General features: G+C 68.5%; 56 protein-coding genes and 2 tRNA genes (2 of these 58 running past the window's edge). 34 read left to right on the forward strand and 24 right to left on the reverse strand.

Features of this window, described 5'->3' with window-relative positions; genetic code table 11:
* Together G6N19_RS16620 and G6N19_RS16625 are read right to left on the reverse strand one after the other, a co-directional pair.
* Positions 1–611, reverse strand: partial view of a maleate cis-trans isomerase family protein gene (locus G6N19_RS16620; RefSeq protein WP_013829634.1) — the 5' portion only. The gene continues 109 nt to the left of window position 1, outside the view; the window shows 611 of its 720 coding nt (coding positions 1–611); the start codon lies at positions 609–611; its stop codon lies off the left edge, out of view.
* On the reverse strand, positions 608–1,366 hold the full coding sequence (locus G6N19_RS16625; protein WP_013829633.1) for a maleate cis-trans isomerase family protein: 759 nt from the start codon (positions 1,364–1,366) through the stop codon (positions 608–610). The genes G6N19_RS16620 and G6N19_RS16625 overlap by 4 nt, the downstream gene beginning before the upstream one ends.
* An 81-nt stretch (positions 1,367–1,447) precedes the next feature.
* On the opposite strand from G6N19_RS16625, the gene G6N19_RS16630 reads away from it, so the two are divergent.
* Positions 1,448–2,413 carry a D-2-hydroxyacid dehydrogenase gene (locus G6N19_RS16630; protein WP_041318297.1) on the forward strand — a complete coding sequence of 322 codons (966 nt, stop codon included), beginning with the start codon at positions 1,448–1,450 and terminating at the stop codon, positions 2,411–2,413.
* 13 nt (positions 2,414–2,426) lie between these two features.
* Positions 2,427–3,800, forward strand: coding sequence for an amidase (locus tag G6N19_RS16635; RefSeq protein WP_013829631.1), 1,374 nt, complete (start codon positions 2,427–2,429; stop codon positions 3,798–3,800).
* 65 nt (positions 3,801–3,865) lie between these two features.
* Here G6N19_RS16635 and G6N19_RS16640 read toward each other — a convergent pair whose 3' ends face one another.
* From G6N19_RS16640 to G6N19_RS16665, 6 genes are all read right to left on the reverse strand, one after another.
* Positions 3,866–4,357: a DUF3830 family protein gene (locus G6N19_RS16640; protein WP_013829630.1), complete on the reverse strand. Its 492-nt coding sequence runs from the start codon at positions 4,355–4,357 to the stop codon at positions 3,866–3,868.
* A gap of 27 nt (positions 4,358–4,384) precedes the next feature.
* The gene (thpD, locus tag G6N19_RS16645) at positions 4,385–5,287 is read right to left on the reverse strand and encodes an ectoine hydroxylase (RefSeq protein WP_013829629.1); all 903 of its coding nucleotides are present in this window, start codon (positions 5,285–5,287) and stop codon (positions 4,385–4,387) included.
* Positions 5,284–5,691: an ectoine synthase gene (locus G6N19_RS16650; RefSeq protein ID WP_013829628.1), complete on the reverse strand. Its 408-nt coding sequence runs from the start codon at positions 5,689–5,691 to the stop codon at positions 5,284–5,286. Before G6N19_RS16650 ends, thpD begins: the two co-directional genes overlap by 4 nt.
* The gene (ectB, locus tag G6N19_RS16655) at positions 5,688–6,959 is read right to left on the reverse strand and encodes a diaminobutyrate--2-oxoglutarate transaminase (protein WP_041318294.1); all 1,272 of its coding nucleotides are present in this window, start codon (positions 6,957–6,959) and stop codon (positions 5,688–5,690) included. The genes G6N19_RS16650 and ectB overlap by 4 nt, the downstream gene beginning before the upstream one ends.
* A gap of 192 nt (positions 6,960–7,151) precedes the next feature.
* Positions 7,152–7,658 (reverse strand): diaminobutyrate acetyltransferase, encoded by a 507-nt coding sequence (ectA, locus tag G6N19_RS16660; RefSeq protein WP_013829626.1) that lies wholly within the window; start codon positions 7,656–7,658, stop codon positions 7,152–7,154.
* Positions 7,659–7,722: 64 nt separating this feature from the next.
* Complete coding sequence (locus tag G6N19_RS16665) at positions 7,723–8,985, reverse strand: MFS transporter (protein ID WP_013829625.1); 1,263 nt, start codon at positions 8,983–8,985, stop codon at positions 7,723–7,725.
* Between the two features lie 128 nt (positions 8,986–9,113).
* On the opposite strand from G6N19_RS16665, the gene G6N19_RS16670 reads away from it, so the two are divergent.
* The 4 genes from G6N19_RS16670 (at position 9,114) to G6N19_RS16685 (ending at position 11,722) form a co-directional block, all read left to right on the forward strand.
* Positions 9,114–9,911 (forward strand): fumarylacetoacetate hydrolase family protein, encoded by a 798-nt coding sequence (locus G6N19_RS16670; protein ID WP_013829624.1) that lies wholly within the window; start codon positions 9,114–9,116, stop codon positions 9,909–9,911.
* Positions 9,908–11,386: a glutamate--tRNA ligase gene (gene gltX / locus G6N19_RS16675; RefSeq protein WP_049792896.1), complete on the forward strand. Its 1,479-nt coding sequence runs from the start codon at positions 9,908–9,910 to the stop codon at positions 11,384–11,386. The genes G6N19_RS16670 and gltX overlap by 4 nt, the downstream gene beginning before the upstream one ends.
* A gap of 118 nt (positions 11,387–11,504) precedes the next feature.
* Positions 11,505–11,576: transfer RNA gene (locus tag G6N19_RS16680), tRNA-Gln, on the forward strand.
* Positions 11,577–11,649: 73 nt separating this feature from the next.
* Positions 11,650–11,722: transfer RNA gene (locus G6N19_RS16685), tRNA-Glu, on the forward strand.
* 58 nt (positions 11,723–11,780) lie between these two features.
* Here the strand turns inward: G6N19_RS16685 and G6N19_RS16690 are convergent.
* Together G6N19_RS16690 and G6N19_RS16695 are read right to left on the reverse strand one after the other, a co-directional pair.
* The gene (locus tag G6N19_RS16690; protein ID WP_013829622.1) at positions 11,781–12,281 is read right to left on the reverse strand and encodes a pyridoxamine 5'-phosphate oxidase family protein; all 501 of its coding nucleotides are present in this window, start codon (positions 12,279–12,281) and stop codon (positions 11,781–11,783) included.
* 33 nt (positions 12,282–12,314) lie between these two features.
* The gene (locus G6N19_RS16695) at positions 12,315–13,016 is read right to left on the reverse strand and encodes an IclR family transcriptional regulator (RefSeq protein WP_193465320.1); all 702 of its coding nucleotides are present in this window, start codon (positions 13,014–13,016) and stop codon (positions 12,315–12,317) included.
* Between the two features lie 56 nt (positions 13,017–13,072).
* On the opposite strand from G6N19_RS16695, the gene leuC reads away from it, so the two are divergent.
* The 3 genes from leuC to G6N19_RS16710 all read left to right on the forward strand — a co-directional run bounded on the left by leuC (position 13,073) and on the right by G6N19_RS16710 (position 16,000).
* On the forward strand, positions 13,073–14,491 hold the full coding sequence (gene leuC, locus G6N19_RS16700) for a 3-isopropylmalate dehydratase large subunit (RefSeq protein WP_041319986.1): 1,419 nt from the start codon (positions 13,073–13,075) through the stop codon (positions 14,489–14,491).
* Positions 14,492–14,519: 28 nt separating this feature from the next.
* Positions 14,520–15,116 carry a 3-isopropylmalate dehydratase small subunit gene (gene leuD, locus G6N19_RS16705; RefSeq protein ID WP_013829619.1) on the forward strand — a complete coding sequence of 199 codons (597 nt, stop codon included), beginning with the start codon at positions 14,520–14,522 and terminating at the stop codon, positions 15,114–15,116.
* Between the two features lie 188 nt (positions 15,117–15,304).
* On the forward strand, positions 15,305–16,000 hold the full coding sequence (locus tag G6N19_RS16710; protein WP_013829618.1) for an HU family DNA-binding protein: 696 nt from the start codon (positions 15,305–15,307) through the stop codon (positions 15,998–16,000).
* 47 nt (positions 16,001–16,047) lie between these two features.
* On the opposite strand, the gene mutT1 is transcribed toward G6N19_RS16710, so the two are convergent.
* From mutT1 to cofC, 3 genes are all read right to left on the reverse strand, one after another.
* Complete coding sequence (mutT1, locus tag G6N19_RS16715; protein WP_193465321.1) at positions 16,048–16,980, reverse strand: 8-oxo-(d)GTP phosphatase MutT1; 933 nt, start codon at positions 16,978–16,980, stop codon at positions 16,048–16,050.
* A gap of 67 nt (positions 16,981–17,047) precedes the next feature.
* The gene (locus G6N19_RS16720; RefSeq protein WP_041318291.1) at positions 17,048–19,258 is read right to left on the reverse strand and encodes an RNA degradosome polyphosphate kinase; all 2,211 of its coding nucleotides are present in this window, start codon (positions 19,256–19,258) and stop codon (positions 17,048–17,050) included.
* Entirely contained in the window at positions 19,251–19,934 is a 684-nt protein-coding gene (gene cofC, locus G6N19_RS16725) for a 2-phospho-L-lactate guanylyltransferase (RefSeq protein WP_041318288.1), read from the reverse strand. The genes G6N19_RS16720 and cofC overlap by 8 nt, the downstream gene beginning before the upstream one ends.
* Positions 19,935–20,085: 151 nt before the next feature.
* Here cofC and G6N19_RS16730 point away from each other — a divergent pair, with 151 nt between their 5' ends.
* Both G6N19_RS16730 and G6N19_RS16735 read left to right on the forward strand, forming a co-directional pair.
* The gene (locus tag G6N19_RS16730) at positions 20,086–21,084 is read left to right on the forward strand and encodes an NAD(P)H-dependent glycerol-3-phosphate dehydrogenase (protein WP_049792895.1); all 999 of its coding nucleotides are present in this window, start codon (positions 20,086–20,088) and stop codon (positions 21,082–21,084) included.
* A gap of 27 nt (positions 21,085–21,111) precedes the next feature.
* Positions 21,112–22,227, forward strand: a complete 1,116-nt coding sequence (locus G6N19_RS16735; RefSeq protein ID WP_041318285.1) for a D-alanine--D-alanine ligase family protein — start codon at positions 21,112–21,114, stop codon at positions 22,225–22,227.
* Positions 22,228–22,299: 72 nt separating this feature from the next.
* Here G6N19_RS16735 and G6N19_RS16740 read toward each other — a convergent pair whose 3' ends face one another.
* Positions 22,300–22,845 carry a DUF3515 domain-containing protein gene (locus G6N19_RS16740; RefSeq protein WP_013829612.1) on the reverse strand — a complete coding sequence of 182 codons (546 nt, stop codon included), beginning with the start codon at positions 22,843–22,845 and terminating at the stop codon, positions 22,300–22,302.
* A gap of 84 nt (positions 22,846–22,929) precedes the next feature.
* Between G6N19_RS16740 and G6N19_RS16745 the strand changes: the two genes are divergently transcribed.
* Genes G6N19_RS16745 through G6N19_RS16755 form a run of 3 tightly spaced genes read left to right on the forward strand, consistent with a single transcriptional unit; the run spans position 22,930 to position 24,818 of the window.
* Positions 22,930–23,841 carry a thiamine-phosphate kinase gene (locus tag G6N19_RS16745; protein WP_232062712.1) on the forward strand — a complete coding sequence of 304 codons (912 nt, stop codon included), beginning with the start codon at positions 22,930–22,932 and terminating at the stop codon, positions 23,839–23,841.
* A gap of 9 nt (positions 23,842–23,850) precedes the next feature.
* Positions 23,851–24,141, forward strand: coding sequence for a DUF1330 domain-containing protein (locus G6N19_RS16750; protein ID WP_083039043.1), 291 nt, complete (start codon positions 23,851–23,853; stop codon positions 24,139–24,141).
* Positions 24,138–24,818, forward strand: a complete 681-nt coding sequence (locus tag G6N19_RS16755; protein WP_193465323.1) for a uracil-DNA glycosylase — start codon at positions 24,138–24,140, stop codon at positions 24,816–24,818. The genes G6N19_RS16750 and G6N19_RS16755 overlap by 4 nt, the downstream gene beginning before the upstream one ends.
* A gap of 99 nt (positions 24,819–24,917) precedes the next feature.
* Here G6N19_RS16755 and rpmB read toward each other — a convergent pair whose 3' ends face one another.
* The gene (gene rpmB / locus G6N19_RS16760; protein WP_083039039.1) at positions 24,918–25,109 is read right to left on the reverse strand and encodes a 50S ribosomal protein L28; all 192 of its coding nucleotides are present in this window, start codon (positions 25,107–25,109) and stop codon (positions 24,918–24,920) included.
* 173 nt (positions 25,110–25,282) lie between these two features.
* On the opposite strand from rpmB, the gene G6N19_RS16765 reads away from it, so the two are divergent.
* From G6N19_RS16765 to G6N19_RS16775, 3 genes are read left to right on the forward strand one after another with little or no spacing between them, the layout of a single operon-like run.
* Complete coding sequence (locus tag G6N19_RS16765) at positions 25,283–26,965, forward strand: DAK2 domain-containing protein (protein ID WP_041318277.1); 1,683 nt, start codon at positions 25,283–25,285, stop codon at positions 26,963–26,965.
* Between the two features lie 2 nt (positions 26,966–26,967).
* Positions 26,968–29,196, forward strand: coding sequence for an ATP-dependent DNA helicase RecG (recG, locus tag G6N19_RS16770; RefSeq protein WP_193465324.1), 2,229 nt, complete (start codon positions 26,968–26,970; stop codon positions 29,194–29,196).
* The gene (locus G6N19_RS16775) at positions 29,193–29,909 is read left to right on the forward strand and encodes an HNH endonuclease family protein (protein WP_013829605.1); all 717 of its coding nucleotides are present in this window, start codon (positions 29,193–29,195) and stop codon (positions 29,907–29,909) included. Before recG ends, G6N19_RS16775 begins: the two co-directional genes overlap by 4 nt.
* Before the next feature lie 42 nt (positions 29,910–29,951).
* Here the strand turns inward: G6N19_RS16775 and G6N19_RS16780 are convergent, their stop codons facing one another.
* Positions 29,952–30,791, reverse strand: a complete 840-nt coding sequence (locus tag G6N19_RS16780) for an aldo/keto reductase (protein ID WP_193465325.1) — start codon at positions 30,789–30,791, stop codon at positions 29,952–29,954.
* 1 nt (position 30,792) lies between these two features.
* The gene (locus G6N19_RS16785; RefSeq protein ID WP_041319985.1) at positions 30,793–31,638 is read right to left on the reverse strand and encodes an aldo/keto reductase; all 846 of its coding nucleotides are present in this window, start codon (positions 31,636–31,638) and stop codon (positions 30,793–30,795) included.
* On the opposite strand from G6N19_RS16785, the gene G6N19_RS16790 reads away from it, so the two are divergent.
* From G6N19_RS16790 to coaD, 6 genes are all read left to right on the forward strand, one after another.
* Entirely contained in the window at positions 31,637–32,761 is a 1,125-nt protein-coding gene (locus G6N19_RS16790; RefSeq protein ID WP_049792894.1) for an alpha/beta hydrolase, read from the forward strand. The genes G6N19_RS16785 and G6N19_RS16790 overlap by 2 nt on opposite strands.
* 66 nt (positions 32,762–32,827) lie before the next feature.
* Positions 32,828–33,583, forward strand: coding sequence for a DsbA family protein (locus G6N19_RS16795; protein WP_013829601.1), 756 nt, complete (start codon positions 32,828–32,830; stop codon positions 33,581–33,583).
* Positions 33,580–34,197: a vitamin K epoxide reductase family protein gene (locus G6N19_RS16800; RefSeq protein WP_193465326.1), complete on the forward strand. Its 618-nt coding sequence runs from the start codon at positions 33,580–33,582 to the stop codon at positions 34,195–34,197. Before G6N19_RS16795 ends, G6N19_RS16800 begins: the two co-directional genes overlap by 4 nt.
* Before the next feature lie 10 nt (positions 34,198–34,207).
* Complete coding sequence (locus G6N19_RS16805; RefSeq protein ID WP_193465327.1) at positions 34,208–37,591, forward strand: pyruvate carboxylase; 3,384 nt, start codon at positions 34,208–34,210, stop codon at positions 37,589–37,591.
* Positions 37,588–38,142, forward strand: a complete 555-nt coding sequence (gene rsmD, locus G6N19_RS16810) for a 16S rRNA (guanine(966)-N(2))-methyltransferase RsmD (RefSeq protein ID WP_041318274.1) — start codon at positions 37,588–37,590, stop codon at positions 38,140–38,142. Before G6N19_RS16805 ends, rsmD begins: the two co-directional genes overlap by 4 nt.
* Before the next feature lie 24 nt (positions 38,143–38,166).
* Positions 38,167–38,646, forward strand: a complete 480-nt coding sequence (gene coaD, locus G6N19_RS16815) for a pantetheine-phosphate adenylyltransferase (protein WP_013829597.1) — start codon at positions 38,167–38,169, stop codon at positions 38,644–38,646.
* Between the two features lie 792 nt (positions 38,647–39,438).
* Here coaD and G6N19_RS16820 read toward each other — a convergent pair.
* Together G6N19_RS16820 and G6N19_RS16825 are read right to left on the reverse strand one after the other, a co-directional pair.
* Positions 39,439–40,695: an HNH endonuclease signature motif containing protein gene (locus G6N19_RS16820; RefSeq protein WP_193465328.1), complete on the reverse strand. Its 1,257-nt coding sequence runs from the start codon at positions 40,693–40,695 to the stop codon at positions 39,439–39,441.
* 96 nt (positions 40,696–40,791) lie between these two features.
* On the reverse strand, positions 40,792–41,451 hold the full coding sequence (locus tag G6N19_RS16825) for a TetR/AcrR family transcriptional regulator (RefSeq protein WP_193465329.1): 660 nt from the start codon (positions 41,449–41,451) through the stop codon (positions 40,792–40,794).
* A gap of 77 nt (positions 41,452–41,528) precedes the next feature.
* On the opposite strand from G6N19_RS16825, the gene G6N19_RS16830 reads away from it, so the two are divergent.
* From G6N19_RS16830 to G6N19_RS16840, 3 genes are read left to right on the forward strand one after another with little or no spacing between them, the layout of a single operon-like run.
* Positions 41,529–42,263: a DUF1989 domain-containing protein gene (locus tag G6N19_RS16830; RefSeq protein WP_193465330.1), complete on the forward strand. Its 735-nt coding sequence runs from the start codon at positions 41,529–41,531 to the stop codon at positions 42,261–42,263.
* On the forward strand, positions 42,257–42,862 hold the full coding sequence (locus G6N19_RS16835; RefSeq protein ID WP_083040645.1) for an urea amidolyase associated protein UAAP2: 606 nt from the start codon (positions 42,257–42,259) through the stop codon (positions 42,860–42,862). Before G6N19_RS16830 ends, G6N19_RS16835 begins: the two co-directional genes overlap by 7 nt.
* Entirely contained in the window at positions 42,859–44,844 is a 1,986-nt protein-coding gene (locus G6N19_RS16840) for a 5-oxoprolinase/urea amidolyase family protein (RefSeq protein WP_193465331.1), read from the forward strand. The genes G6N19_RS16835 and G6N19_RS16840 overlap by 4 nt, the downstream gene beginning before the upstream one ends.
* Here the strand turns inward: G6N19_RS16840 and G6N19_RS16845 are convergent.
* On the reverse strand, positions 44,841–45,392 hold the full coding sequence (locus G6N19_RS16845; protein WP_083040648.1) for a DUF4334 domain-containing protein: 552 nt from the start codon (positions 45,390–45,392) through the stop codon (positions 44,841–44,843). The genes G6N19_RS16840 and G6N19_RS16845 overlap by 4 nt on opposite strands.
* Positions 45,393–45,428: 36 nt before the next feature.
* Positions 45,429–46,322 (reverse strand): formyltetrahydrofolate deformylase, encoded by an 894-nt coding sequence (purU, locus tag G6N19_RS16850; protein WP_193465332.1) that lies wholly within the window; start codon positions 46,320–46,322, stop codon positions 45,429–45,431.
* 142 nt (positions 46,323–46,464) lie between these two features.
* Between purU and sepIVA the strand changes: the two genes are divergently transcribed.
* Genes sepIVA through mutM form a run of 4 tightly spaced genes read left to right on the forward strand, consistent with a single transcriptional unit; the run spans position 46,465 to position 49,382 of the window.
* The gene (gene sepIVA / locus G6N19_RS16855) at positions 46,465–47,202 is read left to right on the forward strand and encodes a cell division protein SepIVA (protein ID WP_083040651.1); all 738 of its coding nucleotides are present in this window, start codon (positions 46,465–46,467) and stop codon (positions 47,200–47,202) included.
* Between the two features lie 39 nt (positions 47,203–47,241).
* Positions 47,242–47,847, forward strand: coding sequence for a YceD family protein (locus G6N19_RS16860; RefSeq protein ID WP_193465333.1), 606 nt, complete (start codon positions 47,242–47,244; stop codon positions 47,845–47,847).
* On the forward strand, positions 47,844–48,545 hold the full coding sequence (rnc, locus tag G6N19_RS16865; protein WP_083040656.1) for a ribonuclease III: 702 nt from the start codon (positions 47,844–47,846) through the stop codon (positions 48,543–48,545). Before G6N19_RS16860 ends, rnc begins: the two co-directional genes overlap by 4 nt.
* Positions 48,546–49,382 (forward strand): bifunctional DNA-formamidopyrimidine glycosylase/DNA-(apurinic or apyrimidinic site) lyase, encoded by an 837-nt coding sequence (mutM, locus tag G6N19_RS16870; RefSeq protein ID WP_083040658.1) that lies wholly within the window; start codon positions 48,546–48,548, stop codon positions 49,380–49,382.
* A 6-nt stretch (positions 49,383–49,388) separates the two neighbouring features.
* Here the strand turns inward: mutM and G6N19_RS16875 are convergent, their stop codons facing one another.
* From G6N19_RS16875 to G6N19_RS16885, 3 genes are all read right to left on the reverse strand, one after another.
* Entirely contained in the window at positions 49,389–50,162 is a 774-nt protein-coding gene (locus G6N19_RS16875; RefSeq protein ID WP_193465334.1) for a PIG-L deacetylase family protein, read from the reverse strand.
* Between the two features lie 17 nt (positions 50,163–50,179).
* Positions 50,180–50,809: a DJ-1/PfpI family protein gene (locus G6N19_RS16880; protein ID WP_013829583.1), complete on the reverse strand. Its 630-nt coding sequence runs from the start codon at positions 50,807–50,809 to the stop codon at positions 50,180–50,182.
* 81 nt (positions 50,810–50,890) lie between these two features.
* The gene (locus G6N19_RS16885; RefSeq protein ID WP_193465335.1) at positions 50,891–52,000 is read right to left on the reverse strand and encodes a helix-turn-helix transcriptional regulator; all 1,110 of its coding nucleotides are present in this window, start codon (positions 51,998–52,000) and stop codon (positions 50,891–50,893) included.
* Between the two features lie 275 nt (positions 52,001–52,275).
* Here G6N19_RS16885 and G6N19_RS16890 point away from each other — a divergent pair, with 275 nt between their 5' ends.
* The 4 genes in view from G6N19_RS16890 to smc are tightly spaced (at most 49 nt apart) and all read left to right on the forward strand, a layout consistent with a single transcriptional unit that may run on beyond the window.
* Positions 52,276–52,665, forward strand: coding sequence for a nuclear transport factor 2 family protein (locus tag G6N19_RS16890; protein ID WP_013829581.1), 390 nt, complete (start codon positions 52,276–52,278; stop codon positions 52,663–52,665).
* 49 nt (positions 52,666–52,714) lie between these two features.
* Positions 52,715–53,131, forward strand: a complete 417-nt coding sequence (locus G6N19_RS16895; RefSeq protein WP_013829580.1) for an OsmC family protein — start codon at positions 52,715–52,717, stop codon at positions 53,129–53,131.
* Complete coding sequence (locus G6N19_RS16900) at positions 53,128–53,406, forward strand: acylphosphatase (RefSeq protein WP_041318269.1); 279 nt, start codon at positions 53,128–53,130, stop codon at positions 53,404–53,406. Before G6N19_RS16895 ends, G6N19_RS16900 begins: the two co-directional genes overlap by 4 nt.
* A 19-nt stretch (positions 53,407–53,425) precedes the next feature.
* Positions 53,426–56,085, forward strand: partial view of a chromosome segregation protein SMC gene (smc, locus tag G6N19_RS16905; RefSeq protein ID WP_013829578.1) — the 5' portion only. Its footprint extends 934 nt past the window's final position; the window shows 2,660 of its 3,594 coding nt (coding positions 1–2,660); it begins with the start codon at positions 53,426–53,428; the stop codon falls past the right edge of the window.

Here is a 56,085-nt window from a genome sequence, read left to right on the forward strand (position 1 = left end):
CCCAGCAGTCGCTCGAGCTCGTCGACCTGGTCCACGGTGTGCATGGCGGTGTCGGGGATCAACAATGCCTCCGCCCCGGGCGAATCGTTGCCCAGCGCCAGGTCCCGGACCTGACTGCGGGTCAGGCGGCCGACCTGCGCAGCCGTGGGGATGCCGGCATCTCCCATCGCCTCGACTGAGACGCCGTGGGCTGCAACGAAATCCGCAAACAGCGCGGCGATGTCGCGCGGATAGCTGGCGGCGACCGCAACGCGGCGGCAGCCCAGCGCAGCCAGGGCGTGCACGAACGCGAACGACGTGCTCGACGCGGGCACACCGGCTTCGGCGGCCAGCCGGTCGACCTGTTCGGCAGCACCTTCGGGACCGAATACGAAGCTGCCCGACGTGCAGGCCCACACCACAGCGGCCGGTCGCTGCGGGGCCAGCAGTGCGGCCCCCTCAGCGAGCCTGGCCGGGCTGCCGAGATCCAGCAGCTCCGGTACGGCGTGCAGGTCGGTGCCGTAGATGTGGACGACGGGCAGGTCCACGCCCAGCAGCCGGGCGGCGCGCGGGTAGTCGGACTCGGCGGCATGGTCGGGATAGATGAAGCCGACGCGGCCGGCGCTGCTCACTGCGGGGCTCCGGTGAAGACATCGCGGAGCCACTGGCCCGGCCCCATCATCGGCAGATTCATCCGGCCCAGGCACGCCCACATCGTCAGCTGGTTGGCCGTCAGGATCGGTTTGCCGAGCATCTGCTCCAGCGGGGCGATGATGTCGTAGGTGCGCAGGTTGGTGCAGCTGACGAAGATCGCTTGGGCTTCCGGGCGGTTGGCCGCGAGGATCCGCTCGGCCACGGTCCGGTAGTTGACCTTCCAGATGCCGCCGCCCAGGCCGAGGTAATCCGAGTGCAGCACCGTCACACCCAGTTGGTTCAGAAACACCCGCAGTAGGTCGGTCAGCTCCTCGTCGTAGGGGGTCAGCACGCAGATCCGGGAGATGTCCAGCGCGACGATGGCCTCGGCCAGCGCCCCGGACGTCGTGACCGCGGCTTTGGCGCCTGCCGCTTCGATCGCGGCGACCAGTGTTTTCTCGTACTCGACACCGTGGATGAAGCTGCCCGACGCGCACAGGTAGGCGACCACCTCCGGCTCGACGTGCAGCACGTCACGGGTGGCGGCCTGCAGATGGTGGGTATCGGAGACCAGTTCGGCCATCGCCCGGCTCACCGGGACGGGTTCGTAGTGCGTGCGCGCAAGGTGCAGCGTCACTTCGGCGGGTATCCAGCGCCACAGTTCGCGCTCGATCGCCAGGTCGAAGGGCGCGATGATGCCGACACCGCGCTGATCGACCGGCCCGTCGAAGTCCGGCAATTGGGACAGATCCATGCGTGTCCCCGTACTGACGTCGCAACCCCAGGCCGCCCCTGGATTGTTGACAATCATACGATCGGTTTTTACCGTGTCAATGTGGACGCGCGTCCGGTGGTGACCGTCCAGCACGGTGAGTCGGTTCCCGCCCAACTCGATTCGATCAGCGCAGCCGCGGAACTGCGGATGGTTCCGTCGTCGCGGCTGGGTGAGGCGATCGCCGGGACCGATGTGCTGTTCGTGTACGACTTCTCCTCTCCGGCCCTGGCGACGGTGTGGTCCGACGCCGACGCGCTGCGCTGGGTTCAGGTGGCCGCCATCGGGGTCGATGCGGTGCTGTTCGACGGGCTTATCGACAGTGACGTCGTCGTCACCAATTCCCGCGGCATCTTCGAGGAACCGATCGCCGAGTACGTGCTGGGGCAGATCCTGGCCTTCGCCAAGGATTTCCGGCGGTCCTGGGACGCGCAGGCTGCAAAGCGCTGGCAGCACTTCGACACCGAGCCGATCGCCGGCTCGTCGGTCACCATCGTCGGCCCGGGCCCGGTCGGGCGGGCCGTGGCGCGGTTGCTGCACGCGGTCGGCATGTCGGTGCGCGGCGTCGGGCGCTCAGCACGCGACGACCCCGACTTCGGCGTCATCACCACCGATGTGGTCGACGCGGTCGCCGACGCGGACTATGTCGTGCTCGCCGCGCCGCTGACGCCCGAGACCCGGGGCATGGTCGATGCCGCCGTGCTGGCGTCGATGCGCCCCACCGCGCGACTGATCAACGTCGGACGCGGCGAATTGGTGGACACCGACGCGCTGGTGACGGCGTTGCGGGACGGCGCGATCGCGGGTGCCGCCCTCGACGTCGTCGACCCCGAGCCGCTGCCGCCGAACCATCCGCTGTGGAGTGCGCCCAACGTCCGCCTGACGCCGCACAACAGCGGCGATGTCAAAGGCTGGCGAAATATGTTGCAGCAGCAGTTCATCACCAACTTTCAACGGTACGTGGCCGGTCAACCGCTCCATAACGTCGTCGACAAGGGACACGGATACGCGCCGAGCGGCACAGGTTGAGGAGGCGTGTCACATGACTCATCCCACCGAACTGACGGCCTTGCAGCTGGTGGCCGCCTACACCTCCGGCGAACTTTCGCCGGTTGAAGCAACCGCGGCCGCCCTCTCGGTGATCAACGAACGCGACGGCGAGGTCAACGCGTTCTGCCTCGTCGACGAGGAGGCCGCGCTGTCCGCGGCGCGTAAGTCCGAAGCCCGTTGGAGCGGCAACTACACCAAGGGCCTGCTCGACGGGGTCCCGGTCGCCGTCAAAGACGTGTTCCGCACCGCCGGTTGGCCCACGCTGCGGGGATCGCTGCTCTCCGACGCCGCCGGCCCATGGCCCGACGACAGCCCGGCGGTCGGCAAGATGCGCGACGACGGCATGGTGCTGTTGGGCAAGACGACCACCCCGGAACTGGCGTGGAAGGGCGTCACCGACAGCCCGCGGACCGGTATCACCCGCAACCCTGTCGACATCACCCGCACCGCGGGTGGTTCGTCGGGTGGCAGCGCCGCCGCGGTCGGCGCCGGGATGGCGCCGTTGGCGATCGGCACCGACGGTGGGGGGAGCATCCGCATCCCGGCCGCCTTCTGCGGCGTCGTCGGCTTCAAGCCCACCCACGGGCGGGTACCGATGTACCCGATCAGCCCGTTCGGGCCACTGGCACATGCCGGCCCGATCACCCGGACCGTCGAGGACGCCGCCATGCTGCTGGACATCATTGCGCTGCCCGATCACCGCGACCCGACATCGTTGGCGCCGACACTGACCACCTACCGCGGCGAAGTCCGGCGCGACGTGGTCGGCCTGGGAGTCGCCTACTCGCCGAACCTGGGCTATGCCGACGTCGATCCGCAGATCGAAGCCGCGGTCGGCGCTGCGGTCCGGGCACTGGCCGACGCCGGTCTCAACGTCACCGAGGCCGACCCCGGCTTCGCCGATCCGATCGACGCGTTCGAAGTGCTGTGGGCCACGGGGGTCGCGGGCAGCCTGCGTGGTCACGAGGCGGACCGTGGGCTCGTCGACCCGGGCCTGGCCGAGATGTGGGAACGCGGCCAGGCGGCCTCGGCGGTCGACTACCTGGCCGCACGTCAGGTCAGTGTCGACCTGGGTCTGGTCATGGGGCGCTTCCACGAGCGCCACAACCTGCTGATAACCCCGACTACACCGATCCCGGCGTTCGCCGCCGGCCACGACGTACCGGCCGACTCCGGCATGCGTTGGTGGGCCCAGTGGACGCCGTTCACCTACCCGTTCAACATGACTCAACAGCCGGCGCTGAGCATCCCGATCGGCACGACGTCGGAGGGTCTGCCGATCGGCATGCAGATCATCGGACCGCGGCACAGTGACGATCTGGTGCTGGCGGCCGGCTTGTTCGCCGAGCGGGTGCTGGGTCTCTGACGGCGAGCAGACACCAACGCCCCCAAAATACGCCTGGATGGGGGGCTTTCGCGTCTGCTCGGCACTTAGGCGCGGGAGAAGGCCAACTGTTCGCCGACCGCGCCGGCCATCCACAGGTCATTGCAGGCGGCCGCCATCTCGGCCAGGCCGTCTTCGATCGTGGCGAACACATTGCCGGGAACCCAGCCGACGTCGCCGTTGAGCAACAAATTGTTGCGGCCGTAGAAGATCGCCAGATCGGTCGCGCCGACCGGTGAATTCCCTTGCGCGCCTTCGTCGTAGCCGTAGGCGGGATTGCCGATATCGCCCGGCTCGAAGCTGAAGAAGCAGACGTCGCCGGGGATCGGCGTCACGGTGGTGTTCTCCCGGCCCGGCGCACCCATCGGCGGCAACAGCGTGTAGACCTCATTGCGTGCGTACTTGCCGTGGTAGGCCTGGCCGGCCACCGGCAACGCATTCCATACCACGGCGCAGGTCCGGGGAGCCGCGTCCTCGAGCAGTCGCGCTCGGCAAGACACGCCGCGGCTGGTCAACGTGATGGACAGAAAACGTGCCACGGTCAACCTCTTCCGCCGGCCGAGTGCCTAGACCGGATCGAAGGTTCGGCTGGCGACGAACGTCGGCCGCGGCGCGGCAGCGCCGAACGGCTCCACCAGGGCGTTTTCCACGCTGTTGTAGACGATGAAGACGTTCGAGCGCGGATAGGGGGTGATGTTGCTGCTCGACCCGTGCATGCAGTTGCTGTCGAAGAACACCGCTGACCCGGCCGGGCCGGTGATCTGACGGATACCGTGCTGGTCGGCCATCCAGGTCAGGCTGTCGTCGTCGGGGGTGCCGATCTCCTGCTGCTTCAGCGACGAGCGGTAGTGATCAGGCGGCGTCTCGTCCGGGCACGACACGAACCAGCGGTGCGATCCGGGCATGATCATCAATGAGCCGTTGCTGTCCAGGTTTTCGGTGAGCGCCACCGAGACGCTGATCGCGCGCGGCGTGGGCATCCCGTCCTCGGCGTGCCAGGTCTCAAAGTCGGAGTGCCAGTAGAACTCCCGGCCGTTGAAACCCGGCTTGAAGTTGACTCGGCTCTGATGCACATACACCTCCGAGCCGAGCAGTTGACGGACCGGGCCGACCAGCCGCGGGTCGGCGATCAGCGCGGCGAACGCCGGGCTGATCCGGTGCACCTCGAAGATCGACCGGATCTGGCCGCTGTCCCGCTCGCAGATCGAGCGCTCGTCGGCGGCCAGCACCGGGTCGGCGCGCAGGTTATCCAGCTCGTTACGCAGGTCCGCGACGACATCGGCGTCCACCAGCGCGTCAACGGCCAAGAACCCGTCGGCATCGAACGCCGCCACCCTATCGGGCGTCAGTGGGCCGCCGCTGCCCGCGGGCGCCCACACCACCGGGTCGCGTCGCGGCTCGATGCCGAGCGTGACGTTGTTGCGGGTGGGGTAGTGATCGGTGACGGCCTTGGTGATGGGAGGGGTCACGGCGCCGCCTCTTGAGGTTCCTCGGTGAGCAGGGGGTAGGCGCCGGTCTCGTCGTGCACCTCCCGCCCGGTGACCGGCGGGTCGAACACGCACACCATGCGCAGGTCGGTGTGGGCCGAAACACGGTGGTGCTCATGCCCGTCGAGCAGGTAGAGGGTGCCGTCGGCAAGCGGAAAGGTCTCGCCTGTTTCTTCATTGACCAGCTCACCCTCGCCGCCGACGCAATACACCGCCTCGACATGGTTGGCGTACCACATCGCGGTTTCGGTGCCGGCGTACAGGATCGTCTCGTGCAGCGAGAAGCGCTGGCCGTCACGGGCCAGCAGCAGTCGCTGGCTGTTCCAGGTCTTGGCCTGGACATCGCGGTCGGTGCCCTTGATCTCGGCGAGGGTACGAACGATCATGCCTTGGCTCCTGAGGTTGTGAGTTCTTTAGCGGCGACGGCCTCGATGGATTGGGCCGCGAGTGTCAGGCCTTCGGCCAGGTCCTCGTCATCGATGACCAGCGGTGGCATCAGCTTCACCACCTCGCCCTCCGGTCCCGAGGTCTCCAGCAGCAGGCCGCGGGCGAACGCCTCCTTCTGCACGGCGCCGGCCAACTCGGGTCGCTCGAAGGCCACACCGCGGATCAGGCCGCGGCCGCGGGTCTCGATCCCGTCGAAGGGCTCTATCACCTCGTGCAGCGCCTGATCGATCTGCTCACCCTTGCGGAGCACCTGCTTTTCCAGCAGATTGTCGGTCCAGAAGTTCAGCGCCGCGGTGGCGGTGACGAAGGACGGGTTCTGGCCGCGGAACGTGCCATTGTGTTCGCCGGGCTCCCACACATCCAGTTCGGGCTTGAACAGCGTCAGCGCCATCGGCAGCCCGTAACCGCTGATCGACTTGGACATGCAGACGATGTCCGGCACGATGCCGGCCGCCTCGAAGCTGAAGAACGGCCCGGTGCGTCCGCAGCCCATCTGCACGTCGTCGACGATCAGCAGCAACCCGTGCCGCTTGCACAGTTCGGCCAGCCCGTGCAGCCATTCCAGCCGGGCCACATTGATCCCGCCTTCGCCCTGCACCGTCTCGACGATGACCGCGGCCGGTTCATTGAGGCCGCTGCCGCTGTCCTGCAACAGGCGCTCGAACCAGATGAAGTCCGGGGTGACGCCGTCGAGGTAGTTGTCGTAGGGCATCGGGGTGGCGTGCACCAGTGGGATCCCGGCGCCGCCGCGCTTCATCGAGTTGCCGGTGACGCTCAGCGAGCCCAGTGTCATGCCATGGAAGGCATTGGTGAAGCTGATGATGCTTTCCTTGCCGGTGACCTTGCGGGCCAGCTTCAGCGCCGACTCGACCGCGTTGGTACCGGTGGGGCCGGGGAACTGGACCTTGTAGTCCAGCCCGCGCGGCTTGAGGATCACCTCTTCGAACCGTTCCAGGAACGCCGCCTTGGCGACGGTGTTCATGTCCAGGCTGTGCACCACCCGATCCGCACTCAGGTACTCCACCAGCGGTGCCTTCAGGTCTGGATGGTTGTGTCCGTAGTTCAGCGCGCCGGCGCCGGCGAAGAAGTCGACGTATTCGTTGCCGTCGACATCCCACATGCGGGAGCCGAGGGCCCGGTCAAATGTCACCGGCCAGGATCGGCAATAGCTCCGCACCTCGGATTCAAGGGTTTCAAAAATAGTCATGATTTCCTCCGTCCGTCGGTCACATACAACGGAACGGAACGACAGGTCGATTTCAAAACTCGTGCCGTGGGTGATCTCGGCTCGACCCACCACCCCGCTCGGATGCCCCCGGCTAGGTCTGCCGGGGCTCACGTTTGCGCGGACGTGACCTTACCGAGACCGTTTTGTGATCTCAACCTTGCCATGCTGTCCTCAACGGCCAATGTTTACCCGTAGTGGTCCGATTCGAAACAGTTCTTCGGCTAGATGGGATTCGGGAAACAAGCTGGCCTCGAACAGCTCGGAGCACTCCAGATCGGCGGCCCACCGCCGGGCGAATGCCCCGAATAGCCGTCGACTGGCCTCATTGTCCGGTGTGATTGACGTCTCAAGATGCGTGCCGCCGTCGGCGACCAAGGCGGTCGCCAGATGGTCGAGCATCCGGCCGGCCAGACCCATCCCGCGATGAGCGTCGTTGACCGCGACCTGCCAGACCATCAGGGTCTGCGGCTGATCCGGGCGGCGGTAGCCGGTGATGAAACCGGCCGGAGCGCCGCTGACCTCGGCGATCACCGAGCTGGCCGCGAAATCGCGGCACCACAACAGATAGGCGTAAGGGGCGTTGACGTCGAGCGTGACGCTGTCGAGGGCCATTTTCCACAGGGCCGGGCCGTCGGCCACCGTCGGTGTGCGGAGCGCGATGTGAGCCGGTTCGGTCATCTCGCCGACGCTACCGGCAGCCGATCTCGGCGTCGGCCGCGGATCCGCCCGGTTGCGGCAGGGGTCAGCCGTCGGGAGGGGGTTGTACCGGCGGCAACGGCTGCGGCGGCACCCGCAGCGTGCGCAGCGCCTGGAGCACCGAGCGGCCCTCCGGCTCGGCGCTGACCGGCACCAACCGCACGGCGGCCAGCGGGAACAGCCCGGACAGCGCGAACGCCAGCGGATAGCCGGCGGCGCCGATCAGCGCGCCGAAGACCGGGGGAGCGATCCCGGCGGTGAGTCGCTGGGTGGTGTTCTGCGTACCCAGTGCACGCCCGCTCCAGTACGGTCCGGCGATCTCGGCGACGGCGGTGGACGACAAGCCGTTGTCCAGCACGCTGATGACCGCCGCAACGACCATCGCCGCCTCGGCCAGCGGAGAGTGGAGATGGTCGGTCACGCCGAGCACCATCATCGCCACCGCGCCGGCGACGGCGAGGCTGCGGATGGGTCGTAGCCGTGACTGCACCCGATCCGACCACCGGCCGGCCAGCACGCGGCCGGCAGCACCGAGCAACTGCGACACGGTGACCAGGCTGCCGGCGGCGGCGATCGACCAGTCGGTATCGACGATCAGCCACACCAGCATGAAGGTGGCCAACACCGACTGGTGAACCATCAGCAGCGCCGACGACAAGTGGATGCGCCACAGCACCTTCGAGCCGGCGTAGGGGTTGGCCAGCTCCGTCCCGGTCGCCGCCGACCGCGGTCGGCGGGGCGGGTCGACCACCCCGACGGCGCAGGCCACCGCCGCCACCGCGCACAGCGTCGCCGGGAACATCAGCGCCCGGGCCAGGCCGTGCTCGGCCAGTTCGGGAATCACCTCGGCTCCCAACGCGATTCCCAGCGGCTGTGCTGTCTGCCGGATTCCCATCACCAGGCCGCGCTGGTGCGGCGGGAACCAGCCGGTCACCAGCCGGCCACTGGCGGTGTTGGCGCTGGCGGCGGCCATGCCGCCCAGGAAAAGGAAGGCGCCCACCCCGACCAGGGAGCTCATCGAGGCCGCCCCGAAGGTGGCCAGCGCCGTCAGCGCGGAGCCGACGGTCAGCACGATCCGCTCGCCGATGCGGTCCAACAGCGCGCCCCATGCGAACAGTGTCAGCACCATGCCGAAACTGGGCATCGACGCCAGCAGACCCGCCATCGCCAGGTTGGTCTCCCGCTTGGTCTCCAGCATTGGGATGACGAAGGCGATCCCGTTGATGAACACGAACGAGCACAGCGTCGCCACCAACGCCACGATGACCACTGACCAGCGCGCGGCGCTGCTCATCGACTCCGTGGTCACCCGGATAATGGTTCCACAGGTTTACGCTGTACAGGTCCGCATCCGCCAGGCAACGACCACTGTGCCGTCTGATGGTGTCCCCAGCGCCCGGCTCCGCCGCGCTTGCGATCGCCATTAGGCTTGCTCAAATGCGCCTAGGCCGAATTGCCAGCCCGGACGGCGTCGCCTTCGTCAGCCTGGAGGGCGATCCGGACCGGCCCGATGACATGACCGCGATGACAGCTCGCGAGATCGCCGAGCATCCCTTCGGCACACCGGAGTTCACCGGTCGATCCTGGCCACTGGCCGACGTGCGGCTGCTGGCCCCGATTCTGGCCAGCAAGGTGGTCTGCATCGGGAAGAACTACGCCGCCCACATCGCCGAGATGGGTGGTGCGCCACCGGCCAACCCGACGATGTTCCTCAAGCCCAATACCGCGATCATCGGGCCGAACGTTCCGATTCAGCTGCCCGCCAACGCTTCCCCGGTTCACTACGAAGGCGAGTTGGCGGTGGTGATCTCACGGCCCTGCAAGGACGTTTCGGCCGCCCGGGCCAAGGACAACATCCTGGGTTACACCATCGGCAACGACGTGTCAGCCCGTGACCAGCAGAAATCCGACGGTCAGTGGACCCGCGCCAAGGGGCACGACACGTTCTGCCCGGTCGGGCCCTGGATCGTCACCGACCTCGACCCCGCCGACCTGGCGATCCGCACCGAGGTCAACGGCCAGGTCAAACAGGACGGCCGGACGTCGCTGATGCTCCACGACATCGGCGTGATCGTGGAGTGGATCTCTGCGGTGATGACCCTGTTGCCCGGTGACCTCATCCTCACCGGAACCCCCGACGGTGTCGGCCCGATCGAACACGGTGACACCGTGTCGGTTTCCGTCGAGGGCATCGGCACTCTCACCAACCCGGTTATTCGCAAAGGAATGTCGTGACTCAAGGTTTCCAGGCTGACTCGGCTGTGCGGGTCCGGTTCTGCCCGTCACCGACCGGGACGCCGCACGTCGGGCTGATCCGCACCGCACTGTTCAACTGGGCCTATGCCCGACACACGGGCGGCACGTTGGTGTTCCGGGTGGAGGACACCGATGCCGAGCGCGACAGCGAGGAGAGTTATCAGGCGCTGCTCGAGGCGCTGCGCTGGCTTCGGCTGGACTGGGACGAGGGGCCCGAAGTGGGCGGACCGTACGGCCCGTACCGTCAGTCGCAACGCGCCGACATCTACCGCGACGTGGTGGCGCGACTGTTGGCGGCCGGCGAGGCCTACGAGGCCTTCTCCACACCGCAGGAGGTCGAGGCCCGCCACCTGGCCGCTGGCCGAAACCCCAAGCTGGGCTATGACAACTTCGACCGCGACCTGACCGACGATCAGCGTGCCGGCTACCTCGCCGATGGCCGCAAGCCCGTCCTGCGGTTGCGCATGCCCGATGGCGAACTCGGCTGGCAGGACCTGGTGCGCGGGCCGACGAGCTTTCCGGCGGGCACCGTCCCCGACTTCGCACTCACCCGCGCCAACGGTGACCCGCTGTACACGTTGGTCAACCCGGTCGACGACGCGATGATGAAGATCACCCATGTGCTGCGGGGCGAGGACCTACTGCCCTCCACGCCACGCCAGATAGCGCTGTATCAGGCGTTGATCCGCATCGGGGTGGCCGACGGGATTCCGGAATTCGCGCATCTTCCAACCGTTCTGGGTGAGGGCACCAAGAAGCTGTCCAAGCGCGACCCGCAGTCGAACCTGTTCGCGCACCGCGACCGGGGTTTCATCCCGGAGGGCCTGCTGAACTACCTGGCGCTGCTGGGCTGGTCGATCGCCGATGACCGCGACGTGTTCGGTCTCGACGAGATGGTCGCCGCATTCGACGTGGTCGACGTCAACTCCAACCCGGCCCGGTTCGACCAGAAGAAGGCCGACGCGCTCAACGCCGAGCACATCCGACTCCTGGACGTCGACGACTTCACCACGCGACTGCGCGGCTATTTCGACACCCACGGTTACCGCACCGGACTTGACGACGCGGGATTCGCGGCGGCCGCGGCGCTGGTGCAGACCCGGGTGGTCGTGCTGGGCGACGCTTGGGGACTGCTCAAGTTCTTCAACGATGACGAATACGCGCTCGACCCGCGTGCGGCGGCCAAGGAGTTGGGCGCCGGCGCGGCGCCCGTCCTGGACGCCACCATCGCCGCCTTGGCGGGCGTGGGGGACTGGACCACCGCAGGGATCGAGGCCGCACTGAAGGCCGCGCTGCTCGACGGGCTGGAGCTCAAACCGCGCAAGGCGTTCGGCCCGGTGCGGGTCGCTGTCACCGGCGGGTTGGTCAGCCCGCCGCTGTTCGAGTCACTGGAGCTGCTGGGTTCGGCTCGCACCCTGGCGCGGTTGCGGGCCGTCCGGGACGGCATCGAGTGAGCGCGATGAGTACTTCGCGGTAGAAGTTTGGTAGTCTGCACGTCGGCCCACAGCAGCTGGCCGGTCGTGCCCAACCGGCACGCTGACCAGCGGTTATGGCCAGGCCCTCGGTGGCCATTGGGGTATGGTGTAATTGGCAACACAGCTGATTCTGGTTCAGCCATTCTAGGTTCGAGTCCTGGTACCCCAGCAAAACCGGTCCGCCCCAAGCGATTAGGCGGGCCGTGTGGGTTGGGCTATGCTGACAACCCGGACTAGTTCTAGCCCCCGTCGTCTAGCGGCCTAGGACGCCGCCCTCTCACGGCGGTAGCGTGGGTTCGAATCCCATCGGGGGTACTCGTCACAAGGCCCGCGTCTTTCCCAAGACGCGGGCCGTCGTGCTTTCGGTGGGGACTCAGTCACCCGTCGGTGCGGTCGACCCGGCCAGCGGCATCGCCGGCAGGCCCAGCTTGCGGTGGTCCCAGGAACGGGTGCGGCGTGTGACGATGCGCACAGCCACCCGGTTGTTCATCATGGCGTCGACGCCCGGCTTCATCTCGTCGGTGTAGGGGCCGGTGTAGCGCTCCCAGACGCTGACACCCACTCGGAAGAGTGTGTCGGGGTCGTCGACGATCTCCGCGACACCCTCGAAGGACACCCCGCGCAGCGTGTCGTAGGTCTGGCCGGCCTCGAGCAGGAAGCTGACGCGCGGATCACGCCGCAGGTTGACCGCCTTCTGCGACTTGGCCTTGGTCTCCAGCCAGATCTCGCCGTCGAGCACCGCGTACCACATCGCCGTCAGGTGCGGTTGCCCGTCGGGGCCGATGGTGGCCAGCGTTCCGGTGCGGTGGCTGGTCACGAAGTCGGCGACCTCGGCATCGGTCATGACGATCTGTGCGCGTTGCTTGGTTCCCATGTCAGCAGTCTGGCAGGTGGTCACCGAGACCGGTTATAGCCGGGCGGTGAGCGCGTCGGCGGCCGCGAGCAGGTCGGTGGCCCAGCGCGCCCCGGGTCGTCGTCCCATCCGGTCGATGGGGCCGGACACCGAGATGGCCGCCACCACCGCGCCGTGCCGGTCGCGCACCGGCGCCGAGACACTGGCCACACCCGGTTCGCGCTCGGCGATGCTCTGCGCCCAGCCTCGTCGGCGCACCTCCGACAGGGTGCGGCTGGTGAACTTCGCCTGCGCCAGCACTTCCTGCTGCAGCGCCGGATCGGCGAAGGCCAGCAGCACCTTGGCGCCCGAACCGGCCGTCATCGGCAGCCGGGCGCCGACCGGAACCGTGTCACGTAGCCCCGCAGGGGGTTCCAGTGCCGCCACGCAGACTCGCGAGGCACCCTCGCGGCGATACAGCTGCGCACTCTCGCCGGTGATCTCGCGCAGCCGTGGCAACACCGCCGCACCGGCCGTCCGCAGCGGATCGTCGGCACGGGCCGCCAGCTCGCTGACCGCCGGACCGATCTGCCAGCGCCCGTCGTCGTCGCGGCCGAGCAGCCGGTGGGCCTCCAGTCCGGCGGCCAGCCGGTGCGCCGTCGCGCGGGGCAACCCGGTGCGCTCACACAGTTCGGCCAGGCCACAGGGTGATTCGGCGACCGTGTGGAGCACGGCCAGGGCTTTGTCCAGAACGCCGATGCCGCTATGCTGTCCCATATACAGATACTAGCGTCTCATATTGTGAGACACCGCAGATTTGGGGAATGGCAGTGATGTCCAAGACGCAGCAGCCTCGCACCCTGGCCGAAAAGGTCTGGGACGACCATGTCGTGGTCTCCGGAGGCGGGTCCGAACCCGACCTGATCTACATCGACCTGCACCTCGTGCACGAGGTCACCAGTCCGCAGGCGTTCGAAGGCCTGCGCCTGGCAGGCCGTGGCGTCCGGCGCCCGGATCTGACCATCGCCACCGAGGACCACAACGTGCCGACGGTCGACATCGACAAACCGATCGCCGATCCCGTATCGCGTACCCAGGTCGAGACGCTGCGGCACAACTGCGCCGAGTTCGGCATCCGGTTGCACCCGATGGGCGACATCGAACAGGGAATCGTGCACATCATCGGACCCCAATTGGGTCTCACCCAGCCGGGCACGACCGTGGTCTGCGGCGACAGTCACACCTCCACCCACGGCGCATTCGGTGCGCTGGCGATGGGTATCGGCACCTCGGAGGTCGAGCATGTGCTGGCCACCCAGACGTTGCCGTTGCGGCCCTTCAAGACGATGGCGGTCAACGTCGAGGGGGCGCTGGCCGAAGGGGTGACGGCCAAGGACATCATCCTGGCGGTGATCGCCCAGATCGGCACCGGCGGTGGCCAGGGCTACGTCATCGAATACCGGGGCAGCGCCATCGAGGCGTTGTCGATGGAGGCTCGGATGACGATCTGCAACATGAGCATTGAGGCCGGTGCCCGGGCTGGCATGGTTGCCCCCGATGACACCACGTACGACTATCTGCGGGGGCGGCCGCACGCACCGTCCGGTGCCGACTGGGATGCCGCCGTCGCCCACTGGGACAGCTTGCGCACCGATCCGGGTGCGAAATTCGACGCCGAGGTGTTCCTGGATGCGGGCGCGCTGACTCCGTTCGTCACCTGGGGGACCAACCCCGGCCAGGGCGTGCCGCTGGGCGCGGCGGTGCCCGACCCGGAGACGATCAGCGATGAGGCCCAGCGGCGGGCCGCGGAGAAGGCGTTGGCCTACATGGACCTTCGCCCGGGGACGCCGATGCGTGACATCGCGGTCGACACGGTATTCGTCGGGTCGTGCACCAACGGTCGCATCGAGGATCTGCGCGCGGTGGCCGACGTGCTGCGCGGCCGGCGGGTCTCCGAGAGCGTGCGGATGCTCGTGGTGCCGGGATCGATGCGGGTGCGAAACCAGGCCGAAGCCGAAGGCCTCGCCGAGGTTTTCACCGCCGCCGGTGCGGAATGGCGCCAACCAGGGTGCTCGATGTGTCTGGGAATGAACCCCGACCAGCTTTCACCGGGCCAGCGATGCGCCTCGACCTCCAACCGCAATTTCGAGGGCCGGCAGGGCAAGGGCGGACGGACCCACCTGGTCTCGCCGGTCGTCGCCGCCGCTACCGCCGTGCGCGGGACGTTGTCGGCGCCCGCTGACTTGAACTGACCGCCACGGTATTTAAAGGAGTTTACTCATGGAAGCTTTTCACACCCACACTGGAATCGGCGTCCCGTTGCGGCGCTCCAATGTCGACACCGACCAGATCATTCCCGCGGTCTATTTGAAGCGCATCACCCGGACCGGATTCGAGGACGGCCTGTTCGCCACCTGGCGCACCGATCCGTCGTTCATCTTGAATCTCAAGCCGTTCGACCAGGGTTCGGTGCTGGTGGCGGGGCCGGATTTCGGCACCGGATCGTCGCGAGAACACGCGGTGTGGGCGCTACTCGACTACGGGTTCCGGGTGGTGATCTCTTCGCGCTTCGCCGACATCTTCCGTGGCAATGCCGGCAAGGCGGGGTTGCTGGCGGCCCAGGTGGCCCAAGACGACGTGGAACTGCTCTGGAAACTCATCGAGGCAAGCCCGGGGCTGGAAATCACTGTCAATCTTCAAGATCGGAATATCACCGCCGGAACGGCGGTGGTGGCGTTCACTATTGACGACTACACCGCTTGGCGACTGTCCGAAGGGCTTGACGATATAGGCCTTACGCTGCGGAAACTGGACGAGATCGCCACCTTCGAGGCGGACCGCCCAGGTTGGAAACCGCGCACCGTTCCGGCTTCTTGACGGCACGCACCGGAGCCTAATTCCGGTCGATCGAGCGGTCTGGTCAGCACCCAAGGGCAGTAACCGGATTGTGGAATTCGCCGATAATCTCATCTGAAATTGCGCGTGGCTCTTGGATATCAGTGGTATCAGGGTTTACCGTGTGCTCTAGTCGGCTCAAGTAGGGCCACTGGTCTCGGAGGGATTGGATGAACAAAGCAGAGCTCATCGAGGTGCTCACAAAGGAATTGGACACCGACCGCCGGTCGGCGACCGAAGCCGTCGAGCACTTCGTCAATGCCATTGTGCGCGCCGTCCACAAGGGCGAGAGCGTCACCATCACCGGGTTCGGCGTGTTCGAGCGCCGTCGGCGCGCCGCGCGCGTGGCCCGCAATCCCCGCACGGGTGAGACGGTCAAGGTAAAGCCGACTTCGGTCCCCGCATTCCGCCCGGGCGCGCAGTTCAAGGCGATTGTTTCTGGCGCGCAGCGTGTCCCGTCCGAGGGGCTCGCGGTCAAGCGTGGCGCCGGCGCCAGCACCACGGCCGCGAAGAAGGCTGCGAAGAAGTCGCCGGCCAAGAAGGCCACCAAGGCCGCGGCCAAGAAGACCGCGGCGAAGAAGGCCACCCCGGCGGCCGCGAAGAAGACCGCGGCCAAGAAGGTGACCGCCAAGAAGACCGCAGCCAAGAAGGCGGCCCCGGCCAAGAAGGTGACCGCCAAGAAGACCGCAGCCAAGAAGGTGACCGCCAAGAAGGCGGCAACCAAGGCTCCGGCCAAGAAGGTGACCGCCAAGAAGACCGCAGCCAAGAAGGCTCCGGCCAAGAAGGTGACCGCCAAGAAGACCGCGGCCAAGAAGGCCCCGGCCCGCAAGGCGACCAAGGCCACAGCACGAAAAGGCCGTAAGTAACCACGAATAGCCGAGCGCCGCGGGTCAGTCCCGCGGCGCTCGGTTGTTCACACCAGCACTTGTTTCGCCAGCGGACTGCCCATGTGGTCCGCGGCGATCAGCCGCCCGCCCGCCAGCGACAGCACCCAGGTACTGCCCTTGCGGTTGCGCGACTTGTCGGGGCTCACGCCGTCGCGGGCACACCACCAGGCGATCAGGTCCGGAATCACCTTGCCCTGCGTACAGATAACCGGTGTGCCGCCCAGTCGGGCGATCTCCAGCACCCTGCGGCGGGCTTTCTTCGGCGTATCGGAGTAGGCCTCTTCGGTCAGCGTCGGCTCGTTGTGCACGACCACGCCCAGTTCGGCTGCCAGCGGTTCAACGGTCTGATGACAGCGGGCCCGGTCGGCCGCGTATACGTCGGTGGCGCCGAAGGCCAGCAACAGCTCCGTCAGCGCCTCGGCCTGCGCGCGGCCGTTCTTGTCCAACGGCCGCAGGGTGTCATCGCCGGAGAACCGGGACCGGCGCCCGGCGGTGCCGTGCCGCACGATCAACACCGTGCGGGTATCGGCGGGAGCCTTGGCGAACCGCCGCAATATCTTCCGATCGTAGGGATAGTGCAGTTCCTTGAGTGCCGCGCCGACCGGTAGCCAGACCAGATCGTCGACCTCGTGGTTGGGCACGAAGTCACCGCCCAGCGCCCGCGCGCTCCAATAGCGCACCTTCTTGACACCTTGGGTGACCGGGTAGCTCACCGAGCCCAGCCGACGCCCGAGTTCGGCATGCTGGCCGGTCTCCTCGAAAATCTCCCGCACCGCTGTCACCGGTTCGGTCTCCCCGGGATCGACCTTGCCTTTGGGCAGCGACCAGTCGTCATAGCGGGGCCGGTGAATGAGCGCCACCTCGACGGTCTTACGCCGAGTGCGCCACAGCACCGCGCCTGCGGCGTGGACGGTTCTGTTCGGCGGCACCGAGCCGTTCGACGAGGACTTTGTGTGCACGTTCACTCCTGCAGCTGGATTCGGGCCTCATCGACGAAGGTCGACGGCGGTTGCCGGCGGTCTCGGTTCAGGGATTGCGGTGTCGTTCCATCAGGGACACCTGGTGGTCGCGCACCGTCGCGCCCTCGCGCGGTGCCGCAGTCCATTGGCCGTCGGGCCCGAGTTCCCAGCAGCGGGTGGCCGGGTCCATCGCCGAATCGAACATGTCGCTCAGTTGCGCGCTCAATCGCGGGTCTTTCACCTGCACCATCACCTCGACCCGCCGGTCCAGGTTGCGGTGCATCATGTCGGCGCTGCCGATCCAGAATTCGTTGATGGCACTGCATTCGATGACGCGCGAGTGCTCCAGGAAACGGCCGAGAATCGACCGAACGACGATGTTTTCGGAGAAGCCTTCGACACCCGGACGCAGTGCGCAGATTCCGCGCACCACCAGCTCGACCTGCACACCGGCGCGCGAGGCGCGGTAGAGCGCATCGATCACCTGCTCGTCAACCAAGGAGTTGAGCTTCAGCCGGATCCGGCCCTGGCCGCCGCTGTCACGGTGCGCGGCGACCTCGCGTTCGATGCGTTCGACGATGCCGGCTCGCACGCCGTGCGGGGCCACCAATAGGTTGCGGTAGGTGTCCTTGCGCGAATAACCGGTCAGCGAATTGAACAGGTCGGTGAGGTCGGCGCCGATATCCGGGTCGGCGGTCAACAACCCGATGTCCTCGTAAAGCCGTGCGGTCTTGCTGTTGTAGTTGCCGGTGCCGATATGGCAGTACCGCCGGATCGCCGAACCCTCACGGCGCACCACCAAGGAGACCTTGCAGTGCGTCTTCAGCCCGATCAGGCCGTACACCACGTGCACGCCGGCCTGTTCCAGCTTGCGGGCCCATTTGATGTTGGCCTGCTCGTCGAACCGGGCTTTGATCTCGACCAGTGCCACCACCTGTTTTCCGGCCTCGGCGGCGTCGATCAACGCGGTGACGATCGGCGAATCACCCGAGGTGCGGTACAGCGTCTGTTTGATCGCCAGCACGCCCGGGTCGGCGGCGGCTTGTTCGACGAACCGCTGGACGCTGGTGGCGAATGAGTCGTAGGGGTGGTGCACCAAGACATCACCCTCACGCAGGGTGGCGAAAATGCTTTTGGGAGTTTCACGTTCGGCGAATGCCGGGTGGGTCGCCGGGACGAAGGTACGGTCCTTGAGGTCCGGACGGTCCTGCCGGTACACCTGCCACAACGACGACAGATCCAGCAGCCCGGGCACCTCGATGACGTCGCCGGGATTCACGTCGAGCTCCCGCAGCAGCAGCTCCAGCATGTTCTCGGTCATGTCGTCGGCGACCTCGAGGCGCACCGGTGACCCGAATCGGCGTCGCGCCAACTCCCGTTCCAACGCCTGCAGCAGGTCCTCGTCGCGGTCCTCTTCGACTTCGAAATCGGCGTTGCGGGTGATGCGGAAGGCGTGATGCTCGACGATCTCCATGCCGGGGAACAGCACCGGGAGGAACGCCGCGATCAACTCCTCCATCGGCAGGAAACGGATCTCACCGCGGCCCTCACCGCCCTTGGCGCCGGCGTCGAGTTCGACGAACCGGTCGACGTTATCGGGAACCTTCACCCGGGCGAAATGGCTCCCGCCGTCCTCGGGGCGCTTGACCGTGACCGCCAGGTTCAGACTGAGACCACTGACGAACGGGAACGGGTGCGCCGGGTCGACCGCCAACGGCGTCAGAACCGGGAACACCTGCTCTTGGAAGTACTCCGACAACTGCTCGCGTTCGTCCGGTTGCAGGTCGGCCCAGGTGACGATGTGGATGCCTTCGTCGGCGAGCGCCGGTCGCACCGACTCGAGGAACACCCGGGCGTGACGGGTGGCGATCTGCTGGGTCTGCTCGCCGATCCGGCGCAGTTGCTCACGTGGTGTCAGCCCGTCGGCCGAACGCACCGACAGTCCCATCTCGTCGCGGCGTTTGAGCCCTGCGACCCGGACCATGTAGAACTCGTCGAGGTTGGAGGCGAAGATCGCCAGGAACTTGGCCCGCTCCAGCAACGGCAGCGAGGTGTCGGCGGCCAGTGCCAGCACCCGCGCGTTGAAGTCCAGCCAGCTCAGCTCCCGGTTCAGGTAGCGGTGCGCGGGCAGCTCGTCGCCGGGGTCGGTCGGCGGGACCGCGGTGGCGGCCGGCGGGGCGCTCGGCGTGGCGTCATTGGGGCGCCAGTCCGTTTCGTCGGTGCGCGGCTCGGTGCGTTGGCCGACCTCGATTTCATCCACTCCGAGATCATTACTCATCGCGGGTGGCACTGCCACCGGTCTTGGCTTGCGCGAGTGCGCGCGCCGTCGCCGGACCGACCCCCAGACGCCGCGCCACCGCCAGGTCCTCGGGGGTGTCGATGTCGCAGCGCAATCCCGGCCAGACTCCGGTCAGCTCCAATGCGCCGGATCGCCGATGCCGCGTCGACGAATCCCGGCCGAACCGCGGGTCCAGGGCGGTACCGAACGCGAACAGCGCAGCGGTGCCCATGCCGTGCCGGTCGGCGACGAAGCTGCGCGGGTGGGCGCGGGCTGCGGCGATCGCCTCGTCGAGCTCGTAGGACTGCAATGCCGGCAGATCGCCTTGCAACGCAACGATATTGCGCACCGAGTCGGCCACCGCACGTTCGGCAGCGGCCAGCGCGTTGTTCAGCGGGTCCCCGTGCCCGTCCGGGGTCGGATCCGCCAGCACCGCTGCGCCCAGCTCGGCCGCGGCCGCCGCCGCGGCCGCGTCGGGGGTGACCACGGTGATGTGCTGCACGCCTTGGACCGCCGACGCCGCGGTGATGGTGTCGACCAGCATCGCCAGCACCACGGCCTCTCGCAGCGGTGCCGGAAACGCCGGCGCCAGCCTGGTCTTGGCCACGCTGAGCCGCTTGACAGCGATGATCAGGCCGATCCCGGATTCCTCGGCCATGGCGTTCACAACCGACATCCTGCCAGCGCCGGGTTCGGCGACCGACGCATCGTCCTCGCCGGCAGCCGGCGGTGGACCGGTTTATCCGGCTCCGTCCCGCTAGGGTGAACCCCCTATAGGGAGGTGGTGTGCATTGGGCACCGAGGGCGCTGAGGACACTGTCGCAGTGATGGGAGCCGGGGCGTGGGGCACGGCACTGGCCAAGGTGCTCGCCGACGCGGGTAGCCAGGTCAGGCTGTGGGCGCGTCGGTCCGACATCGCCGCCCAGATCAACGAGACCCGACGCAACCCCGACTATCTGCCGGGCTTCACCGTGCCGGAGGCGGTCCGCGCCACCACCGACGCCGCCGAGGCGCTGGACGGCCTGACCACGGTGGTGCTTGCCGTGCCGGCGCAGACCATGCGGGCCAACCTCGCGGCGTGGACGCCGCAGCTGACCGACGGTGCGACCCTGGTCAGCGTGGCCAAGGGCATCGAACTGGGCACCCTGATGCGGATGAGCCAGGTGGTCGCCGCGGTGACCGGGGTAGACCCCGGACAGGTCGCCGTGGTGTCGGGCCCCAACCTGGCCGCCGAGATCGCCGCCGAGCAGCCGGCCGCGACGGTGGTCGCCTGCACCGACTCGGGGCGCGCCGTGGCGCTGCAGCGAATGCTCAACACCGGCTACTTTCGCCCGTACACCAACGCCGATGTGATCGGCACCGAGATCGGCGGCGCCTGCAAGAATGTCATCGCCCTGGCCTGTGGGATGGCGGCCGGGGTGGGTCTGGGCGAGAACACCGCCGCGGCGATCATCACCCGCGGGCTGGCCGAGATCATCCGCCTGGGTGTGGCGCTGGGCGCCAAAGGTGCCACGCTGGCCGGCCTGGCCGGGGTCGGCGACCTGGTGGCCACCTGCACATCGCCGCGGTCACGCAACCGGTCGTTCGGTGAGCGGCTCGGCCAGGGCGAGGCCATGCCGCCGCTACCCGGGTCGGCGGGTCTGGCGGGCACCGCCGACGGTCATGTCGTCGAAGGCGTGACGTCGTGCCAGTCGGTGCTGGCGCTGGCGTCGAGCTACGACGTGGAGATGCCACTGACCGAGGCCGTTCACCGCGTTTGTCACACCGGCCTGTCGGTCAACGAGGCGGTGGCGCTGCTGCTGGGACGACGCACCAAGCCGGAGTGAGTCCGGCGTTGCCGTACCCTCTGGCGTGTGAATTCCCACGCACGCACCCGGGTGGCCGTCGTGTTCGGCGGCCGCAGCAGCGAACACGCGATCTCCTGCGTGTCGGCGGGCAGCATCCTGCGCAACCTGGATCCGCAGCGTTTCGAGGTCATCGCCGTGGGGATCACGCCGGAAGGGTCGTGGGTGCTCACCAGCGGCGATCCGGACGCCTGGGCGATCAGCGGCCGGCAACTGCCCGCGGTGAGCAAGGCGTCCGGCGCCGAACTGACGCTGCCCGCTGACCCGCAGCGCAGCGGCCAGCTGGTCGCGTTGTCCGGCGGGGCGCCCACGGAGCTGCTGGCGTCGGTCGACGTGGTGTTCCCGGTGCTGCACGGTCCCTACGGCGAGGACGGCACCGTGCAGGGGCTGCTGGAGCTGGCCGGCGTGCCCTATGTGGGTGCCGGAGTGCTGGCCAGCGCCGCCGGGATGGACAAGGAGTTCACCAAGAAGCTGCTGGCGGCCGAAGGGCTGCCGATCGGTCCGTACGCGGTGTTGCGGGCCAACCAGGCGACGCTGTCGATCGAGGACCGCGAGCGCCTGGGGCTGCCGTTGTTCGTCAAACCGGCGCGCGGCGGATCGTCGATCGGGGTCACCCGGGTGGCGTCGCATGACGAGCTTCCCGCCGCCATCGCCGAGGCCCGCCGGCACGACCCGAAGGTCATCGTCGAGGCGGCCATCGTCGGCCGCGAACTCGAGTGCGGGGTGCTCGAATTCCCCGACGGCACCGTGGCGGCCAGCACGGTGGGGGAGATCCGGGTGGTGCGCGGCTGCGCCGAGCATGACGACTCCTTCTATGACTTCGCCACCAAATACCTCGATGACGCCGCAGAACTCGACGTGCCCGCAAAGATCGACGATGAGGTCGCGGACACGGTGCGGCAGTTGGCGATTCGTGCGTTCGCCGCGCTGGATTGCCAGGGGCTGGCGCGGGTGGACTTCTTTCACACCGACGCCGGTCCGGTGATCAACGAGATCAACACCATGCCCGGGTTCACCACGATCTCGATGTACCCGCGGATGTGGGAGGCCAGCGGGGTGGACTACCCGACGTTGCTGGCGACGATGGTCGACACCGCGCAGGCCCGCGGCGTGGGCCTGCGCTAGCGCGTCTTCCCTCGCGAATGTGCGCGTCCCCGCCCGACACGCCGGGAGCTCAAACGTTTTTGCGCACGTTGGCTAGCCAGGCGGACCCGGCCTGATCGGCACGGCATCCAGCCTGTCGGCGATCAGATCGGACAACTCCTGGATCGGCGTCGGCCCCGAACCCCGGGGCAGCGTCAGCGCCAGATAGACCTTCCGGTCGACGGCATACCAGGTGGCGCGCTCGCCTTCGCGGACTTCGAACCACTGCACCTGATCGACCACCTGGATGGGCGAGCCCACCACGAAGTCGGCCGGTCGGTCCAGCCCGCAGCGCAGCACCACCGTCCCGTTCGCGCCGGCCGTCCAGGCCGCCGCGCCGTCGGGTGCCGGGTCCGCGATCTCGGCTCGGTGATAATCGCCCAGCTGCTGGGGCAGCCCGTCGAGCACGGCACGGCAGGCCGCGCCGCCGGCATGCGGGGCAGGCACCGTGGCGATGCGCAGCGGCTCGTCCGGTTGGCTTTCCGGCCGGTGCGCGGCCGCGACCGCCAACGCGGCCACCACCGCGGCGACGGCGACCACCAACGCAGCGATCAGCGCAACACGCGGCGGCCCGTCGGTGTCGTCCCCGGGATCGATCAAACCCGCCTACCTAATCTGTTCGCACTTACACTCCAGGCTGTGCGCGGTAACGAGCCCACGCTGGGTCAGCTTGGAGAGTTTCCCATGATCGACCGGCTGGTGGCCGGTCGGCGTCAGCCCGGCAGCACCGAGCTGGGGCCCGGCGACGACGCGGCGGTGGTGCGCTGCCCCGACGGTCGCACCGTGATCTCCACCGACATGCTGGTGCAAGGCCGGCATTTCCGGCTGGACTGGTCCAGCCCGCACGACGTCGGCCGCAAGGCGATCGCGCAGAACGCCGCCGACATCGAGGCGATGGGCGCGCGGCCCACCGCGTTCGTCGTCGGCTTCGGCGCCCCGGCGGATACCGCGGCCGCCGATGCCGCGGCGCTGGCCGACGGGATGTGGGACGAAGCCGCGCGATTGGGTGCCGGTGTGGTCGGCGGCGATCTGGTGCAGGCCGACTCCTGGGTGGTCTCGGTGACGGTGCTCGGTGAGCTGGCCGGCCGGACGCCGGTGCTGCGCTCCGGGGCGCGGCCCGGCGCGGTGGTGGCGGTGGCCGGCGAGCTGGGCCGGTCGGCGGCGGGTTACCGCCTGCTCGGTGCCGCCGTGTCCGAGTTCGATGAGCTGCGACGACGCCACCTCGTCCCGGAGCCGCCCTATGGGCAAGGGGCGGCGGCCGCGGACGCGGGGGCGCAGGCGATGACCGACGTCTCCGATGGCCTGCTCGCCGATCTGGGTCACCTGGCGTCCGCGTCGCAGGTGACGATCGAGGTGTCCACCGCCGCGTTGGCGGCCGATCAGCAGGCGTTGGCCGCGGCCGCCACGGCACTCGGCGCGGACGCCTGGACATGGGTGCTGGGCGGGGGCGAGGACCATGCGCTGGTCGCCACATTTCCCGGCGCGGTTCCGGCCGGCTGGCGGGCGATCGGACGGGTCGCCGACGGGCCGGCCCGGGTGCTGGTCGACGGGGCGCCATGGGATGGGGATGCGGGCTGGCAGTCCTACCAGAGCTAGGGTGGCGCGGTGAGCGTCTACGTGATCGCCCAGCTCCGATTCACCGACCGCGCCGCTTACGACCGGTATCAGGCGGAGTTCGCCGGCGTCTTCCGTAGTCATTCGGGAACGCTGCTGGCCGCCGACGAGTCACCGGAGGTCGTGGAGGGGCACTGGGACCGGGAGAAGGTGGTGCTGATGTCGTTTCCCGACGAGGACGCATTCCGCCAGTGGGCCGAATCGCCGGAATACCAGCGCATTTCGCAAGACCGGCAAGCCGGCGCCGATACGGTGGTCCTGCTGGTGAAGGGGCTGGCGTGACCCCGCGCCCACTTGTTGAACTCGTCGAGTCCGGTTGGGCTGCCGCACTGGCGCCGGTGACCGAGCACGTCGCCGCGATGGGGCGGTTCCTGCGGGAGGAGACGGCAGCCGGACATCACTACCTGCCCGCCGGGCAGAACATCTTGCGGGCGTTCACCTTTCCATTCGACGCGGTGCGGGTGCTGATCGTCGGCCAGGACCCGTATCCGACTCCCGGGCACGCGGTGGGCCTCAGCTTCTCGGTCGCCCCCGATGTGCGGCCGCTGCCGCGCAGCCTGGAGAACATCTTCACCGAATACACCGCCGACCTGGGTTATCCCCGGCCGGCCAACGGTGACCTGTCGGTGTGGGCGCAACGCGGGGTGCTGCTGCTCAACAGGGTGCTCACGGTGCGGCCGGGCAATCCCGCGTCGCACCGGGGCAAGGGGTGGGAGGCGGTCACCGAATGCGCGATCCGCGCGCTGGTGGCCCGCAGTCAGCCGATGGTGGCGATCCTGTGGGGCCGCGACGCGGGGACGCTGAAACCGATACTGGCCGACAACTGCGTCGCGATCGAGTCACCGCACCCGTCGCCGCTGTCGGCGTCGCGGGGATTCTTCGGATCCCGGCCGTTCAGTCGCGCCAACGAACTGTTGGGACAGCTGGGAGCCGAGCCGATCGACTGGCGTCTGGAGTAGCGCCGATCAGTCGTCAGCGAGGGTGCGTGGAAACGGTGCCGACCACGGCGTGGCGGCCGGGGACGCGCACGCTCGCGCAGGAAGGGGCAGGGAGCGGGCTCAGCCGCGGAGGACCTTGCCGGCTTTGATGCAGGAGGTGCAGGCGTTCAGGCGCTGCTTGTTGCCGCCGGGACGGGCAGCGTGGACCACCTGGATGTTCGGGTCCCAGCGACGGCTGGTCCGACGATGCGAGTGGGACACCGACTTGCCGAAGCCCGGTCCCTTTCCGCAGATATCGCACACCGCAGCCATATGTGACACTCCTCAAAACGTCTGCTTGAGGGCCAACAACCTCAGAGCGGGTGGCCCGACAACCTGATCAGGATACCCGCCGGGCCGGACAACACCAAAACGCCCCGCCCCGGCTCTCGACGCGGTGTGAGCTGTGGTGTCGCCCGGAATGATTAGGCTTGCAGCCACCGGAGATGGCGGCAGGAAGGTGCGTGCAGGTGGGCAACCCGGATCGTCGGCTGGATGCGGCCACCCTGCGGGACTGGGCGCACACCGCGGTCGGCGATCTGATCACCCACACCGACGAGATCAACCAGCTCAACGTCTTCCCGGTCGCCGATTCCGACACCGGCACCAACATGCTGTTCACCATGCGTTCGGCGTTGGCCGAGGCCAACACCGAGGCCGCCTCCGGCGAGGTGGCCCGGGTCGCCGCCGCGCTGTCGTCCGGGGCGCTGCACGGGGCCCGCGGTAACTCCGGGGTGATCCTGTCGCAGATCCTGCGCGGCCTGGCCGATGTGACCGCCGCCGAAGAGGGCACCGCCGACCCCACCGTCGTTGATGCCGCGCTGCTCGGCGCCGGCCTGCGGCACGGGGTCGAGTTGGTGATCACCTCGATGGGCGGTCGCGAGGTGCCCGGAACCATCGTCTCGGTGCTGCAGGCCGCGGCGGCCGCCGTCGAACAGTGCGCCGCCCGGGGGGCGGCGTTGGCCGTGGCGGTGACCGCCGCCACCGATGCCGCCGCTGCCGCGCTGGAGAAGACCACCGAGCAACTCGACGTGCTGGCCCAGGCCGGCGTCGTCGACGCCGGTGGCCGCGGCCTGCTGGTGTTGCTCGACGCGCTGCGCTCGACGATCACCGGCCAGGCACCCGTGCGGCCGGTTTACCAGCCGTCGCCGCGGCCGCGTTCGGCGGAAGCCGTCACCGAGCAACCCGCACCGCAGTTCGAGGTGATGTACCTGCTCGGCGAATGCGCGCCCGAAGACACCGAAGCGCTGCGCGAACGGCTGACGCAGCTCGGCGAATCGGTGGCGATCGCGACGTCGGGGGTGGTCGGCGGTTATTCGGTCCACGTTCACACCGACGACGCCGGTGCCGCCGTCGAGGCGGGCCTCGCATTCGGCCGGCCGCGGCGCATCCAGATCTCGGCGCTGGCCGGGGCCACCGGCCTGCCGCCGGGCAGCTGGGCCCGCGAGCGCGCGGTACTGGCGGTGGTCGACGGCGAGGGCGCCCAGGAGTTGTTCGATTCCGAGGGTGCCTGCGTGCTGCGGCCCGACGCGCACAGCGCCGACCCGACCATGATGGTCACCGCCCAGCAGTTGCTGCGGGCGGTGGTCGACACCGGTGCGGCCCAGGTGATGCTGCTGCCCAACGGCTACGTCGCCGCCGAGGAGTTGGTGGCCGGGTGCACGGCGGCCATCGGCTGGGGCATCGATGTGGTCCCGGTTCCGACCGGGTCGATGGTGCAGGGGTTGTCCGCACTGGCGGTCCACGATCCGGGCCGGCCGGTTGTCGACGACGGCTACACCATGGCCCGGGTGGCCGGTACCACCCGGCACGGCTCGGTGCGTGTCGCCACCGAGCAGGCGCTGACCTGGGCCGGCACCTGCCGTCCCGGCGATGGGCTCGGCATCGCCGGCGACGAGGTGTTGATCGTGGCCGGCGACGTCGGTACCGCCGCAATCGGCCTGATCGACCTGCTGCTGGCGGCCGGCGGTGAACTGGTCACGGTGCTGATCGGGGCTGAGAGCGACGGCCTGGAGGGCGATGTCGTCGATGTGCTGGCCAAGCATGTGCATGATCGGCATCCGGGCATCGAATTGGCGGCCTATGTCACCGGGCACCGGGGCGACGTGTTGCTGATCGGGGTCGAGTAGCGATGGTCACGCTGGCTGATCGGCTGGATTTCATTGTCGGCTCCGATGCCGCCGGAAAGCTCAACGATGCATTCGGAATCCGTACCGTCGGCGACCTGCTGCGGCACTATCCGCGCAGCTACGTCGAAGGCACCGGGGTCCGCGGCGCAGCGGACAGCCGCCCCGAAGAAGGCGACCACATCACCGTCGTCGACACCATCGGCTCCGCGGTGCTCAAAGACATGCAGCGCCGCAAGGGCAAATACCTCGCCGTCACGGTCGGTAGTGGACGCAACAAGGTCAGTGCGACCTTCTTCAACCCCAAAGGCCTGCGTTGGCGGCTGACGCCCGGAACCCGGGTGATGCTGTCCGGCGAGGTCAAACTGTACCGGGGTGCGATCCAGCTCACCCATCCGGACTTCCTGGTACTCAAGGAAGCCGACGGCGCAGCGCAGCAACACAACTTCGGCAGCAGCTCGCTGCGCAACATCGCCGACGCATCGCAAAAGGTCAGCGGGCAGATCAGCCAGGCGGACTTCGAGCGCAGCTGCTATCCGATCTATCCGGCCACCGCGAAACTGCAGAGCTGGGACATCTTCGCCTGTGTCCGGCAGGTTCTCGCGGTGCTCGATCCGGTTCCCGACCCGCTGCCGGCCGCGGTGCGTACCGAACGTGGTCTGCTCAGCGAAGACGAGGCGCTCCGGGCGATCCACCTGTCGGAAAAGGCAGTCGAACGGGACCGTGCCCGCGATCGGCTGGCCGTCGACGAAGCCTTCGGTTTGCAATGGGCGCTGGCGATGCGCCGGCACAGTGAACTGTCCGAATCCGGCTTGCCTGCGCCACGCCGTGCGGACGGGTTGGTTGCAGAACTGCTGCGGCGGTTGCCGTTCGAGCTGACGGCCGGGCAGCGTGATGTGCTCGACGTATTGAAGGCCGAGCTGGGTGAGACGCGCCCGATGAACCGGCTGCTGCAGGGCGAAGTCGGGTCGGGAAAGACGATCGTGGCGCTGCTGGCGATGCTGCAGCTGGTTGATGCCGGCTATCAGTGCGCTTTGCTGGCTCCCACCGAAGTGCTTGCCGCCCAACATGTCCGATCGATCCGCGACATGCTCGGACCGCTGGCGCTCGGCGGTCAGCTGGGCGGGTCGGACAATGCCACCGCGGTGACGCTGCTCACCGGTTCGATGGCGGCGGCTGCCAAGAAGCAGGCTCGCGCAGAGATCGCGGACGGCCGGGCTGGCATCGTCGTCGGAACCCATGCCCTGCTGGTCGACGCGGTCGAGTTCGCCAACCTGGGTATGGTGGTCGTCGACGAACAGCACCGGTTCGGCGTCGAGCAGCGAGACCGGTTGCGCGCCAAAGCCCCCGACGGCATCACCCCGCACCTGTTGGTGATGACCGCGACACCGATTCCGCGGACCGTCGCGCTCACCGTCTACGGTGACCTGGAGACCTCCACGTTGCGTGAGCTCCCGCGCGGCCGCCAGCCGATCGTCAGCTCGGTGATCTTCGAAAAAGAGAAGCCGGCCTGGCTGGAGCGGGCCTTTGCGCGGATACGCGAGGAGGTCGCCGCCGGCCGGCAGGCCTACGTGGTGGCGCCCCGCATCGACGAGTCCGACGACGGCGCCAAGTCCGGCGCGGCCGAGGAGAACGGCCGGACCTCGGCCACCGCGGTGGGCCTGTTCGATCAGCTGCGGGCCGGGCCACTGTCCGGGTTGCGGTTGGGCTTGATGCACGGACGGCTCAACGGCGACGAGAAGGACGCGGTGATGGCCGCGTTCCGCTCCGGGGCGGTGGATGTGCTGGTGTGCACCACCGTGATCGAGGTCGGCGTCGACGTGCCCAACGCGACCGTCATGCTGATCGCCGATGCCGACTGGTTCGGCATCAGCCAACTGCACCAGCTGCGCGGCCGGATCGGCCGCGGTGAGCACGCCAGCCTCTGCCTGTTGGTGACCTCCAGCAGCCCGAAATCCAAAGCCGGGAAACGTTTGGAGGCCGTCGCCGGAACACTGGACGGATTCGCGCTGGCCGATCTGGACCTACGCGAGCGCGGCGAGGGAGATGTTTTGGGCCGCAACCAGTCCGGTTGGCGCGGCGGCCTGAAACTGCTATCGCTGGCCGATCACGGTGAGCTGATCGAAGCCGCCCGCGACTTCTGCGTGCGGGCATGGGCTGCCGACCCGTCCGACCCCGGATTGGCACTGCTGGCCGAGCCTTTCGCCGACATCGAATATCTGGACAAGGCATGAATCCCAGCCGCAAGACCCTGCTGTGGCTGGCCGTGGCGGCCCTGCTGGCCGTCGTCGTCGCCTTGCAGACCGTGTCCGCGGCGAATCATCGCAGTCGTGCCATCGCCGCGCAGGCCGGCATGCCCACCGTGGCGCCCGGCGCCGACGTGTTGGCCGGGATCACGGTGGTGCCGGCCCGCACCCACCGCTATGACTACCGCCGGTCGCTGTTCGGCGACGCCTGGGACGACGACAACGACGCCCCCGGTGGGCGCAACGGCTGCGACACCCGCAACGACGTCCTCAACCGCGACCTGGTCGACATCACCCATGTCTCGACGAAACGCTGCGCGGCCGCGGTGGCGACCGGGACCCTGCACGACCCCTACACCAACGCCACGGTCGCCTTCACCCGCGGCGCCAAGATCGGTGAGGCGGTGCAGATCGACCACATCGTGCCACTGGCCTACGCCTGGGACATGGGCGCTGCCGCATGGCCGTACCGGCAGCGGCTGCGTTTCGCCAACGACCCGGCCAACCTGCTGGCGGTCGCCGGGCAGGCCAACCAGGACAAGGGCGACGCCGGGCCGGGGCAGTGGATGCCGCCGAACAAATCGTTCGCCTGCCAGTACGCCGTCGCTTATATCGCCGTGCTGCGCGGCTACGCGTTGCGCCTCGACCAGCCGTCGGCCGACGCGCTGCGCGAAGCCGCTGCGACGTGTCCGGCCGGATAGGGCTGCAACTGCGACGCCGCTCGCCGGTGGGGCGGGATGGGATCAGACCCCGGTGTAGGTGAGCGGGTCTTCGCGGAAGCGGGTGCCGTCGTCGAGCCCGTTGAGGCTGGCCATGTGTTCGTCGGCCAACTCGAAGCCGAACACGTCGAGGTTGGCGGCGATGCGTTCGGGCTGGGACGACCGCGGGATGACCACGTTGCCCAGCTGCAGGCTCCACCGGATCAGCACCTGAGCCGGGGTCTTGGAGTACTCGCCGGCGATCGCGGTCACCGCCGGATGGTCGAGCAATCGGGCCACGCCCAGCGGGCTGTAGGCCTCCGTGACGATGCCGCGCTCGGCGTGGAGGGCCCGCAGTTCGGCCTGGTTGAGCAGCGGGTGCAGCTCGATCTGGTTGACCGACGGCGTCTCGAACGCCAAGTCGATGACGTCGTCGAGGTGCGCGGGGGTGAAGTTGCACACCCCGATCGAACGGGTCAGGCCCTGCTCCCTGGCCTGGATCAGGCCGCCGAAGCTGTCGACGTACATGCCCAGCGCGGGGGCCGGCCAGTGGATCAGGTACAGGTCCACATAGTCCAGTCCGAGCCGCTCCAGGCTGGCTTGGCAGGCCTGGATGGCGGCGGTCAGCCCCTGGTCGGCGTTGGCCAGCTTGGTGGTGACGAACAGTTCCTCGCGCGGGACGCCCGACGCGGCGATCGCCCGGCCCACCGCGGCCTCGTTGCCGTACACCTTGGCGGTGTCGATCAACCGGCAGCCCGACTCGAGCGCGGCCGCGACCGCGCGCTCGGTCTCGGCGTCCGACAGTTCGGCCACTCCGAGGCCCAGCGTCGGCATGGAATGGCCGTCGTTGAGCGCAACGGTGGGGATCGCAGTTCCCGGCGTCATCTCACCTACCTGTGTAATCGAATGTGCGTGGATCGGGTCCCAGTCGGGCGCGGTCGTCGAGCGAGGATATCGCGGCCATCTCGGCCGCGCCGAGTTCGAAGTCGAAGACTTCGACGTTGCTGATGATGCGCTCAGGGTTCACCGATTTCGGAATCACGATATTACCGAGCTGAAGATGCCACCGGATGAGCACCTGCGCCGGGGTCCGACCGCAACGCTGCGCGACCTCGGTGACCGCCGGATGCGCCAGCAGCGAGCCGCGGCCCAGCGGCGCCCACGCCTCGGTGGCGATACCCAGTCGGGCGTGCACTTCACGCAGTTCGGGCTGGCTGAACCGCGGGTGTAGTTCGACCTGGTTCACCACCGGCACGATGCCGGTCCCGTCGATGAGCAACTCGAGGTGTTCGCGCTCGAAGTTGCTCACCCCGATCGAGCGGATCCGGCCCTGATCGCGTAGGTGGGCCAGCGCCCGGAAGGTGTCGACGAATTTGCCACGTGCTGGAAGCGGCCAATGGATCAGGTAGAGGTCCAGGACGTCCAGACCGAGCCGGTCCATGCTTTTGTCGAACGCCGTCAGCGTCGAATCGTATCCCTGATCGGCGTTCCACAGCTTGGTGACGAGGTACACCTCGTTGCGTGGCAGCCCCGACGCCGCGACCGCACGGCCGACCTCACGCTCGTTGCCGTACAGCGCCGCGGTGTCGATGTGACGGTATCCGGCCGCAAGTGCGGTGCTCACGGCCCGTTCGGTATCGGCGGGCGAAATCTTGTAAACCCCGAAACCGAGGCGGGGGATCGAATTACCGTCGTTGAGCGTGACCGAGCGCAAGTTACTTCGAACAGTCATGCCACGCAGTCTGCCAGCCGGGACCGGCCCCGGCGCGGCCACGCGATGGGCCGAACAGCTGCAGAGCACCGTCTTCAACGTCGGTATGAAGGTGACGCCGATGCTGCCGATCGGGTTACAGCGGCTGATGACCGGTGGGCGGTCGGTGACCATCGACGGCAACACCCTGGACCCGACGTTGCGGCTGGCGTTGGCCGGGCAGCGTGCGGTGGGCATCAACGGCATCGTCGTCGACGACGACGCAGCAGCCTCCCGGGCCCAGCTGCGGGAGCTGACCGCGGGGCTCGGCGGGGCCGACATCCACGGCTGCGAGGTTCGTGACATCGCGCTGCCCGGCCCGGCCGGCGAGATCGCCGCCCGGCACTACCGCCCGGTCGGTGGGCCGGACGGCCCCGATGGCACCGCCCACCCGCTGCTGGTCTTCTATCACGGCGGCGGATTCGTGGTGGGGGACTTGGATACCCACGACGCCGTATGCCGACTGACCTGCCGCGACGCCGATGTCGCGGTGCTGTCGATCGATTACCGGCTGGCCCCCGAACATCCGGCGCCGGCCGCCCTCGACGACGCCTATGCGGCGTTCCGGTGGGCCTGCGAGCATGCCGCGGATCTGGGCGCGATCCCGGGCCGGGTCGCCGTCGGCGGCGACAGTGCCGGTGGCAACCTGGCTGCCGGGGTGGCGCTGCTGGCTCGCGACGACTCCGGTCCGGCGCCGATCCTGCAGTGGCTGCTCTACCCGGTGACCGACTCCGCGGCGGTGACCCGCTCGCGCACGCTCTACGGCGATGGTTACCTGCTCACCAAGCACGACATCGACTGGTTCACCGCCCAGTACGTGGGCCGCTCGCAGCTGGAGCCGACCGACCCGCGGGTGTCACCGCTGCTGGCCGGCGACCTGTCCGGGTTACCGCCCGCACTGATCGCGGTCGCCGGCTTCGACCCGCTGCGCGACGAGGGTGAACTGTTCGCCGCGGCCCTGCGCGACGCCGGGGTCGTGGTCGATCTGCGACGGATGCGGTCGTTGACGCACGGTTTCATCAATCTGTTCGGCTTGGGCGGCGGCAGCGCCACTGCGACGGCCGCGTTGATCTCGGCGCTGCGCGCCCACTTCAGCCGCAGCTGAGCCGCCGAGCCCGCGCCGGTACGCTGAACCGCAAAACCGACCACCGAACACGAGGATCAACCGACTGTGGCCAGCAAACCCAAACGCCCCGGCGCCTCCGGCTTGAAGGCCGGCGATCACAAACGCAACCTTGCCATGCAGATCGGGCTCATCGCCATCGTGGTGGTGTTCGCGGTGGGACTGATCGGCTACATCGTGGTGTCCAACAGCCACAAGAAGGGCGCCGGGGCCGGTGAAGCGGTCCGGGTGACCTCGAGCAAGCTGGTCACCAAGGACGGCACCGACGAGCCCAAGGCGGTGCTGACGTTCTACGAGGACTTCCTCTGCCCGGCCTGCGGCAACCTCGAACGGGTGCTCGGCCCGACGGTGTCCCGGCTGATCGACAGCGGGGCGATCGCGGCCGACTACCACATGGTCGCGATCCTGGACCGGTCGCAGAACGACAATTACTCATCACGGGCGGGCGCGGCGGCCTACTGCGTCGCCGACGAGAACATCGACGCGTTCCGCCGGTTCCACACCGCGCTCTTCACCGCCGAACTGCAGCCCTCCGAGATCGGCACGGAATTCCCCGACGACAAGCGGCTGATCGAGCTGGCCCGCCAAGCCGGCGCCGCCGGCAGCGTTCCGGCCTGCATCAACAGCGGCAAATACCTCAAGATGGTGGGCGGCATGGCCCAGTCCGCCGGCATCCACGCCACCCCGACGCTACGCATCAACGGCGAGGATTACCGCCCGTCGACCCCGGAAGCCCTGGTCTCGAAGATCCGCGAGATCGTCGGCGACCTGCCGGGTATGGACGTGCCGGCCCAGGAGTCGTGAGCATCGCCGCGCCGACGGAATCACCCGCGCCGCCGGCACCGGGGACGCAGCCGGCGGCGTCCACGGCCTGGTTGACGCTGATCGCCGGGGTCATCGGGTTGGCCGCCTCGGTCACGCTGACCGTGGAGAAGATCCGGCTGCTCACCGATGCCGCCTATGTGCCCTCGTGCAATCTCAACCCGGTGCTGTCCTGCGGACCGGTGATGGCCACCCCGCAGGCATCGGTGGTGGGCTTTCCCAACCCGCTGATGGGCATCGTGGCGTTCACTGTCGTGGTGGTCACCGGTGTGCTGGCGGTGACGAAAGTGCCGCTGCCGCACTGGTATTGGGTCGGTCTGGCGATCGGGACGCTGGGCGGGGCCGGCTTCGTGCACTGGCTGATCTTCCAGAGTCTGTATCGAATCGGCGCGCTGTGCCCCTACTGCATGGTGGTCTGGGCGGTCACCATGCTGCTGCTGGTGACCTTCGCAGCCTTGGCATTGCAGCCCGGTCGCATACACAAAAGTTTGCAGCTTTTGCACCGGTGGCGGTGGACGCTGATTGCATTATGGTTTATCGGGTTATTCCTGTTGGTATTCATCAGATTTCAGGACTACTGGTTGACGTTGATCTAAGGGGTGCGGTGTGATCTCCAAAGTGCTGGTCGCCAACCGCGGAGAGATCGCGATCCGCGCGTTTCGCGCCGCCTATGAGCTCGGGATCGACACGGTCGCGGTCTATGCCTACGAGGACCGTAATTCGGTGCACCGGCTCAAGGCTGACGAGTCCTATCAGATCGGTGAACCGGGCCATCCGGTGCGCGGCTACCTGTCGGTGGAGGCCATCGTCGCCACCGCCGAGCGGTGCGGCGCCGACGCGGTCTACCCCGGCTACGGCTTCCTGTCGGAGAATCCGCGGCTGGCGCAGGCCTGCGCAGATGCCGGCATCGCCTTTGTTGGGCCCAGTGCGGCGGTGTTGGCGCTGGCCGGCAACAAATCCCACGCGGTGGCCGCGGCGCGCGAGGCGGGGCTGCCGGTGCTGGCGTCGTCGGAGCCGTCACGCTCGGTCGAGGAGTTGGTTTCGGCGGCAGCCGACATGTCGTTTCCGCTGTTCGTCAAGGCGGTCGCCGGCGGGGGCGGTCGCGGGATGCGCCGGGTCGCCGACCTCGACGGGCTGGCCGAGGCGGTCGAGGCGGCTAGCCGGGAAGCCGAATCGGCGTTCGGGGATGCCACGGTGTATCTCGAGCAGGCGGTGATCAACCCGCGCCATATCGAGGTGCAGATCTTGGCCGATACCCACGGCAACGTTGTGCACCTGTTTGAGCGGGACTGCAGCGTGCAGCGCCGCCATCAGAAGGTCGTCGAGTTGGCGCCGGCGCCGAACCTGGATCCGGTACTGCGGGACAGCATCTGCGCCGATGCGGTCGCCTTCGCCCGTCACATCGGCTACAGCTGCGCGGGCACGGTGGAGTTCCTGCTCGACGAGCGCGGCCACTACGTGTTCATCGAGATGAATCCGCGAATCCAGGTGGAGCACACGGTCACCGAGGAGATCACCGACGTGGACCTGGTCTCCGCACAGTTGCGGGTCGCCGCCGGGGAATCCCTGCAGGACCTGGGGCTGGGTCAGGATGACATTGTTTCGCACGGCGCGGCGCTGCAGTGCCGGATCACCACCGAGGACCCGGCGAACGGATTCCGGCCCGACACCGGGAGGATCACCGCCTACCGCAGCCCGGGCGGTGCCGGCATCCGACTCGACGGCGGCACCCACCTGGGTGCGGAGATCAGCCCGCACTTCGACTCGATGCTGGTCAAGCTGACCTGCCGGGGCCGGGATTTTCCGACTGCGGTGAACCGGGCACGCCGGGCGATCGCCGAGTTCCGGATCCGGGGAGTGTCGACGAACATCCCGTTCCTGCAGGCGGTGCTCGACGATCCCGACTTCCGGGCCGGCAAGATCACCACGTCGTTCATCGATGAGCGCCCGCAATTGTTGACCTCACACGCCTCGGCTGACCGCGGCACCAAGATCTTGACCTACCTGGCCGACGTCACGGTCAACCAGCCCCACGGTGCGCGACCATCGGCGGTCTACCCGCGCGACAAGCTGCCCGAGATCGACCTGTCGAGCACCCCGCCGCCGGGATCTAAGCAGCGGCTGATGAGGCTGGGGCCGGAGGGGTTCGCCCGCTGGTTGCGGGAGTCGCCGGCCGTTGCCGTCACCGAGACGACGTTCCGGGACGCGCACCAGTCGCTGCTGGCCACCCGGTTGCGCACCAAAGGCCTGCTCAATGTGGCGCCTTACATTGCCCGGACCACTCCGCAACTGTTGTCGATGGAGTGCTGGGGTGGGGCGACCTACGATGTGGCGCTGCGCTTTTTGAAAGAGGATCCGTGGGAGCGGCTGGCGGTGCTGCGCGAGTCGCTGCCCAACATCTGCCTGCAGATGCTCCTTCGGGGCCGCAACACCGTCGGCTACACCCCCTACCCGGAGTTGGTCACCTCGGCGTTCGTGGCAGAGGCCACCGCAACCGGCATTGACATCTTCCGGATCTTCGATGCGCTCAACAATGTCGACTCGATGCGCCCGGCGATCGACGCGGTGCGCGAAACCGGCAGCGCGGTAGCCGAAGTCGCCATGTGCTACACCGGTGACCTGACCAACCCGGCCGAGAACCTCTACACCCTGGACTATTACCTCAAGCTCGCCGAGCAGATCGTCGAGGCGGGCGCGCACGTGCTGGCGATCAAGGACATGGCTGGGCTGCTGCGGCCTGCGGCGGCCACCACCCTGGTCGGTGCGCTGCGCAGCCGCTTCGACCTGCCGATCCACGTGCACACTCACGACACCCCGGGTGGGCAGTTGGCCACCTACGAGGCGGCCTGGCAGGCCGGTGCCGACGCCGTCGACGGGGCGGCCGCGCCGCTGGCCGGCACCACCAGTCAGCCCGCCCTGAGCTCGATCGTGGCTGCGGCGGCCCACACCGAGTACGACACCGGCCTGTCACTTGCCGCGGTGTGCGACCTGGAACCCTATTGGGAAGGTGTGCGAAAGGTCTACGCGCCGTTTGAATCCGGTCTGGCAGGACCGACTGGCCGGGTGTACCGGCACGAGATTCCCGGGGGCCAGCTGTCCAACCTGCACCAGCAGGCCAAGGCGCTGGGGCTGGCCGACCGGTTTGAGGAGATCGAAGCCAACTACGCCGGGGCCGATGCGGTGCTGGGCCGGCTGATCAAGGTCACCCCGAGCTCGAAGGTGGTCGGTGATCTGGCACTGGCCCTGGTCGGCGCCGGGATCACCGCCGAGGAGTTCGCGGCCGACCCCGCACGCGTGGACATCCCCGACTCGGTGATCGGCTTTCTGCGCGGGGAACTCGGCGAGCCGGCCGGCGGCTGGCCCGAACCGTTGCGCACCAAGGCGTTGGCAGGCCGGGGCGCGGCGCGGGAGGTGGAGCAGCTGTCCGCCGAGGACGAGGCTGCGTTGGCGGTGCCCGGGACGAAGCGGCAGGCGACCCTGAACCGGTTGCTGTTCCCCGGCCCCACCAAGGAATTCGAGGAACACCGCGATCTCTACGGCGACACCTCGCAACTGTCGGCCAACCAGTTCTTCTACGGGCTGCGGCAAGGCGAGGAACACCGGGTCCGCCTCGAGCGCGGCGTGGAACTGCTCATCGGGCTCGAAGCCATCGCCGAACCGGACGAACGCGGGATGCGCACCGTGATGTGCATCATCAACGGCCAGCTGCGGCCGGTGGAGGTACGCGATCGCAGTGTGGCCAGCGAGGCGCCGGTGGCCGAGAAGGCCGACCGCTCCCAGCCCGGTCACGTCGCCGCGCCGTTCGCCGGCGTGGTCACCATCGGGGTCTCGGAGGGGGAGCGGGTTACCGCGGGGCAGACCGTGGCCACCATCGAGGCGATGAAGATGGAGGCCGCCATCACCGCGCCGGCCGACGGCACCGTGGAGCGGGTGGCGGTCGCCGAGACCGCCCAAGTCGAAGGCGGTGACCTGCTGGTGGTGCTGAGCTGACCCGCATCGTCGGCGGCGTCGCGGGCGGGCGACGCATCACCGTGCCACCACGCGGGACCCGTCCGACCACCGACCGGGTGCGTGAAGCGCTGTTCAACGTGCTCGATGCCCGGCTGGACCTGGACGGGATGGCGGTGCTGGACCTCTACGCCGGCTCGGGGGCGCTGGGATTGGAGGCGCTGTCGCGCGGTGCGGCCAGCGCGCTGTTCATCGAATCGGACCGCCGCGCCGCCGACGTGCTGTCCGGCAACATCGCCACGCTGGGATTGCCCGGCGCGACACTGCGGCGCGGCACCGTGGCCGCGGTGCTGACCGCGGGCAGCGCAACACCGGTGGATCTGGTGCTGGCCGACCCGCCCTATGAGGTTCCCGCCGCCGACATCGATGCGCTTCCGGGTCTCTTGGTCACCGGCGGCTGGGCCGGCCCGGGCACCGTGGTGGTGATCGAACGCGCCGCCACGAGCCCGGCGGTGGCATGGCCGGAGGGCTGGAATGTCTGGCCGGATCGCCGCTACGGCGACACCCGGTTGGAGCTGGCCGAGTTGGTCTAACCCGTGCTGCTAGCGTCATGGACCATGAGTGGCGCGGTATGCCCGGGTTCCTTCGACCCGGTGACCCTCGGACACGTTGACATCCTGGAGCGCGCTGCCGCCCAGTTCGACGAAGTGGTGGCTGCGGTGCTGATCAACCCGGCCAAAAAGGGCATGTTCAGCCTGGAAGAGCGCCTGGAGATGATCGCCGAGGCCACCGCGCACCTGCCCAATGTGCGCGCTGAATCCGGTCAGGGCCTGGTGGTCGACTTCGTCCGGGAACGGAAACTGACCGCGATCATCAAGGGCCTGCGCACCGGCACCGACTTCGAGTACGAGCTGCAGATGGCGCAGATGAACAAGCACATCGCCGGTGTCGACACGTTTTTCGTGGCGACCACACCGCGGTATTCGTTCGTGTCGTCGTCGCTGGCCAAAGAGGTGGCGTCGATGGGTGGAGACGTTTCCGACCTGCTGCCCGAGCCGGTGAACCGGAGACTGGCCGCGAAGCTTGGTTCTTATTAGCGAAGGGGCGCCCGGCGAACGGATTGTCCGGTAGAACGCTGGGGTGTTCGGCTGCGCTGGCTCAAAAATCCGATCGGCTAGCGTTGCAGTCGTGCTGGACGTCGTGACGTTGGACTCGGCGGACCTTGACTCGCTCGACCGTGCGCCGCAAGCGTTCTCGCAGGTCCTCGGATCACTCGAACGCAACGCTAATCATGTCTGCGGCGGGGCGCTGCGCTACGCCCCATTACTTGCGAGGCGGCATGCCCGGCGAGATTGCCTGGACCCGCACAGCCGATAACGCCGGCAACGATCCGCAGGCCGCTCATGACAACCTTTCCGCCGAGCTGCGAACTCTGTTCGCGCAATCCGGGGCTGGTTCATTGCGTGCACATCACCCGATGTAGACAGTCAGCGGCGCCGTGCTGCTGCGGATGCGAGTACCGAACTTGCGGTGCATGCCTGGGATATGCCTAAGCGCCCTCGATGCCACATCAACGATCGACAACGATCTTGCTTCCTACATTCTCGATCGTGCGACCCCGATCCTGCGGGCACAGCGCGAACCCGGATACTTCGCGCACGTCGAACCAGCGAATCCGGACGCCCCCGCCTCGGCACGGCTGCTGGCTCTCACAGGAAGGTTCACGCCTTGACAATCCCACGGTCCACCCAGCTGCCCCTCGGCCCGATCCACAACATCGGACAATTCCCGTTTGGTTTTCCGGCCGGGATCTTCACGATGCGCTAGGAGCGGGTGGCGCGAACGATTTTCTTGGCCCCCAATGTCTTTGGGTTCTCCCGACGGCCACCCTAGTTGACGGTCGGTGGTGGTTGTGGTTGGAAGGGCTGGTACCACCACCATTGGGCGCGTTCGCCGGTGGGTCCGGGGCAGGGCGCGACTGTGGGTGGAGGGCCGGTGGGTGGTCGTGCCAGCGATGCTGAGCTCAGGGGCCGGCCGGTGTGGTCGGTGACGGTGAGTTGGTCGGCGGGCCCGGTGATGATGATGAGGCCGCGGTGGTGCAGTCGGTGGTGATACGGGCACACCAGTACCAGGTTGGACAGCTCGGTGGGGCCGCCGTCTTCCCAGTGCTGGATGTGGTGGGCGTGCAGGCCGCGGGTGGCGCCGCACCCGGGGACCACGCAGGTTCGGTCGCGGTGCTCGAGGGCGCGGCGAAGCCGGCGGCTGATCTGGCGGGTGGTTCGGCCGGCGCCGATCACCTCGCCGTTGCGCTGAAACCAGGCCTCATAGGTGGCGTCGCACAACAGGTAGCGGCGTTCGGCCTCTGACAGCAGCGGGCCCAGGTGCAGCGCTGCGGCCCGGTCTTTGACGTCGAGGTGCATGACCACGGTGGTGTGGTGTCCGTGGGGGCGGCGGGCGGCTTCGGTGTCCCAGCCGGTATCGATCAGGCGCATGAACGCATCTGCGGTGGTCGGCAACGGGGGCCGCTGACCCGATGCGGGGCCGTTGTCGTGGTCGTGTTTCCACTCGGCGATCAGGGCATCGAGATGGGACTGCAGGGCGGCGTCGAATTTCGCCGCGTCGACGGTGTCGAGTTTGATCCGCCAGCAGCTGCCGTGTTCGTCGCTGGTCTTGGTGATCGACCGTGCCGGTTCGGGGCGGGGTTCGGGTTCGGGGCGCGGTTCGAGTCTGACCGCGGTGCGCAGCTGGGTGACCGTGGCGACGCTGGCCAGTTCGGCGTAGTGCGCATCGGAGCCATCGGCGGCCCGGTCGGCGATGACCCCGACCTGATCCAGGGACAGTTGACCGTCGCGCATGCCTTGGGTGCAGCGGGGGAATTCGGCGCGCCGGTGGGCGATGGTGGCGACTGTTTTGGCGTTTCCCGGGGACACACCGGTCTTCCAGGCCACCAAGGCCGCGATGGACCGTACGCCGGTGGCTCCCCACAGCCGGTCGCGCTCGATCTCGGCGACGATGTCCACGATGCGCCCATCGATGGCATTGCGCTGACCGGTCAACTCCGACAACTCGCCGAACAGCACCTCAAGCCGCTGGTCAGGGCGCAACGCGGCGGTGCCGGGCGGCGCAGGCGGTGCGGTCGAGGACATGACGTCATCATGGCAGTGGGGTACGACAAGTCCGGGCTACCCGACTCGCGGAGGGGTGCGGTGATCATCTGCATCAAGACGGAGCGACGCGTGTGACTATCCGGGCGGCAACCCCGGCCGCTCCGTCGTCGCCTCTCGCATCCGGGCGAAACCGCTCGTACAGCCCAACACGCGCAGTGCGACTTCGGCAACGGTCCACGGATAATCCGGCGGGCACCCCCCGTCATCGGAGCGGCGGTTGATGACCGACTCCACCAACCGGAACGGCAGATCGTCTGCCTCGGGCGGCCCGTCGTGCTCGGCGATCACCGCACATGAGAGCTCACGGTAGTGGTCCCGTAACGCCTCCCGGCGGCGCCGGAACGTGGCGAAGCGCTCCACGCGCAGTTCGGGGAGCAGATACAGGCTGCCCAGATTCCACGCCCCACTGCACAGCTGGGCGGTGTCGGCGACCACGAGGGTGTGCAGCCGCGGAGCCGCCGGGCCGTCCTCGGCGCGCAGCTCGGCCGCCAGTTGTAGCGAGGCGTCGACGGTTCCGGCCAGCAGCGCGTCAAGAATGTCCTCCTTGGCGGCGAAGTGGTGATACAGCGAGGCCTGCCGCATCCCGACAGCCTCGGCGATGCGCCGCGTCGACGTGCCGGAGTAGCCGATGGTGGTGAACAACTCCGCTGCCGCATCGAGGATTTCGTCGCGCGCGCTGTCGCCCGGGCGACGAGAGGCCGTCAAGCGGGGGCGGCCTCGTCGATCGGTGTTCATGCACTACACCTATCACGCGGCAAACCCGTGCGACGCCCTTTTCTGTCAATTGATAGGAAACGTGTTAGGGTCCGGTCATGAGCACCGACTCGACCAGTGGAGCCCGCTCACACGCCCGCGCCCAGGCGCAGCACGCCGAGCTCCGGATACCCGCGACGCCGCACGACGTCGACCCGTCGACGCTGGTCTGGGCCGAGTCGATCCCACCGCACGGCTACGCCACCAAGGTGCTGGCCCGCGGCAGCCGGATCCGGCTGATCGACGTCGACGGCGGGGCGTGCGCGCACCTGCTGGCCCATCGCGCCGACGCGCCATGGGAACGGCTCAATGTCGCCGACACCATGAAGGTGCCCTGGCAGGCCTACCTGGGCGCCGGCCACCCGCTGCTGTCGGATCAGGGCCGCTTGCTGGCCACCGTCATCGCCGACTCCTCCGGTCACCACGACCTGCTGTGCGGGCCCGACGCCGCCGGCCGGCGGCTGCTACTGCTGGCCGCGCTCAAGCACTGCATGGATATCCGCGATGTCGCGCCATCGGTGGCGCTGTTCTGCGGTGTCCGGGTCGATCCTGCCAGCGGCGCACTGGAATTCACCGGCTCTGCCGGTGCCGGGGCGTTCATCGACCTGTTGATCCACCTGCCGGTGGTGCTGTCGCTGGCCAATACCGCGCACCCCCTGGATCCCGAGCCGACCGTGACCGCACTCGACGTGCTCGCCTGGAAAGCCGAGGACCAGTTGGCCGGACCACTCAATGCCGATCCGGAATACCTGCGCGCCTGGGAGAACACCGACGCGGTGGTGCGGGCATGGTGACCGTCAGCGACGAGGTGGTGCCGGCCCGCGAGCCCTGGTCGAAGGTGGTGCGCGCCGGGGAGCGACTGCAGATCATCGACCTGCGCGGCAACCAGGCGGTGGACTGCCTGCTCTACGACGCAACCGATCACACCCGGCGCTACAGCGCCCAGGCCACCGTGGCCGCCCAGCGCAACATCTTCGTGGGCGCCGGTTCGGTGCTGCGCGCCGCCGACGGCTCCGCGCTGATGACCGTCGTCGCCGACGACGTCGGCAACCACGACACCATCGCCGGGGCCTGCTCGCAGGAGTCCAACACCCTGCGCTACGGCCATCACACCGCCCACCAGCACGCCTGCGTGGAGAACTTCCTCGCCGAGGGCGCCAGATACGGCCTGGGCAAGCGCGACCTGGTCTCCAACATCAACTGGTTCATGAACGTCCCGGTCGAACCCGACGGCACGTTGGGCATCGTCGACGGGATCTCGGCGCCGGGCAAGAGCCTGACGCTGCGGGCCGAGATCGACACGCTGGTGCTGGTGTCGAACTGCCCGCAGATCAACAACCCCTGCAACGGCTTCGACCCGACCCCGGTCCGCATGGTGATCACCCGCGAATGATCGGCATCGAGGTGGTGCGTCCGGGCATGTTCACCACCGTGCAGGACTGGCCCGGTCGCATCGGCTACTGGCATGTCGGGGTGCCGCCGTCGGGGCCGATGGACGACCTGTCATTCCGCATCGGCAACCGGGTGCTGGGGAATCCGGAGGGGGCGGCCGGTCTGGAGTGCACCCGAACCGGGCCCGCCCTGCGGTTCGCCGACCCGGCGTGGATCTGCGTCACCGGGGCACCAGCGCCGGTGAGGGTGGACGGCGTCCCGGCGCCACAATGGCAGTCGGTGCGGGTGCCCGCCGGAGGCCTACTCGAGATCGGCGCCGCGCCCGGCCCGGGGTTGCGCTGCTATCTGCTCATCGAAGGTGGACTGTCCGAACCGGGGTTCCTGGGCAGCGTGGCGACTTTCACCCACGGCGGGTTCGGAGGCCACCGCGGCCGGGTGTTGCGCGGGGGAGACCGGCTCACCGCCTCCGGCCGGGGCGGCGCCGCACCGGCGTTGGGCCGCGCTCCCGGCGAGACCCAGCCCAGCATCGGCTCGCACTGGGAGCTGGCGGTGACCGAGGGCCCGCACGCCGCGCCGGAGTTCTTGACCCGCATCGACATGACCACTTTGGCTACCACCGATTACACCGTGCACTTCAACTCCGACCGCACCGGAGTGCGGCTGATCGGCCCGAAGCCCAGGTGGGCCCGGCCCGACGGGGGAGACGCCGGGCTGCACCCGTCGAACATCCACGACACCGCGTACTGCGTTGGCGCGCTGGACTTCACCGGCGACACCCCGATCCTGCTGGGGCCGGACGGGCCCAGCCTCGGCGGTTTCGTCTGTCCGGTGACGGTGGCGCGAGGCGACCGCTGGAAGCTCGGTCAACTCAGCCCCGGTGACACCGTGCGCTTGGTGCCGGTGCGCGCCGATCACACCCCGCCGCCGACCGCGTTGGGGGCGCGACGGCGGGCGGCATCACCGGTGGTGTTGTCCCGCTCCGGGGACGGTGACGACGGGGTGTTGCGGCGCTACACCGGCCGCGACGGGACGGCCGTCACCATGCGGCGCTCCGGCGACGGTGGAGTGTTGCTCGAATACGGGCCCATGACACTGGATCTGGCGTTACGGGCGCGGGTACAGGTGGCTTACGACACCCTGCGCCGGCAGGGGTTGCCCGGGCTGGTGGAACTGACACCGGGGGTGCGGTCCCTGCAGGTCCAGTTCGACACCGAGCAGATCTCCTGCGCCGAGGTGATCGAACAGCTGACCGCCGTCGACGAGGCGCAGCCGCCCTGCGACGAGCTCGTGGTGCGGAGTCGCTCGGTGCGCCTCCCGTTGAGCTGGGACGACCCGGCCACCCACGAGGCGATCCGCCGCTACACCTACGGTGTGCGCCCCGACGCGCCGTGGTGCCCGTCGAACATCGAATTCATCAGGCGCATCAACGGACTCGATGACACCGCGGCGGTCTACGACGTCGTGTTCGGCGCGCAGTACCTGGTACTCGGCTTGGGTGACATCTATCTCGGCGCGCCGGTGGCGACCCCGCTGGACCCCAGGCACCGACTGGTGACGACCAAGTACAACCCGGCTCGCACCTGGACGCCGGAGAACGCGGTCGGCATCGGCGGTGCCTACCTGTGCATCTACGGCATCGAGGGGCCCGGCGGCTACCAGTTCGTCGGCCGCACCACCCAGGTGTGGAACCACCGCCACGCGACCGCGGGCCTTTTCGATCCCGAAACGCCGTGGCTATTGCGCTACTTCGACCGGATCAGCTTCTATCCGGTCGGCGCCGACGAGTTGTTGGAGTTGCGTGCCGATATGGCGGCCGGGCGCGGCCGGGTCGCCATCACCGACGGCGAGTTCTCGCTGGCAGACCACCAGCAGTTTCTTGCCGACAACGCCGAGGCCATCGCCGAATTCCGCCGGCGACAGACGGTCGCCTTCGCCGCCGAACGCAGCGCCTGGCATGCTGCCGGTGAAATCGCCTGCGGTTAAACCAGTTTCAGTGAATCATCGCGGCACAGCACGAAAAAGTACGGCCGGGGCGAACCGCGCAGATCCATGGCGCCGATCACCGCGTCGTCGGAGAGCCGACGGAAGACGTCGTTGATCGGGGCCTGGTCGTAGAGCATCGTCGCGCTGTCGACTCCCCGATAACGCGTGGTGCGCAACCGGGCCTTGGCCGAACGGACCCGCAACAGCGGCTGCAACCGGGTGATCGGGGCGGCGAACGAGCGCTTCTTCAGCCCGGGCAGCTTCGTCGCAGGCCCCAGGACACTGAATGCCAGCACCGGGTTGAACGCCCAGAGCGCGGAACCGTCCCGGGTGGGGAACAACAGCGGATGGACGGTCTCGGCGTCGACGAACTGCTTGCCCCACCAGCCGCTGGCGGCCAACAGCCCGTCCAGTGGGTGCCCGGTCGGCAACTCGGCGCCCCGCCAGGTGCCGAGCATGAAGCCGGGGTCCACGGCCTCGGAGGCATCGAAGACCTCGGTGGCCTCGGCGGCGGTCGTCGGCACACGCGAGAACAAGTCCTGCACCATGCGAATCACCGTACTTGACAGATGTCAACGGGGGCCTCAGAGCACCACCGTTTCGTTGGCCACCCGGATCACCCGGTCCTGGCAGTGCCACTGCACCGCCCGCGACAACACCGCCCGCTCCACGTCGGCGCCGAGTCGCACCAGGTCGGTCACGGTGTGGGTGTGGTCGACGCGCACCACGTCCTGTTCGATGATCGGCCCCTCGTCGAGCACCTCGGTGACGTAGTGCGCGGTGGCGCCGATCAACTTCACGCCGCGCTCCCGCGCCCGCTGATACGGCGCCGCACCGATGAACGCCGGCAGGAAGGAATGGTGGATGTTGATCAGCGGGCATCCCACCGCCTCGATGAACTCCCCGGTGATGATCTGCATGTAGCGCGCCAGCACCACCAGGTCGACGTTGCCGCACAACAGTTGCAGCTGACGCTGTTCGGCCTCGGCGCGGATGTCGCGGGTGGCGGGGATGTGGAAGAACGGCACCCCGAACGGGCGGACTTGCTCGGCCAACTCCGGGTGATTGGAGATCACCATCACCACGGTCATCTCCAGTTCGCCGCGACGGTTGCGCCACAGCAGATCCAGCAGGCAGTGGTCCGCCTTGGACGCCATGATCGCCACCCGCTTGGGCTTGGCGGCCTCGGCGAAGCGGTAGTCCATCGCGAACCGCTGCGCCACCGTGGCGCCGAACCGCTGCTGGAGGTCGTCGATGGCGGCGGGCAGGCCCGGCAGGTGAAAGATCGCCCGCTGCACGAACGTGCCGCCCTCCGGGGCGGTCGAGTGCTGATCCAGCGAGATGATGTTGGCGCCGGCGTCGGCCAGGAAGGCGCTGACCGAGGCGATGATGCCGTGGCTGTCGGGGCAGCGCAGCAGCAACCGCCCGATGTCCGCGGGCGGCTGGCCGTCGGTTCGCGGTGGATAGGCCTGAGTCATGACCGCCCTTCGCCGATCTGGATTTCAACGGGTCAGGCTACCGCTGAAGTGGAAGAGAATCCGACACACCGGGCGGATAACGCAGTCACACGCGTAACAGAGGGCACACTAGTAACAACAACTATGCCTGGAGGGTGCTGCCGTGTACCGAGTGTTCGAAGCCCTTGACGAACTGGGCTCCATTGTCGAAGAAGCGCGTGGCGTGCCGATGACGGCCGGCTGCGTGGTGCCCCGCGGCGACGTCCTGGAACTGATCGACGACATCCGCGACGCGATACCCGGGGAGCTCGACGACGCCCAGGATGTGCTCGACGCCCGCGACTCGGTGCTCAACGAGGCCAAGGAGCACGCGGACTCGATGGTCAGCTCCGCCACAACCGAATCCGACTCGCTGGTCAGCCATGCCCGTGCCGAGGCCGACCGGCTGCTGGCCGACGCCAAGGGGCAGGCCGACCGGATGGTGGCCGAAGCACGCGCCCACAGCGACCGGATGCTCGGCGAAGCCCGCGACGAGGCCGCCCGGTTGACCGCGACCGCCAAGCGCGAATTCGAGACCGCCACCAGCCGTGCCCAGGCCGAATGCGACCGGCTGGTCGAGAACGGCAACGCCGCCTATGAGAAGGCGGTGCAGGAGGGCATCAAGGAACAGCAGCGGCTGGTCTCGCAGAACGAGGTGGTGACCTCCGCGCGGGCCGAGGCCACCCGGCTGATCGACTCGGCACACGCCGAAGCCGACCGGATGCGCGGCGAATGCGACATCTACGTCGATGCCAAGCTGGCCGAGTTCGAGGACTTCCTCAACGGCACCCTGCGCTCGATCAACCGCGGTCGTCACCAGCTTCGCACCGCCGCGGGCACCCACGACTACGCAACTCGCTGACCGGCCGAGCCCGGGCCGACCGCTGCGTAGAATCGCGGCATGATCAGGCACCCGGACGCACGCACAAAGACGACTCCGTCGTCACCGTTCGTGGTCAACGTCGCCCGACTGGGCCGCCGACCCGGCGCGATGATGTCGCTGGCCGAGCAGCGGTCCACCCCGGTCCGCATCGGGCTGGACCTGGTGGCGATACCGCCTGACACCGCGGTCGACCTGGATCTGCGGGTGGAGTCAGTCTCCGAGGGGGTGCTGGTCAGCGGCGTGGTCTCCGGGCCCACCACCGGTGAGTGTGCGCGGTGCCTGCAGCCGCTGACCGGCGACGTCGAGGTCGAGTTGACCGAGTTGTTCGCCTACCCGGACAGCGCCACCGACGCGACCACCGACGATGACGAGATCGGCCGGGTGGTCGACGACGCCGTGGATCTCGAGCAGGCGATCGTCGACGCCGTCGGGCTGACGCTGCCGCTGTCTCCGCTGTGCGAGCCCGACTGCCCGGGGCTGTGCCCGGACTGCGGGGTGGTACTGGCCGACGCCGAACCGGGCCACCACCACGAAAAGATCGATCCGCGCTGGGCCAAACTCGCCGAGATGGCGGGCCGGCAGCGATCTCCGGGGGCACCGTCGAGCGATGACGGTGAGCGGTGAGCCGTCCCCGGCAAGCAGTACTCGAGGCGCTCGGCGTGGACCTGCCCGACGACCTGCTCACGCTGGCCGTCACCCACCGCAGCTACGCCTATGAGAACGGCGGGCTGCCCACCAATGAGCGCCTGGAGTTCCTCGGCGACGCCGTGCTCGGGCTGACCATCACCGACGAACTGTTCCACCGCCACCCCGACCGGCCCGAGGGCGACCTGGCCAAACTGCGCTCCAGCGTGGTCAACACCGCGGCGCTGGCCGATGTGGCGCGCGGGCTGACCGAAGATGGCCTGGGCGCCCACCTGTTGCTCGGCCGCGGGGAGATCAACACCGGCGGGGCCGACAAGTCCAGCATCCTGGCCGACGGCATGGAGTCACTGCTGGGCGCGGTGTACCTGCAGCACGGCATCGACACCGCGCGCGAGGTGATCCTGCGGTTGTTCGGGCCGTTGCTCGACACCGCGGCGACCCTGGGCGCCGGCCTGGACTGGAAGACCAGCCTGCAGGAACTGACCGCTGCGCGTGGCATCGGGGTGCCCTGCTACCAAGTCAGCTCGACCGGGCCGGATCACGACCGCGAGTTCACCGCGATCGTCGTCGTGTCCGACACCGAATACGGATCAGGTGTGGGCCGGTCCAAGAAGGAAGCCGAGCAGAAAGCGGCGGCGGCGGCCTGGACGGCGCTGGACGCGCTGGACGCCGGGTAAATGCCGGAGCTTCCCGAGGTCGAGGTGGTGCGCCGCGGCCTGGACGCCCACCTGGTAGGCCGCACCATCGCCGGAGTCCGGGTCCACCACCCGCGTGCGGTGCGCCGGCACGAGGCCGGTCCGGCCGACCTGACGGGCCGACTGCTCGACGCCCGGATCGTCGGCACCGACCGGCGCGGCAAGTATCTGTGGCTGCTATTGAGCACGGATGAGGCGCTGGTGGTGCACCTGGGGATGAGCGGGCAGATGCTGCTGGGAGACTTGCCCGACACCAGACACCTGCGGATCGCCGCGGTGCTCGACGACGGCACCAAGGTCAGCTTCGTCGATCAGCGGACCTTCGGCGGCTGGCAGCTCACCGACCTGGTCGCGGTGGATGACAGCGTGGTGCCGTTGCCGGTGGCGCATCTGGCCCGTGACCCGCTGGATCCGCGCTTCGACGCCGAGTCGGTGGTCAACGTGTTGCGGCGCAAGCATTCCGAAATCAAACGCCAACTCCTCGACCAGACCGTGGTGTCCGGCATCGGCAACATCTACGCCGACGAGGCGCTGTGGCGCGCCGGGATTCGCGGCACCCGGATGGCCGATGCGCTGTCCCGGCCGCGGTTGCGGGCGCTGTTGGAGTCCGCGCGGGCGGTGATGAGCGACGCGTTGGCCGCCGGTGGCACCTCGTTCGATTCGCTCTACGTCAACGTCAACGGCGAGTCCGGCTACTTCAGCCGGTCGCTGGACGCCTACGGCCGCGAAGATGAGCCCTGCCGGCGCTGCGGGACGCTCATACGGCGGCAGAAATTCACCAACCGCTCGTCGTACTACTGCCCGAAGTGCCAGCGCTGACCTGTGTCACTCGAAGATGTCGCGGTACACCCGCCCCGGCGGCAGCGTCGGGTCGATGAACCATTCCCGGCCGAACATCAGACCGGCCAACTGCGGGGGAAGTCGTAGCAACACCGCGAACAGCCGTGCTGCCGCCGCATTGCCGCTGATCTGGGAACGATGGGCTGCGAACGCATCGCGCTTCTGACGCGCGAACCGAAACACGTTGATCCGGTGCGTGATCGCCGCCTGCGGGGCGTACGCGGTGCGGGCCACGTCGAGCGGGTAGGGGGCCGGCAGCCGCAACAGCCGAGCGGCGCGCGCGACCCACAGCAGCGACTCCCGGGGCATCGTGGCCTCCAGCACGCGCGGGGTCGCCGCGAGCTCGGCGGCTCGTTTGCCGACGTGATGGACCTGGACGTGGTCACGGTGGCCGTAGCCGCCGTTGGGCTGGTAGCTCAGCAGCAGGTCCGCGCCTTCGCCGCGGAGGATGGCTGCCAGTTGCTCCGCTGCCCGCTCGGTGTCGGCGCGCCCGAACCTGACCCGGCCCCGCGGGTCGGGATAGAACTCCGGCCCGAAACCGCTGTCGGCGTAACCGAGGCACTCCACCCGATGAACACCGAGAATCTGCGCACTCGAGCGCAATTCGCCGAGCCGCTCGACGTCGTCGTTGCTGACACGGCCGTCAGTCGCCACCACCAGAACCACCCGGTGTCCGTCGTCGGCCGCCCGTGCCAGGGTGCCTCCGGTCAGGATTGCCTCGTCGTCGGGGTGGGCGTGGAATGCGACGACGGTGGCCATGAAGGGTCAGTATGCCGTCAGCGCCGCAGCTGCGCCGCGCGGTTGCGAACCGCCTCGTCGGCTTTGGGCAGCGAGCCGCAGTCGAACGGCGGCTGCGGGTCGTACTCGATCATCAGCTGTGCGGCCTGGGCCGTTTCGGTGTCGACCAGCAGCTCGACCAGGCGCAGCGCCATGTCGATGCCGCTGGAGACACCCGCCGAGGTGAGGATTCGTTGCGGCAGGTGCTCGACCACGCGCTGCTCCACATAACGAGCGCCCAGGTGCTCCAGCAGTTCGATCGCGCCCCAGTGCGTGGTCGCGGTCAGGCCGTCCAAGAGTCCGGCAGCGGCCAGCAGCAGCGAGCCGGTGCACACCGAGGTGGTGAACCTGGTGTGCGGGTGGATCTGGCGTAGCCAATCGAGCAGCTCGGCGTCGTCGAGTAACACCCGCGTTCCGACCCCGCCGGGGACCACGACAACATCCGGGCGAATCACCTCGTCGAACCGTGCGTCACAGGTGATCCCGAGCATTCCGTTGTCGCTGCGGACCTCCCCGTGTCGGTGACCGACGAAGACGGTTTCGACTTCGGGAACGCGCTGCAGCACCTCGTAGGGGCCGACCGCGTCCAGTGCGGTGAATCGGGCGAAGAGCGGAATCGCGACCTGCACCGGGTGTCCTCTCGGCTGTCCAACCAATAGTGTTGCGACAGCCATCGATGATAGACCGATGAGTTGAATCCGTCGGTGCCGTCACCGCAGCGGTGTAGCGGGATCGAGCGTGACCAGGATGCGAACGAGTTCCGCCTGCCGATGAATACCGGTCTTTTCGAAGACGTGCCGGAGGTGGGTCCTCACCGTCGTCAGCGAGATGGACAGCTTTTCGGCGATCGGGTTCAGGCCTTCTCCCCGCATCGCCAACAGGGCAACCTGCGCCTCGCTTTTCGTCAGACCGTACAGTCGCCGCAGCAGCAGCGCCGGCGGCGCGGCTTCTCGCTCGGGGTCGACGATGATGACCATCGAACGGCCGCTCACCGGCGCCGCAACGCAATTCGGGTGGACGGGCAGGACGTGCACGACGTAGGGACGGCGACCGGAGCGCCGCGGACACAGAAACGACCCGCCCCAGGTGTCGCCGTCGCCCAGTTCTGCCGCCCGGTCGATACTGCGCTGCAACTGGGCGTCGGCACCTGACGCCTCAGCCCTGATGCGGCCGTTCTCGACCCGCAACCCGTCGCCTGCGCACAAGATCCGGTCGGCGGCGACATTGGCGTAGACCGACCTGCCCCGTTCGACGATGACGATGCCATGGCTGACGGTCTCACTGGCCTGCGCGAGGTCATCGCTTCGGTGATCGAGGTCGTGGAGTCGGCCCTGGATGCGCAGCGCCTGTTGCAGGTGGGGGATGAGCAGGTGGACCATCTCGACGTGCTCGGGGCTGTCGAATCGCTCCGGTCGCCTCACGTTCGCGATGCCAAGGCTGGTCACCGGTGGACCGGCCGTCAGCCTCACGAACAGCCCGTCGTAGAGCCCGTTCGGCTGGGCCCAGTCGGCCTGAAACTCACACTGCTGGTGCGGCCACATGAGCTCGGCGCCGGTCCGCACTGCTCCCAGGGGCCCCGCCTCGACAGCGCTGAAGACGTGATCGAGCCGTTGATAATAGGCCGCGTAGGCTTGCGCGGTCGCCGCCGGCATCTGGGTGTGCTTGAGAGTCCGGCAGCCGTTGTCCGAGTACACCAGGGACGACGCGTGCGCATCGAAGGCACGCGCGATCGCGGCCACCGCCTCATTCCATTGCTCGGGTGCCAGAACCGCGGAATATATCTTGGAGATCAGTTGTGAGAAATCATCGATCCCGCTCATCGCCGGCCTCGAAATCACCTATAGGCGTGGCACATCCGGGCATGCTCGCCGGTTGTGAGGTGCTGGGAACACCGCTGTCTTCGTGCGGGAAAAGCGTACGCGGATCTCATCCGAACAGATGAGGTAATCGATTGCTCGAAATGCTTGCCTTGGTGGTGCGCTCGCAGGTGGTTTCGGTCGGGAGATCGCCGCTGCTGGAAGGAGGCAGCCCTGTACCGGCTGTGATGGCGAAATGCGGCCGGGGACACCAGAACACCACGAAAGGAAGGCGAACAATGTCTCAGCAGAACATCGAGCTGGTCCGGGGCGGCTATCAGTCCTTCGCCAACGGCGACACAGAATCGTTGATGGCGCTCTTCGACGAGGACATCGAATGGGTGCAGCCGGGGGAGAGTGCGGTAAGCGGAACCTACCGGGGCAAGGCGGAACTCGGTGAGTTTCTGGTGGCACTGGCTGCGAAGGAGCCGACGATCTCCCCGCGCCGGTTCCTGGCCGACGGCGAGACGGTCATCGTGCTCAGCGAGGCGACCATCGGTGGCGAAACGGGCCACAGTGCGGAGGTTTACACCATCCGCAACGGCAAGACGATGCGGGTCCAGGTGTACGGGGACACCGCCATGATGGAACGCCAATACGGCAGGAAGCCGGTCGCCGCCACGGGCTGATCGCCCCGCCGGCGTGGCGATACGCCGGGTTGGCGGTAAAAATGTGCCCATGACCAAACTGTGGGTGGAACGAACCGGCACCCGGCGCTACACCGGCCGCAGTTCCCGCGGCGCACAGGTGCTGATCGGCAGCGAAGGGGTCGACGGCGTTTTCACCCCCGGCGAACTGCTGAAGATCGCGCTGGCGGCCTGCAGCGGAATGTCCGGCGACGCTGCGCTGGCCAGTCGGCTCGGCGACGGCTACCCGGCAACCATCCAGGTCAGCGGCCCGGCCGATCGCCAGCAGGAACGCTATCCGCTGCTGGAGGAAACCCTGGAGGTGGACCTGTCGGCCCTCGGTGACAGCGAAAAACAGCGGTTGCTGACCGTGGTGCGCCGGGCCGTCGACCAGGTCTGCACGGTCGGTCGCACACTGCGGGCCGGCACCGAGGTGCGCTTCGAGATCAAGGGCCAGGACGGCCGGTGACCGCGAGCGTTCGGCTCACCGCCTGGGTTCACGGGCACGTCCAGGGTGTGGGCTTTCGATGGTGGACCCGCTCGCGGGCGCTGGAGTTGGGCCTGACCGGGTACGCCGCCAACCGCCCCGACGGCCGGGTACAAGTCGTCGCCCAGGGGCCCCGGCAGGACTGCGAGCGGCTGCTGGACCTGTTGCGCAGCGGGGCCCCGCCGGGCCGGGTGGACACCGTCGTCACCGATTGGGGCGCCGCCGGCGCGCCGATCGACGGATTCAGCGAACGCTAGACCGGTAGTCTCACACCCCGTGCACCTCAAGAGTTTGACGCTGAAGGGCTTCAAGTCCTTCGCCTCGCCGACGACTCTGCGCTTCGAGCCGGGTATCACCGCGGTGGTCGGGCCCAACGGCTCGGGCAAATCCAATGTGGTTGACGCGCTGGCCTGGGTGATGGGCGAGCAGGGCGCCAAAACGCTGCGCGGCGGCAAGATGGAAGACGTCATCTTCGCCGGCACGTCCTCCCGCGCCCCGCTCGGGCGCGCCGAGGTCACCGTCACCATCGACAACTCCGACAACGCGCTGCCGATCGAGTACGCCGAGGTGTCGATCACCCGGCGGATGTTCCGCGATGGCGCCAGCGAATACGAGATCAACGGTTCGAGTTGCCGGCTGATGGACATCCAGGAGTTGCTCAGCGACTCCGGGATCGGGCGCGAGATGCACGTCATCGTCGGCCAGGGGCGGCTGGCGCAGATCCTCGAGTCGCGACCCGAAGACCGCCGGGCGTTCATCGAAGAGGCCGCCGGTGTCCTCAAACACCGTAAACGCAAGGAAAAGGCGGTCCGCAAACTCGACGCGATGTCGGCCAACCTGGCCCGGCTGACCGACCTGACCACCGAACTGCGCCGCCAGCTCAAACCACTGGGCCGCCAGGCCGAGGTGGCGCGCCGTGCCGCCACCATCCAGGCCGACCTGCGGGACGCCCGGTTGCGGCTGACCGCCGACGACCTGGTCACGCGGCAGACCGAGTTCGCCGGCGCAGGCGACGCCGAGGCGACGTTGCGCCGCGAACACGACCAGATCACCGAGCGACTGACGGCAGCCGCCGACGAGTTGACCGCCCACGAGTCCGCGGTCGCCACCTTGACGCAGCGCGCCGAGGCCGCCCAGCAGACCTGGTTCTCGCTGTCGGCGCTGGCCGAGCGGGTCAGCGCCACGGTGCGAATCGCCAGCGAGCGCGCTCAGCACCTCGACGAGGAGCCGATCACCACCGGCGGCGTCGACCCCGACGCGCTGGAGGCCGAGGCCGAGCAGGTGGCCGCCGGCGAGCAGCAGTTGCTGGCCGAACTGGCTGACGCCGGCACCCGGCTGGAGGCCGCCCGCGCCGAGTTGGCCGAACGCGAACGCCGCAGCGCTGAGGCCGAGAAGGCGCATCTGGCCGCGGTGCGTGCCGAAGCCGACCGTCGCGAGGGCCTGGCCCGGCTGACCGGTCAGGTGGAGACCGTCCGGGCGCGTGTTGAGTCGATCGACGCCCATGTGGCGCAGTTGTCGGGGCGCATCGAAGAGGCCGCCGCGCGGGCCCAGGCCGCGCAGGCGGAGTTCGAAACGGTGCAGGGCCGGGTGGGTGAGCTCGACCAGGGCGAGGTCGGCCTCGACGAGCAACACGAGCGGACGGTGGCCGCCTTGCGGCTGGCCGACGAGCGGGTCGCCGAACTGCAGGCCGCCGAGCGTGCCGCCGAACGGCAGGTGGCCTCGCTGCGCGCCCGCATCGACGCCTTGTCCATGGGGCTGGAACGCCGCGACGGCGCGGCCTGGCTGGTTCAGAACCACAGTGGTTCCGGACTTTTCGGGTCGATCGCCAAGCTGGTCAAAGTGCGCTCAGGGTATGAGGCGGCGCTGGCCGCGGTGCTCGGGTCGGCGGCCGACGCGCTGGCCGCGGAGAACGCCGGCGCGGCCCGTGCGGCGCTGCACGCGCTGAAGAGCGCCGACGGCGGACGAGCCGCGATCGTGTTGGGGGACTGGCCGCTGCCGCAGGCGCCGGAACAGCGTGCCGCCCTGCCCGATGGCGCGCAGTGGGCGCTGGACCTGGTTGACGCCCCGGACCGGCTGCGTGGTGCGATGACGGCGATGTTGTCGGCCGTGGCGGTGGTCGCCGACCTGCCCGCGGCGCTGGAGTTGGTGACGACCCGTCCGGGTGTGCGTGCGGTGACCCTCGATGGCGATCTGGTGGGTGCGGGCTGGGTGAGCGGCGGCTCGGACCGCAAACCGTCCACTCTGGAGATCAACAGCGAGATCGACAGAGCCCGCACCGAACTTGCCGGCGCCGAAACGCAGGTCGGCCAGCTCAGCGCGGCGCTGTCCGGCGCGCTGACCGAGCAGTCCGCTCGCCAGGATGCCACCGAGCAGGCGCTGGCAGCGCTCAACGAATCCGATGCCGCCATCGCCGCGACTCACGAGCAGCTGGGCCGGCTCGGTCACGAGGCCCGCGCCGCTGAGACCGAATGGCGTCGCCAGTTGCGGGAGCGCGCAGAACTGGAGGCCGGCCGGGCGCAGACGGTCACCGAACTGGGTGAGTTGGAGGCCCGGCTGCGCAACGCCGAGCAGGACCAGCCGACCGCCGCCGTGCAACCGGTGGACCGGGAGCAGATCGCGGCCGCCGCCGAGGCGGCGCGCGGTGTCGAGGTGGAGGCGCGGCTGGCGGTGCGCACCGCCGAGGAACGCGCCAACGCCGTTCGTGGCAAGGCGGATTCGCTGCGCCGAGCAGCCGCCGCCGAACGGGAGGCGCGAGTGCGCGCCGAGCAGGCCCGCGCGGCCCGCGCACTCGCTGCCACCACGGCGGCCGCGGTGGCCGACGCCGGGTCTGCGTTGGCCCGGCGCCTGCAACTGGTGGTGGCAGCGGCGTCACGCATCCGAGACGGGCTGGCCGGTGAACGCCAGCAGCGGGCCGCCGCGATGGCCACCGTCCGCGA

Origin of the sequence: Mycobacterium novum, from assembly GCF_010726505.1 — a bacterium.
GTDB lineage: Bacteria > Actinomycetota > Actinomycetes > Mycobacteriales > Mycobacteriaceae > Mycobacterium > Mycobacterium algericum.

What these genes read in the sequence shown, in the direction of transcription:
- ectA (WP_013829626.1), bottom strand. Translation starts at nt 7,658, where the DNA reads ATGACCGAACCGGCTCACATCGCGCTCCGCACACCGACGGTGGCCGAC.
- G6N19_RS16670 (WP_013829624.1), top strand. Translation starts at nt 9,114, where the DNA reads ATGCGCCTAGGCCGAATTGCCAGCCCGGACGGCGTCGCCTTCGTCAGC.
- ectB (WP_041318294.1), bottom strand. Translation starts at nt 6,959, where the DNA reads ATGACTATTTTTGAAACCCTTGAATCCGAGGTGCGGAGCTATTGCCGA.
- G6N19_RS16790 (WP_049792894.1), top strand. Translation starts at nt 31,637, where the DNA reads ATGCCACGCAGTCTGCCAGCCGGGACCGGCCCCGGCGCGGCCACGCGA.
- G6N19_RS16775 (WP_013829605.1), top strand. Translation starts at nt 29,193, where the DNA reads ATGAATCCCAGCCGCAAGACCCTGCTGTGGCTGGCCGTGGCGGCCCTG.
- G6N19_RS16785 (WP_041319985.1), bottom strand. Translation starts at nt 31,638, where the DNA reads ATGACTGTTCGAAGTAACTTGCGCTCGGTCACGCTCAACGACGGTAAT.
- G6N19_RS16840 (WP_193465331.1), top strand. Translation starts at nt 42,859, where the DNA reads ATGATCGGCATCGAGGTGGTGCGTCCGGGCATGTTCACCACCGTGCAG.
- mutM (WP_083040658.1), top strand. Translation starts at nt 48,546, where the DNA reads ATGCCGGAGCTTCCCGAGGTCGAGGTGGTGCGCCGCGGCCTGGACGCC.
- G6N19_RS16860 (WP_193465333.1), top strand. Translation starts at nt 47,242, where the DNA reads ATGATCAGGCACCCGGACGCACGCACAAAGACGACTCCGTCGTCACCG.
- G6N19_RS16885 (WP_193465335.1), bottom strand. Translation starts at nt 52,000, where the DNA reads ATGAGCGGGATCGATGATTTCTCACAACTGATCTCCAAGATATATTCC.
- G6N19_RS16695 (WP_193465320.1), bottom strand. Translation starts at nt 13,016, where the DNA reads ATGGGACAGCATAGCGGCATCGGCGTTCTGGACAAAGCCCTGGCCGTG.
- leuD (WP_013829619.1), top strand. Translation starts at nt 14,520, where the DNA reads ATGGAAGCTTTTCACACCCACACTGGAATCGGCGTCCCGTTGCGGCGC.
- G6N19_RS16690 (WP_013829622.1), bottom strand. Translation starts at nt 12,281, where the DNA reads ATGGGAACCAAGCAACGCGCACAGATCGTCATGACCGATGCCGAGGTC.
- G6N19_RS16650 (WP_013829628.1), bottom strand. Translation starts at nt 5,691, where the DNA reads ATGATCGTTCGTACCCTCGCCGAGATCAAGGGCACCGACCGCGATGTC.
- cofC (WP_041318288.1), bottom strand. Translation starts at nt 19,934, where the DNA reads ATGTCGGTTGTGAACGCCATGGCCGAGGAATCCGGGATCGGCCTGATC.
- G6N19_RS16875 (WP_193465334.1), bottom strand. Translation starts at nt 50,162, where the DNA reads ATGGCCACCGTCGTCGCATTCCACGCCCACCCCGACGACGAGGCAATC.
- G6N19_RS16820 (WP_193465328.1), bottom strand. Translation starts at nt 40,695, where the DNA reads ATGTCCTCGACCGCACCGCCTGCGCCGCCCGGCACCGCCGCGTTGCGC.
- G6N19_RS16890 (WP_013829581.1), top strand. Translation starts at nt 52,276, where the DNA reads ATGTCTCAGCAGAACATCGAGCTGGTCCGGGGCGGCTATCAGTCCTTC.
- G6N19_RS16835 (WP_083040645.1), top strand. Translation starts at nt 42,257, where the DNA reads ATGGTGACCGTCAGCGACGAGGTGGTGCCGGCCCGCGAGCCCTGGTCG.
- G6N19_RS16710 (WP_013829618.1), top strand. Translation starts at nt 15,305, where the DNA reads ATGAACAAAGCAGAGCTCATCGAGGTGCTCACAAAGGAATTGGACACC.
- recG (WP_193465324.1), top strand. Translation starts at nt 26,968, where the DNA reads ATGGTCACGCTGGCTGATCGGCTGGATTTCATTGTCGGCTCCGATGCC.
- G6N19_RS16765 (WP_041318277.1), top strand. Translation starts at nt 25,283, where the DNA reads ATGGCGGCAGGAAGGTGCGTGCAGGTGGGCAACCCGGATCGTCGGCTG.
- purU (WP_193465332.1), bottom strand. Translation starts at nt 46,322, where the DNA reads ATGACTCAGGCCTATCCACCGCGAACCGACGGCCAGCCGCCCGCGGAC.
- G6N19_RS16720 (WP_041318291.1), bottom strand. Translation starts at nt 19,258, where the DNA reads ATGAGTAATGATCTCGGAGTGGATGAAATCGAGGTCGGCCAACGCACC.
- G6N19_RS16635 (WP_013829631.1), top strand. Translation starts at nt 2,427, where the DNA reads ATGACTCATCCCACCGAACTGACGGCCTTGCAGCTGGTGGCCGCCTAC.
- G6N19_RS16730 (WP_049792895.1), top strand. Translation starts at nt 20,086, where the DNA reads ATGGGAGCCGGGGCGTGGGGCACGGCACTGGCCAAGGTGCTCGCCGAC.
- G6N19_RS16830 (WP_193465330.1), top strand. Translation starts at nt 41,529, where the DNA reads ATGAGCACCGACTCGACCAGTGGAGCCCGCTCACACGCCCGCGCCCAG.
- G6N19_RS16745 (WP_232062712.1), top strand. Translation starts at nt 22,930, where the DNA reads ATGATCGACCGGCTGGTGGCCGGTCGGCGTCAGCCCGGCAGCACCGAG.
- coaD (WP_013829597.1), top strand. Translation starts at nt 38,167, where the DNA reads ATGAGTGGCGCGGTATGCCCGGGTTCCTTCGACCCGGTGACCCTCGGA.
- G6N19_RS16780 (WP_193465325.1), bottom strand. Translation starts at nt 30,791, where the DNA reads ATGACGCCGGGAACTGCGATCCCCACCGTTGCGCTCAACGACGGCCAT.
- G6N19_RS16825 (WP_193465329.1), bottom strand. Translation starts at nt 41,451, where the DNA reads ATGAACACCGATCGACGAGGCCGCCCCCGCTTGACGGCCTCTCGTCGC.
- G6N19_RS16845 (WP_083040648.1), bottom strand. Translation starts at nt 45,392, where the DNA reads ATGGTGCAGGACTTGTTCTCGCGTGTGCCGACGACCGCCGCCGAGGCC.
- rpmB (WP_083039039.1), bottom strand. Translation starts at nt 25,109, where the DNA reads ATGGCTGCGGTGTGCGATATCTGCGGAAAGGGACCGGGCTTCGGCAAG.
- G6N19_RS16625 (WP_013829633.1), bottom strand. Translation starts at nt 1,366, where the DNA reads ATGGATCTGTCCCAATTGCCGGACTTCGACGGGCCGGTCGATCAGCGC.
- G6N19_RS16895 (WP_013829580.1), top strand. Translation starts at nt 52,715, where the DNA reads ATGACCAAACTGTGGGTGGAACGAACCGGCACCCGGCGCTACACCGGC.
- leuC (WP_041319986.1), top strand. Translation starts at nt 13,073, where the DNA reads ATGTCCAAGACGCAGCAGCCTCGCACCCTGGCCGAAAAGGTCTGGGAC.